The sequence below is a fragment of the Micromonospora sp. NPDC048999 genome (assembly GCF_040649295.1).
Taxonomy (GTDB): Bacteria; Actinomycetota; Actinomycetes; order Mycobacteriales; family Micromonosporaceae; genus Micromonospora.
The window spans coordinates 57,672-114,603 of sequence record NZ_JBEZFI010000018.1 but is presented as its reverse complement, the minus strand read 5'-3'; the positions used below and the strand labels follow the sequence as shown (position 1 = coordinate 114,603).

General features: G+C 73.5%; 54 protein-coding genes (2 of these 54 only partly in view). 27 read left to right on the top strand and 27 right to left on the bottom strand.

From position 1 onward, the window contains the following. On the top strand, positions 1-328 hold the final stretch of the coding sequence (locus AB0C02_RS20020) for a trehalose-6-phosphate synthase (protein ID WP_357549855.1). It extends 1,091 nt beyond the left edge of the window; only the last 328 of its 1,419 coding nucleotides appear in the window; its start codon lies beyond the left edge, outside the window; the stop codon is at positions 326-328. Between the two features lie 15 nt (positions 329-343). On the opposite strand, the gene AB0C02_RS20015 is transcribed toward AB0C02_RS20020, so the two are convergent. The 6 genes from AB0C02_RS20015 to AB0C02_RS19990 all read right to left on the bottom strand — a co-directional run bounded on the left by AB0C02_RS20015 (position 344) and on the right by AB0C02_RS19990 (position 5,650). Next, a complete protein-coding gene (locus tag AB0C02_RS20015; protein WP_357549854.1) occupies positions 344-1,168 on the bottom strand; it encodes an alpha/beta fold hydrolase in 825 nt (274 codons plus the stop codon). A gap of 100 nt (positions 1,169-1,268) precedes the next feature. Further along, positions 1,269-2,672 (bottom strand): NAD(P)-binding domain-containing protein, encoded by a 1,404-nt coding sequence (locus AB0C02_RS20010; RefSeq protein WP_357549853.1) that lies wholly within the window; start codon positions 2,670-2,672, stop codon positions 1,269-1,271. 101 nt (positions 2,673-2,773) lie between these two features. Then, positions 2,774-3,445, bottom strand: coding sequence for an endonuclease/exonuclease/phosphatase family protein (locus AB0C02_RS20005; protein ID WP_357549852.1), 672 nt, complete (start codon positions 3,443-3,445; stop codon positions 2,774-2,776). Between the two features lie 31 nt (positions 3,446-3,476). After that, positions 3,477-4,433, bottom strand: a complete 957-nt coding sequence (locus tag AB0C02_RS20000) for an ROK family glucokinase (RefSeq protein ID WP_357549851.1) — start codon at positions 4,431-4,433, stop codon at positions 3,477-3,479. Positions 4,434-4,495: 62 nt separating this feature from the next. Beyond that, positions 4,496-5,152: a hypothetical protein gene (locus tag AB0C02_RS19995; RefSeq protein WP_357549850.1), complete on the bottom strand. Its 657-nt coding sequence runs from the start codon at positions 5,150-5,152 to the stop codon at positions 4,496-4,498. 42 nt (positions 5,153-5,194) lie between these two features. Next, entirely contained in the window at positions 5,195-5,650 is a 456-nt protein-coding gene (locus AB0C02_RS19990) for an SRPBCC family protein (protein WP_357549849.1), read from the bottom strand. 170 nt (positions 5,651-5,820) lie between these two features. Here AB0C02_RS19990 and AB0C02_RS19985 point away from each other — a divergent pair, with 170 nt between their 5' ends. The 5 genes from AB0C02_RS19985 to AB0C02_RS19965 all read left to right on the top strand — a co-directional run bounded on the left by AB0C02_RS19985 (position 5,821) and on the right by AB0C02_RS19965 (position 12,777). Continuing rightward, positions 5,821-7,626, top strand: a complete 1,806-nt coding sequence (locus AB0C02_RS19985) for an AMP-dependent synthetase/ligase (RefSeq protein ID WP_357549848.1) — start codon at positions 5,821-5,823, stop codon at positions 7,624-7,626. Positions 7,627-7,640: 14 nt separating this feature from the next. Next, complete coding sequence (locus AB0C02_RS19980) at positions 7,641-9,332, top strand: GAF domain-containing sensor histidine kinase (protein WP_357549847.1); 1,692 nt, start codon at positions 7,641-7,643, stop codon at positions 9,330-9,332. A 7-nt stretch (positions 9,333-9,339) separates the two neighbouring features. Further along, a complete protein-coding gene (locus AB0C02_RS19975) occupies positions 9,340-10,008 on the top strand; it encodes a response regulator transcription factor (protein ID WP_007072219.1) in 669 nt (222 codons plus the stop codon). A 206-nt stretch (positions 10,009-10,214) separates the two neighbouring features. Then, on the top strand, positions 10,215-11,027 hold the full coding sequence (locus AB0C02_RS19970) for an SAM-dependent methyltransferase (RefSeq protein WP_357549846.1): 813 nt from the start codon (positions 10,215-10,217) through the stop codon (positions 11,025-11,027). Positions 11,028-11,109: 82 nt separating this feature from the next. Then, complete coding sequence (locus tag AB0C02_RS19965; protein ID WP_357549871.1) at positions 11,110-12,777, top strand: bifunctional diguanylate cyclase/phosphodiesterase; 1,668 nt, start codon at positions 11,110-11,112, stop codon at positions 12,775-12,777. Between the two features lie 151 nt (positions 12,778-12,928). On the opposite strand, the gene AB0C02_RS19960 is transcribed toward AB0C02_RS19965, so the two are convergent. From AB0C02_RS19960 to AB0C02_RS19950, 3 genes are all read right to left on the bottom strand, one after another. Continuing rightward, entirely contained in the window at positions 12,929-14,053 is a 1,125-nt protein-coding gene (locus AB0C02_RS19960; protein ID WP_357549845.1) for a glycosyltransferase family 4 protein, read from the bottom strand. Then, positions 14,050-15,309 carry a M48 family metallopeptidase gene (locus tag AB0C02_RS19955; protein ID WP_357549844.1) on the bottom strand — a complete coding sequence of 420 codons (1,260 nt, stop codon included), beginning with the start codon at positions 15,307-15,309 and terminating at the stop codon, positions 14,050-14,052. The genes AB0C02_RS19960 and AB0C02_RS19955 overlap by 4 nt, the downstream gene beginning before the upstream one ends. Before the next feature lie 118 nt (positions 15,310-15,427). Beyond that, positions 15,428-16,870, bottom strand: coding sequence for an NYN domain-containing protein (locus AB0C02_RS19950; protein WP_357549843.1), 1,443 nt, complete (start codon positions 16,868-16,870; stop codon positions 15,428-15,430). 127 nt (positions 16,871-16,997) lie between these two features. Between AB0C02_RS19950 and AB0C02_RS19945 the strand changes: the two genes are divergently transcribed. The 5 genes from AB0C02_RS19945 to AB0C02_RS19925 all read left to right on the top strand — a co-directional run bounded on the left by AB0C02_RS19945 (position 16,998) and on the right by AB0C02_RS19925 (position 22,567). Further along, positions 16,998-18,755 carry a DEDD exonuclease domain-containing protein gene (locus AB0C02_RS19945; RefSeq protein ID WP_357549842.1) on the top strand — a complete coding sequence of 586 codons (1,758 nt, stop codon included), beginning with the start codon at positions 16,998-17,000 and terminating at the stop codon, positions 18,753-18,755. Positions 18,756-18,882: 127 nt separating this feature from the next. Then, on the top strand, positions 18,883-20,673 hold the full coding sequence (locus tag AB0C02_RS19940) for an HD domain-containing protein (protein WP_357549870.1): 1,791 nt from the start codon (positions 18,883-18,885) through the stop codon (positions 20,671-20,673). 46 nt (positions 20,674-20,719) lie between these two features. Then, positions 20,720-21,253: an NUDIX domain-containing protein gene (locus AB0C02_RS19935; protein ID WP_357549841.1), complete on the top strand. Its 534-nt coding sequence runs from the start codon at positions 20,720-20,722 to the stop codon at positions 21,251-21,253. A 113-nt stretch (positions 21,254-21,366) separates the two neighbouring features. Further along, positions 21,367-22,227: a sugar phosphate nucleotidyltransferase gene (locus AB0C02_RS19930; RefSeq protein ID WP_357549869.1), complete on the top strand. Its 861-nt coding sequence runs from the start codon at positions 21,367-21,369 to the stop codon at positions 22,225-22,227. A gap of 52 nt (positions 22,228-22,279) precedes the next feature. Next, positions 22,280-22,567 carry an Lrp/AsnC ligand binding domain-containing protein gene (locus tag AB0C02_RS19925; RefSeq protein WP_357549840.1) on the top strand — a complete coding sequence of 96 codons (288 nt, stop codon included), beginning with the start codon at positions 22,280-22,282 and terminating at the stop codon, positions 22,565-22,567. A 66-nt stretch (positions 22,568-22,633) separates the two neighbouring features. Here AB0C02_RS19925 and AB0C02_RS19920 read toward each other — a convergent pair whose 3' ends face one another. From AB0C02_RS19920 to AB0C02_RS19900, 5 genes are all read right to left on the bottom strand, one after another. Next, complete coding sequence (locus AB0C02_RS19920) at positions 22,634-23,329, bottom strand: DUF4142 domain-containing protein (RefSeq protein WP_357549839.1); 696 nt, start codon at positions 23,327-23,329, stop codon at positions 22,634-22,636. 208 nt (positions 23,330-23,537) lie between these two features. Beyond that, the gene (locus tag AB0C02_RS19915) at positions 23,538-25,166 is read right to left on the bottom strand and encodes a cytochrome b N-terminal domain-containing protein (protein WP_357549838.1); all 1,629 of its coding nucleotides are present in this window, start codon (positions 25,164-25,166) and stop codon (positions 23,538-23,540) included. Next, a complete protein-coding gene (locus AB0C02_RS19910) occupies positions 25,163-26,245 on the bottom strand; it encodes a Rieske 2Fe-2S domain-containing protein (protein ID WP_357549837.1) in 1,083 nt (360 codons plus the stop codon). Before AB0C02_RS19910 ends, AB0C02_RS19915 begins: the two co-directional genes overlap by 4 nt. A gap of 67 nt (positions 26,246-26,312) precedes the next feature. Next, positions 26,313-27,149: a cytochrome c gene (locus AB0C02_RS19905; protein ID WP_357549836.1), complete on the bottom strand. Its 837-nt coding sequence runs from the start codon at positions 27,147-27,149 to the stop codon at positions 26,313-26,315. 72 nt (positions 27,150-27,221) lie between these two features. Continuing rightward, the gene (locus AB0C02_RS19900) at positions 27,222-27,821 is read right to left on the bottom strand and encodes a heme-copper oxidase subunit III (RefSeq protein ID WP_357549835.1); all 600 of its coding nucleotides are present in this window, start codon (positions 27,819-27,821) and stop codon (positions 27,222-27,224) included. Between the two features lie 174 nt (positions 27,822-27,995). Between AB0C02_RS19900 and AB0C02_RS19895 the strand changes: the two genes are divergently transcribed. From AB0C02_RS19895 to trpD, 3 genes are all read left to right on the top strand, one after another. After that, the gene (locus tag AB0C02_RS19895) at positions 27,996-28,901 is read left to right on the top strand and encodes a cytochrome c oxidase assembly protein (protein ID WP_357549868.1); all 906 of its coding nucleotides are present in this window, start codon (positions 27,996-27,998) and stop codon (positions 28,899-28,901) included. A 144-nt stretch (positions 28,902-29,045) separates the two neighbouring features. Then, a complete protein-coding gene (locus tag AB0C02_RS19890) occupies positions 29,046-29,444 on the top strand; it encodes a hypothetical protein (protein ID WP_357549834.1) in 399 nt (132 codons plus the stop codon). 110 nt (positions 29,445-29,554) lie between these two features. Continuing rightward, entirely contained in the window at positions 29,555-30,601 is a 1,047-nt protein-coding gene (gene trpD, locus AB0C02_RS19885; RefSeq protein ID WP_357549833.1) for an anthranilate phosphoribosyltransferase, read from the top strand. A gap of 79 nt (positions 30,602-30,680) precedes the next feature. Here trpD and AB0C02_RS19880 read toward each other — a convergent pair whose 3' ends face one another. Together AB0C02_RS19880 and coxB are read right to left on the bottom strand one after the other, a co-directional pair. Then, a complete protein-coding gene (locus AB0C02_RS19880) occupies positions 30,681-31,106 on the bottom strand; it encodes a cytochrome c oxidase subunit 4 (protein ID WP_357549832.1) in 426 nt (141 codons plus the stop codon). Positions 31,107-31,116: 10 nt separating this feature from the next. Next, the gene (coxB, locus tag AB0C02_RS19875; protein WP_357549831.1) at positions 31,117-32,088 is read right to left on the bottom strand and encodes a cytochrome c oxidase subunit II; all 972 of its coding nucleotides are present in this window, start codon (positions 32,086-32,088) and stop codon (positions 31,117-31,119) included. A 167-nt stretch (positions 32,089-32,255) separates the two neighbouring features. Here coxB and AB0C02_RS19870 point away from each other — a divergent pair, with 167 nt between their 5' ends. Next, positions 32,256-33,407 (top strand): aminotransferase class V-fold PLP-dependent enzyme, encoded by a 1,152-nt coding sequence (locus AB0C02_RS19870; RefSeq protein WP_357549830.1) that lies wholly within the window; start codon positions 32,256-32,258, stop codon positions 33,405-33,407. Positions 33,408-33,462: 55 nt separating this feature from the next. Then, on the top strand, positions 33,463-33,690 hold the full coding sequence (locus AB0C02_RS19865) for a sulfurtransferase TusA family protein (protein WP_357549829.1): 228 nt from the start codon (positions 33,463-33,465) through the stop codon (positions 33,688-33,690). Between the two features lie 34 nt (positions 33,691-33,724). Here the strand turns inward: AB0C02_RS19865 and AB0C02_RS19860 are convergent, their stop codons facing one another. Continuing rightward, on the bottom strand, positions 33,725-33,883 hold the full coding sequence (locus AB0C02_RS19860) for a hypothetical protein (protein WP_357549828.1): 159 nt from the start codon (positions 33,881-33,883) through the stop codon (positions 33,725-33,727). Here AB0C02_RS19860 and AB0C02_RS19855 point away from each other — a divergent pair, their 5' ends adjacent. Further along, positions 33,884-34,594 (top strand): DUF5753 domain-containing protein, encoded by a 711-nt coding sequence (locus AB0C02_RS19855; RefSeq protein WP_357549827.1) that lies wholly within the window; start codon positions 33,884-33,886, stop codon positions 34,592-34,594. Between the two features lie 14 nt (positions 34,595-34,608). After that, positions 34,609-34,812 carry a DUF397 domain-containing protein gene (locus AB0C02_RS19850; protein ID WP_357549826.1) on the top strand — a complete coding sequence of 68 codons (204 nt, stop codon included), beginning with the start codon at positions 34,609-34,611 and terminating at the stop codon, positions 34,810-34,812. 77 nt (positions 34,813-34,889) lie between these two features. On the opposite strand, the gene AB0C02_RS19845 is transcribed toward AB0C02_RS19850, so the two are convergent. From AB0C02_RS19845 to AB0C02_RS19835, 3 genes are all read right to left on the bottom strand, one after another. Then, positions 34,890-35,867: a carbohydrate kinase family protein gene (locus AB0C02_RS19845; protein WP_357549825.1), complete on the bottom strand. Its 978-nt coding sequence runs from the start codon at positions 35,865-35,867 to the stop codon at positions 34,890-34,892. Positions 35,868-36,131: 264 nt separating this feature from the next. Beyond that, complete coding sequence (gene erpA, locus AB0C02_RS19840; protein ID WP_357549824.1) at positions 36,132-36,500, bottom strand: iron-sulfur cluster insertion protein ErpA; 369 nt, start codon at positions 36,498-36,500, stop codon at positions 36,132-36,134. A gap of 154 nt (positions 36,501-36,654) precedes the next feature. Continuing rightward, entirely contained in the window at positions 36,655-37,815 is a 1,161-nt protein-coding gene (locus AB0C02_RS19835; protein ID WP_357549823.1) for a glycerate kinase, read from the bottom strand. A gap of 44 nt (positions 37,816-37,859) precedes the next feature. Between AB0C02_RS19835 and nadA the strand changes: the two genes are divergently transcribed. The 3 genes from nadA (at position 37,860) to AB0C02_RS19820 (ending at position 41,284) form a co-directional block, all read left to right on the top strand. Next, on the top strand, positions 37,860-39,035 hold the full coding sequence (gene nadA / locus AB0C02_RS19830) for a quinolinate synthase NadA (protein WP_357549822.1): 1,176 nt from the start codon (positions 37,860-37,862) through the stop codon (positions 39,033-39,035). Positions 39,036-39,248: 213 nt separating this feature from the next. After that, complete coding sequence (murA, locus tag AB0C02_RS19825; RefSeq protein ID WP_357549821.1) at positions 39,249-40,604, top strand: UDP-N-acetylglucosamine 1-carboxyvinyltransferase; 1,356 nt, start codon at positions 39,249-39,251, stop codon at positions 40,602-40,604. Positions 40,605-40,678: 74 nt separating this feature from the next. Beyond that, positions 40,679-41,284 carry a DUF3043 domain-containing protein gene (locus AB0C02_RS19820; RefSeq protein WP_357549820.1) on the top strand — a complete coding sequence of 202 codons (606 nt, stop codon included), beginning with the start codon at positions 40,679-40,681 and terminating at the stop codon, positions 41,282-41,284. Positions 41,285-41,336: 52 nt separating this feature from the next. Here AB0C02_RS19820 and AB0C02_RS19815 read toward each other — a convergent pair whose 3' ends face one another. Further along, a complete protein-coding gene (locus tag AB0C02_RS19815) occupies positions 41,337-41,645 on the bottom strand; it encodes an AzlD domain-containing protein (protein WP_357549819.1) in 309 nt (102 codons plus the stop codon). Then, positions 41,639-42,382: an AzlC family ABC transporter permease gene (locus tag AB0C02_RS19810; RefSeq protein WP_357549818.1), complete on the bottom strand. Its 744-nt coding sequence runs from the start codon at positions 42,380-42,382 to the stop codon at positions 41,639-41,641. Before AB0C02_RS19810 ends, AB0C02_RS19815 begins: the two co-directional genes overlap by 7 nt. Positions 42,383-42,450: 68 nt before the next feature. Here AB0C02_RS19810 and AB0C02_RS19805 point away from each other — a divergent pair, with 68 nt between their 5' ends. After that, a complete protein-coding gene (locus AB0C02_RS19805; protein ID WP_357549817.1) occupies positions 42,451-43,011 on the top strand; it encodes an XRE family transcriptional regulator in 561 nt (186 codons plus the stop codon). 409 nt (positions 43,012-43,420) lie between these two features. Here AB0C02_RS19805 and AB0C02_RS19800 read toward each other — a convergent pair whose 3' ends face one another. Genes AB0C02_RS19800 through AB0C02_RS19790 form a run of 3 tightly spaced genes read right to left on the bottom strand, consistent with a single transcriptional unit; the run spans position 43,421 to position 45,989 of the window. Next, positions 43,421-44,389 (bottom strand): ATP-binding cassette domain-containing protein, encoded by a 969-nt coding sequence (locus AB0C02_RS19800; RefSeq protein WP_357549816.1) that lies wholly within the window; start codon positions 44,387-44,389, stop codon positions 43,421-43,423. Continuing rightward, positions 44,386-45,195: an ABC-2 family transporter protein gene (locus tag AB0C02_RS19795; RefSeq protein WP_357549815.1), complete on the bottom strand. Its 810-nt coding sequence runs from the start codon at positions 45,193-45,195 to the stop codon at positions 44,386-44,388. The genes AB0C02_RS19800 and AB0C02_RS19795 overlap by 4 nt, the downstream gene beginning before the upstream one ends. A gap of 20 nt (positions 45,196-45,215) precedes the next feature. Beyond that, positions 45,216-45,989, bottom strand: coding sequence for an ABC-2 family transporter protein (locus tag AB0C02_RS19790; protein ID WP_357549814.1), 774 nt, complete (start codon positions 45,987-45,989; stop codon positions 45,216-45,218). Between the two features lie 2,442 nt (positions 45,990-48,431). Between AB0C02_RS19790 and AB0C02_RS19785 the strand changes: the two genes are divergently transcribed. After that, positions 48,432-50,390: a WG repeat-containing protein gene (locus AB0C02_RS19785; RefSeq protein ID WP_357549867.1), complete on the top strand. Its 1,959-nt coding sequence runs from the start codon at positions 48,432-48,434 to the stop codon at positions 50,388-50,390. A 42-nt stretch (positions 50,391-50,432) separates the two neighbouring features. Beyond that, a complete protein-coding gene (locus tag AB0C02_RS19780) occupies positions 50,433-51,431 on the top strand; it encodes an aldo/keto reductase family protein (protein WP_357549813.1) in 999 nt (332 codons plus the stop codon). 111 nt (positions 51,432-51,542) lie between these two features. On the opposite strand, the gene AB0C02_RS19775 is transcribed toward AB0C02_RS19780, so the two are convergent. After that, positions 51,543-52,340, bottom strand: a complete 798-nt coding sequence (locus AB0C02_RS19775) for a site-2 protease family protein (RefSeq protein WP_357549812.1) — start codon at positions 52,338-52,340, stop codon at positions 51,543-51,545. After that, positions 52,340-52,540: a hypothetical protein gene (locus AB0C02_RS19770; RefSeq protein ID WP_357549811.1), complete on the bottom strand. Its 201-nt coding sequence runs from the start codon at positions 52,538-52,540 to the stop codon at positions 52,340-52,342. Before AB0C02_RS19770 ends, AB0C02_RS19775 begins: the two co-directional genes overlap by 1 nt. A 185-nt stretch (positions 52,541-52,725) precedes the next feature. On the opposite strand from AB0C02_RS19770, the gene AB0C02_RS19765 reads away from it, so the two are divergent. From AB0C02_RS19765 to AB0C02_RS19755, 3 genes are all read left to right on the top strand, one after another. Continuing rightward, entirely contained in the window at positions 52,726-54,693 is a 1,968-nt protein-coding gene (locus tag AB0C02_RS19765; RefSeq protein WP_357549810.1) for a protein kinase, read from the top strand. Between the two features lie 74 nt (positions 54,694-54,767). Further along, positions 54,768-56,717 (top strand): bifunctional adenosylcobinamide kinase/adenosylcobinamide-phosphate guanylyltransferase, encoded by a 1,950-nt coding sequence (locus tag AB0C02_RS19760; protein ID WP_357549809.1) that lies wholly within the window; start codon positions 54,768-54,770, stop codon positions 56,715-56,717. Further along, positions 56,707-56,932, top strand: partial view of an adenosylcobinamide-GDP ribazoletransferase gene (locus tag AB0C02_RS19755; RefSeq protein WP_357549808.1) — the beginning only. The gene runs 548 nt beyond the window's last position; only the first 226 of its 774 coding nucleotides appear in the window; the start codon lies at positions 56,707-56,709; its stop codon lies off the right edge, out of view. The genes AB0C02_RS19760 and AB0C02_RS19755 overlap by 11 nt, the downstream gene beginning before the upstream one ends.

Below are 56,932 nucleotides of genomic sequence, written 5' to 3'. Positions count from 1 at the left end.
GGTGACCCCGCTGCGGGACGGGATGAACCTGGTCGCCAAGGAGTACGTCGCCGCCCGGGTGGACGACACCGGGGCGCTGCTGCTCAGCGAGTTCGCCGGCGCCGCCGCCGAGCTGGAGCAGGCGTACCTGGTCAACCCGCACGACCTGGAGGGGCTCAAGCAGGGCCTGCTCGCGGCGCTGCGGGCCACGCCCGACGACGTCGCCACCCGGATGCGGGCGATGCGCGAGCACCTGCGCCACAACGACATACGCGCCTGGGCACGGTCCTACCTGAGCGCCCTGGACGTGGCTGGCTCGCTGCCGGGCCGGCTCACCACGACCGGCTGATCCCGCGCCCGGGGCTCACCCGGCGGCCGGCGCCGGGTCCTTCTCCAGCCAGTCGAGGATCGCGTCGATGGGCTCCCGCCAGCGGGCGTCGAGCATCAGGTCGTGCCCCATGCCGGGGAAGAGCAGCGGGGCGGAGGCGTACCGACGGGCCGCCCGGGTCAGCGCGGCCGGCGACACCACCCGGTCGTCCGGGCTGCCCAGCACCAGCACCGGCGGGCGACCCACCGGCGGCTCGGGCTGTCCGCCGGTGAGCAGCTGCCACTGCGCCCGTCGGCTCGCCCGGCCCAGCCGCGCGACATACCGGCGGGCCTCGCCGTCGGGCAGCTCGCGGCTGAACAGCTGCCGGCGGTGCAGCCGCAGGCGACCGCCGAAGACCGCCGGCAGCGTGCCGACCGGGTTGCGGCGCAACGCGGTGCCCACCGTCGCCCAGCCGCCGAGCACCGGCGCCACCAGCGCCGCCGCCCGGGCCGGATAGCGGGCCAGGGCGTGCGCCACCACCCGGGCACCGGCGCCGTGCCCCACCAGGACCGCCTGCCGGGGCAGGCCCGCGGCCGCCTGGACCACGTCATGGGTGTACGACCGCAGCGTCGCCTCCGGCGCCGGCGCGCTGCCGCCGTGCCCGCGCAGGCTCAGCGCGTACGCCGGGAAGCCGCGGGACGCGGCATGCCCGAGCCAGTGCTCGGCGAACGCCCACGCCCCGTGCCCGAACCCGGGCACGAAGAGCAGCGGCGGCTTCGCCGACTCCAGGTCGGGCGCCTCGGCCAGCACCTCGCGGCGGGCCGGGCGCTCCGGACGGGCCCACTCCTCCGCCCGGATGACCCGGATCCGCTCGGCGCTCACTGTTCTGGCCTTTCGTTCGCGACTGCGAGGCTCCGCTGCGCTGCACTCCTCGCGCTCACCATGCCGCCCTCGCATCTCGCGACTGCGGGGCCCGGCGTGATCACTTGCCCTCCAGCTCGTACAGGGCGCGCTGGAGCGCGCGCAGGTAGTCGACGTGCCCGACCTCGAACCAGTGCCGGGTGCTGTCCTTGACCTTCCCCGAGTACCGCTCGCCGAGGCCGGCGGTCACCCGACGGCCGAACGCGGCGGCCCGGTCCGGCCGGGTGGCGCGCAGCGCCAGCAGCTGGGCGAAGAGCACGCTCTGCCAGTGCGAGATGGGGAACATGCCGGAGTCCGGCTGCACCAGGCCGACCACCGCCAGGGTGGGGTGGCCGGCGGTGAAGGCGTTCAGCCAGAGCCGGGGGCGGCCGGTCCCCTCGGCGTCGCCGAGCACCGTCCCGTCCAGGAACTCGAAGCGCGGCAGGTAGCCGGTGGCGAACACGACCAGCTCCGGGTCGATCTCCCGCCCGTCGGTCAGCACCACCGTGCGGTCGCGGAACCGGGCCACGTCCGGCACCGGGGTGATCCGCCCGTGGCCGACGTGGTAGACGAGCTGGCTGTTGGCGATCGGGTGGGTCTCGTAGACCCGGTGGTCCGGCCTGGGCAGGCCGAACCGGGTCAGGTCGCCGACGGTCAGCCGCAGCGTCCAGTGGTAGAGCCACTGCCGCACCCGCCGCGGCACCCGCAGCGCGAGCAGCCTGTCGTTGACCTGGTCGGCCGGGCGGCCGAAGACGTACTTCGGGGCGTACCAGTAGCCGCGGCGGGCCGAGTGCCAGCAGCGGGACGCCTGCTGGGCCGCCTCGACCGCGATGTCGCAGCCGGTGTTGCCGGCGCCGACCACCAGCACCCGCTTGCCGCGCAGCTGCGCCGGGTCCTTGTAGGACGAGGCGTGCAGGATCTCGCCGCGGAACTCCTCCAGCCCCTCGTAGCGGGGCAGCTTCGGCGACCAGTTGTGCCCGTTGGCGACCACCACCGCCGCGTAGCGGGAGGTGCGTTCCGGGCCGTACCCGCCGGTGCTGCGGGTGGTCACGTCCCACCGGTCCCCCTCGACCGGCTCCACCCGGACCACCTCGGTGCCGAACCAGACGTGCTGGCGCAGGTCGAAGTGGTCGGCGTAGCGCTCGAAGTAGGACAGCAGTTGGGCGTGGTGCGGGTAGTCCGGCCAGTCGTCCGGCATCGGAAAGTCGGGGAACTGGGTGAACGGCCGGGACGAGATCAGGTGGGTGCTGGCGTACACCGGGCTGCGATCGTGCCGCCAGTTCCACGCCCCGCCGACGCCGGTCTCCCGCTCGTAGCAGTCGACGCCGAAGCCGTGCTCGCGGAGGTTCTTCACGGCGGTGAGGCCGCTGGCCCCGGCGCCGATGACGCAGACGGTGTCGCCCCGGTCGGAGATCGGGCGGTCGTCCCGGGTCGGGGCGTCCGTCGGGTCCGGACCGGAGCTGCCGAGGTCGGTGGAGGAGGACACCCGCAAACTCCTTCGTGCGGCACGCGTGCCGGGTCGGTGCGATCCTGCCGAGAATGCCCGCCGTTGTCCAGCCCGGCGCTGGGGCCACCCGGGCCGGTGGCTCATTCCACGATGGGCAGCAGCAGGTCGGCCAGGATCGGGAGGTGGTCGCTGGCCCGGCGAGCCCGTGGGGTGTCCACCACGTCGTGGTCGACGACGGTGATGCGCGGGTCAACGAAGAGAGCGTCGATGCGGCGCTGCGGGTCGGCGCACGGGAAGGTGGGCCGGGCGGCCCGACCGGCGGCGACCCCGGTGTCGGTCAGTCCCTCTGCGACGGTCCGCCACGCCGGCCCGTCCGGCCCCTCGTTGAGGTCGGCGCCTGCGACCACCGGCAGCGTCGCAGCGGCCAACTCCCGCTTGAACGCGCTCGCCTGGGCCGGCCGCTCGGCGGGGTCGGTGGACAGGTGGGAACCGGCCAGCAGGAACCGGCTGCCGCCCACCCGGCACTCGGCGTACGCGGCGCCGCGCAGGTGCCGCCCGGGCGTCAGCGGGTAGCGCTGGCACCGGGTGGCGAGCACCCGCACCCGCAGGCTGGTCAACAGCAGGTTGCCCAGTGCGGGCAGGCCGCCGGCCGCCACGACGAGGCCGAACGCGTCGGCCAGCGAGGCGCACTTCTGCCGCCACCGGAACCGCCGTGGCCCCTCCTGCACGATCACCACGTCCGGCGCGGCCGCCCGGACCACCTCGGCGAGCGCCGCGGTGTCGTCCCGCTGGCCGTGGATGTTGTAGGACATCACCCGCAGCGGTACGCCCGGCGCGGCCACCTCAGACCCGCCGGGCGAGGTCGGCGGCGCCGATCACGCCCGCCGCGTTTCCCAGCTCGGCCGGGCGCACCTGCGCCACGGGGAGACGGCCGCGCGCCGCGAGCGCGTCCGTGTACGACCGCCGGGTCGGGCCCATCAGCAGGTCACCGGCCTCCACCACGCCGCCGCCGACGACCAGCACCTGCGGGTCGAGGATCTGCGCCATGTCGGCCAGGCTCGTGCCGAGCCAGCGGCCGACCTGGGCGAACGCCTCGGCGGAGACCGGGTCGCCGCCCTGCGCCGCGGCGGTCACCATCGGCCCGGTGATCGTGTCGGCCTCGCCGCCCGCCAGCTCCAGCAGGGCGGTGGCCCGGTGCGGCTCCTGCCGGGCGGCGGCGCGGGCGAAGCGGACCAGGGCGCTGCCGCTGGCGTACTGCTCGATGCAGCCCAGCCGCCCGCAGCCGCACTGGTGGCCGTCCGGGACGGTGAGCATGTGCCCCAGCTCGGCGGCGATGCCGTGGGCGCCGCGCAGCAGCTCGCCGCCGAGCACGATGCCGCCGCCGACGCCGGTGCCGATGGTGAACATGACCATCGAGTCGTCGGCGTCGCGGCCCGCGCCGTAGCGGAACTCCGCCCAGGCGGCCACGTTCGCGTCGTTCTCCACGATCACGGGCAGGCCGGTGGCGCTGCTGACGTACTGCCGCAGCGGCTCGTCGCGCCAGGCCAGGTTGGGGGCGAAGAGCACGGTGGAGCGGGCGGCGTCGATCCAGCCGGCCGCGCCGATGCCGACCGCGTCGACGGTACGGCCGGCGGCCAGCTCGGTGACCACCTCGATGATGACGTCCCGGGTCTTGGCCACGTCCTCGGCGGGGGTGTCCCGTCGGGCCTGCACGAGAACCTTGCCGGTGTCGTCCACGACACCTCCGGCCACCTTCGTGCCACCGACGTCGACTCCGATGGTCAGCGTCACCGCTGCCACTCCCCTCTGCTGTGCTGCCCGACACCGCCCGAACGGCCGTGCGCTGCCGGGAGGTCCGGTGGTCAGGCCCCGTCGCCTGGTACGTCCTCGCCCACCTCGTCGGACGCCCGCGAGGCGGGCACCACGGGCCGGCCGGCCGGCGGCCGGATCGGTGCCTGCGCGTCCGGCCCGGCGGCATCGGCGGGCGACACGACGGCACCCGCGCCGGCCGGGCCCTCCCCCTGGGTGGCGACGGACCACACGTCCTGCTCGGGTACCGGCTGAGAATCATGCCCGGTACGGGTCGCCTCGCGCCAGACGTGGTCACCCGTCGGGGTCGCTCCGGCGCCGGCCGGGGCGGTGGTGGCGGCGGGCTCGGCCGGTGCGAAGGCGCGCAGCAGGCTGGCCACGCCGGCGGCCAGATCGCCGGCGCCGGTGGCGAGCCGCTCCGCGAATTCCGGACTCGGATCACGCAACGCCGCCATCCCCCGACAGATCGGGCAGACACAGCATTCGGGCGATCCGGTGGCGAAACCGGCGCCGCCCGCCGTCGGCTGCGGCGGCACGTCACCGGGGCCGGCACCGTCCTGGTTGTGACCGAGGACACCCGCGAGAATCCCACCGAGCGGACCCCAGGGCCCCGCTCCGGGCGCGGCGGCGGCCAGCCGGGCGCTGGCCAGCAGCATGGCGACGAGGCGCTCGGCCTCCTCGCGGGCCGAGTCGGGATCAGTGGCGCCCATCAAGTCGGCTCCTCTGCAGTGGCGACCGGATCGCCGGTCGGGTCAGTGGGCCGCACCGGTAGCTTCTACCCGGCGCTTGAGCTGCTTCAACGCCGCATCCATGATCATCTTCTCGGCTTTGCGGCGAAACATGCCGAGCATGGCCACGGAGAGTTCCACCTCAAGGGTGTAGGTCACCGTGGTGGTGCCGTCCGGGTTGCCGACCAGGTCGTACGACCCGCGCTGGGACTTCTGCATCTTCGAGGACGCCGCCAGGTGCCACTCGACGCGCGAGAGGTCCTCGGCGTACTCGTAGGCCAGCACGTACTCGTCGGCCATGACGCCGGCGTCGATGGTGAACCGGACCTGGCTGGCGTAGCCGTCCTCGTACTCCTCAACCACCTCAGCGCGCCGGATCGCCTCGGCCCACTCGGGATAGCGGGGAAAGTCGCAGATGACCGCCGCCACCCGCTCCGGTGACGCGCCGATGGTGATCGACTGGGTGGAGGAGTCCGCCATGGGGGGAGGCTACCCGGCGCACGCCCCGCACGCCCCGCTCCACCCCGGGGCGTCGCCTGCGCGCGCCGTCCGGGCCGGCGGCCTCGCGCCCGCGTCCACCTCCCCGGACGGGTAGGTTTCGACAGAGCCGACCACCGCCGGTCCGGCCGGGGCGAGCCCGAGGGAGTCCAGTGCGCGAGTTCTCCGTTCCGCCGATCGTCACCGTCGGCGACGCGGCCAGCCTGACCGACCCGGTCTGGGAAAACGCCGAGGTCGCCCCGGACACCGTGCAGTTCGTCCGGCGCGTGGACGGCGAGGGCGGCGCCCCGACGGAGGTCACCTGCCGGCAGTTCCGTGACGAGGTCGTCGCGGTGGCCCGTGGCCTGGTGGCCGCCGGCATCCGCCCCGGTGACCGGGTCGGGCTGATGAGCCGCACCCGCTACGAGTGGACCCTGATCGACTACGCCATCTGGGCCGCCGGCGCGGTCACCGTACCGATCTACGAGACCTCCAGCGCCGAGCAGGCCGCCTGGATTCTCGCGGATTCCGGCGCGGTCGCCGTGGTGGTCGAGACCTCGGCGCACGCCGCCCTGGTCGCCTCGGTCCGCGACCGGCTCCCGCAGCTGGGCCGGGTCTGGCAGATCGAGCTGGGCGCGGTGGACGACCTGACCGCGACCGGCGAGTCGGTCGACCCGACCGAGATCGAGGTACGCCGCGCGGGGGTCAAGGCCGACGACATCGCCACCATCATCTACACCAGCGGCACCACCGGCCGACCCAAGGGCTGCGTGCTGACCCACCGCAACATCTACGCCGACGTCGCCAACGCCGTGCCGGTGCTGCCGAACCTGTTCCGGCAGAGCGCCTCCACCCTGCTCTTCCTCCCGCTCGCGCACGCCTTCGCCCGGCTCGTCCAGATCGGCGTGGTGCAGGCCCGGGCCACCATGGCGCACTGCGCGGACACCAAAAACCTGGTCGCCGAGCTGCAGGAGTTCAAGCCGACGTTCGTGCTCTCCGTGCCCCGGGTCTTCGAGAAGGTCTACAACGGCGCGCGGCAGAAGGCCGAGGCCGACGGGAAGGGCCGGATCTTCGACCGGGCCGAGCGGGTCGCCATCGCGTACAGCCAGGCGCTGGAGACCGCCGACGGGCCGGGCCTGGGTCTGCGTGCCCAGCGCGCGGTCTTCGACCGGCTGGTCTACCGCAAGCTGCGGGCGGTGATGGGTGGCCGGTGCCGCGACGCCATCTCCGGCGGCGCCCCGCTCGGCGCTCGGCTGGGGCACTTCTTCCGGGGCATCGGGGTGGACATCTGCGAGGGCTACGGCCTGACCGAGACCTCCCCCGCCGCCGCCGCGAACCTGCCGAGTGCCACCCGGATCGGCACGGTGGGCCGCCCGCTGCCCGGCGTGACGGTCCGGATCGAGGACGACGGCGAGATCCTGATCGCCGGTGAGCTGGTCTTCCGGGGTTACTGGGGCAACGAGGAGGCGACCGCGGAGGTGCTCACCCCGGACGGCTGGTTCCGCACCGGCGACCTGGGCCAGCTCGACGAGGACGGCTACCTGAGCATCACCGGCCGCAAGAAGGAGATCATCGTGACCGCGGGCGGCAAGAACGTCGCCCCCGCGGTGCTGGAGGACCAGGTCCGGGCCCACCCGCTGGTCAGCCAGTGCGTGGTGGTCGGCGACCGGCAGCCGTTCATCGCGGCGCTGATCACCATCGACGAGGAGGCGCTGCCGGGGTGGCTGGCCGCGCACGACCGGCCGGAGAGCACCAGCGTCGCCGAGCTGCGCGACGACGCGGCGCTGCGGGCCGAGATCCAGGGCGCGATCGACCAGGCCAACCAGTCGGTCTCGAAGGCTGAGGCGATCAAGGTGTTCCGGATCCTGCCGCGGGACTTCACCGAGGCCACCGGCGAGCTGACCCCGTCGCTCAAGGTCAAGCGGCAGGTCGTGCACGAGACGTACGCGGCGGAGATCGCGGACATCTACCGTCGCTGACTACCATCCGTCACGTGCCCGCCTCGACACCCAGCCAGCCGCAGACGCAGCCCCTCGCCGTGGCCGCTCGCGTGGTCCTCCTCGCGCTGGTCGCCGCCCTGACCCTGTTCGCCACCCGCGACGTGGCCCAGCTCTGGTGGATCGCCCTGCTGGGCCTCGCCGGGCTGCCCGCGGTGCTGGCCCCGCAGCACCGGCTGCTCGGGCCGCTCAGCCGCTTCGCCGAGGTGGTCGTGCTCGGCCTGGCCGCCAGCAAGGTCGCCGCCGACACCCACCTGACCGGGGTGACCGGCGGGGTGGGCGCCTCGGCGGTGCTGCCGTACCTCGCCGTGCCGGTCACCGTGACCGCGCTGCGTCGCCGGTTCCGCGAGGGCGCGGCGCTGCTCGCCGTGGTCGCGGCCACCCTGCTGGTCAGCGCGGCCTTCACCGAGGTCAGCGGCGGGCGGCAGCTCGGCCAGCTCGGGTACCTCACGGTCTGCGCCCAGTGGCTGATCCTGGCCGCCCTCGGCCTCTACACGGCCGGGATGCTGCAGCGGGTGATGCGGGTCCGCGGCGAGGGCAAGCCGCAGCCGTACGCGGAGGCCACCCGGCTGCTGACCCAGCTGCGCACGGTCGCCCGCCAACTGCCCGGCGCCACCCTCGACCCGGGCGGCATCTCCGAGCACCTGCTGGAGGAGCTGCGGGTGGTGGCGAAGACCGACCGGGGCGCGGTGCTGTCCGCCAGCGGCGGCGGTCGGCTGGTGGTGCTCGCCCAGGTCGGCGCGGACCGGGTGGACTGGGAGACCACGCTGGACGCGGACTCGGCGATCGCCGACGCCTGGGCCAGCCAGCAGCCGCAGACCTCGACCCGGTCACAGGCCCGCTCGCAGCATTCGGGGGAGGTCTCGGCGCTGATCGTGCCGCTGGTGGCCGGGGTGCGCACGGTCGGCCTGGTGGTCGTCGAGGCGGACACCGCGCACGCGTACCCGCCGCCGGTGGTCTCCCGGGTGACCGCGCTGACCGGCCCGGCGGCGCTGCGGTTGGAGGCCGCGCTGCTCTTCGACGAGGTCCGCTCGCTGGCCACCAACGAGGAGCGGCAGCGGCTGGCCCGGGAGATCCACGACGGGGTCGCCCAGGAGCTGGTGATGGTCGGGTACGGCATCGACAACGCGCTGGCCACCGTGCATGACGACGCCGAGGAGACCGCCGACTCGCTGCGCACCCTGCGGCATGAGGTCACGCGGGTGATCACCGAGCTACGGCTGAGCCTGTTCGAGCTGCGCAGCGAGGTGGACCGGCACGGCGGCCTGGCCGCCGCGATCGCCGAGTACGCCCGCACGGTCGGCGCGTCCGGCGGCCTGCGGGTGCACCTGTCCCTGGACGAGTCCACCGCCCGGCTGCCCGCCGCCACCGAGGCCGAGCTGCTGCGCATCGCCCAGGAGGCGGTGACCAACGCACGCAAGCACGCCGGGGCGTCGAACCTGTGGGTCACCTGCGAGGTGGACCCCCCGTACGCGCAGATCGAAGTGTCGGATGACGGTCACGGCATCGGTGACCAGCGCCCCGACGGGCACTATGGTCTTGCGATCATGGCCGAGAGGGCGGAACGTATCCGGGGCCGGCTGGAGATCAGGCCGAGACGACCCAGTGGGACGACCGTGGCGGTGGTGCTCGGCTCGTCGCCCCGGCGCGGTAAGGTGCGCGGCAGCGCAGCAGCAGAAGGGGAGTAACCCGAGGATGACCACCAGTCCGACACCGGCCACCCGCACCAAGGTTCTCCTTGTCGACGACCACGACCTGATCCGGAAGGGGCTGCGGCACGCCTTCGAGCGAGACCGCCAGTTCGAGGTCGTGGGCGAGGCCGCCACGGCCGCGGAGGGCGTACGCCAGGCCGGCGCGCTCCAGCCGGATGTAGTGATCATGGACCTGCGGCTGCCCGACGGCAGCGGCCTGGAGGCGACCCGAGCCCTCCGGAAGTCCAGCGCGTCGATGGGCATCGTGGTGCTCACCATGTACGCGGGCGACGACCAGCTCTTCGGGGCCCTGGAGGCGGGGGCGAGCGCGTTCGTGCCGAAGACCGCCCCGGCCGACGAGGTGGTGGCCGCCGCCCGGCACGCCGCCTCCTCGCCCAGTGCGTTCACCGCGGCCGACCTGGCCGAGGCGATGAAGCGCCGGCTGGCCCCGTCCGGCCCGCAGCTCTCCCCGCGGGAGGGCCAGGTGCTGCGGCTGCTCGCCGACGGCATGAGCGTCGCCGGCATCGCCAAGCAGCTGTTCGTCAGCGAGTCGACCGCCAAGACGCACATCTCGAAGCTCTACGAGAAGCTGGGCGCCGCCAACCGGGCCCAGGCGTTGATGACCGCGCTGCGACTGGGCCTGCTGGAGGCCCCGGACGCGCCCAAGTTCTGACCGCCGGTCGGCAGCTCGAGCAGAGGCCCGCGTCCGCACCCCGGACCGGGCCTCTCGGGCATTCCGGGCAACCGGTGAACGCGTACGGTGCGGGACCCATCGCGCAACGACAGCGGTCTTTGCACCACGACAGCGGGCGGGCAGAATACCCGGATGGTTCGCGCGAGTGACGACTCGCGCGCTGTCGACACAAAAGGGGCAGGGGCATGCAACGGCCGGACTGGGCACCCGACACCATCGACATCGAACGCCCCAGTGTGGCCCGCATGTACGACTACTACCTCGGCGGCTCACACAACTTCGCGGCCGACCGGGCGGCCGCCCGGGCCATGGTGGAGGCCGTGCCGGAGGCCCCGCTGATGGCCCAGGCCAACCGGGCCTTCCTCCGCCGGGCGGTGCAGTTCCTGGCCGAGTCGGGGGTGCGCCAGTTCCTCGACATCGGCTCCGGCATCCCGACCGTCGGCAACGTGCACGAGATCGCCCAGCGGGTCGACCCGGCGTGCCGGGTGGTCTACGTCGACGTCGACCCGGTCGCCGTCGCGCACAGCCGGGAGATCCTGGCCGGCAACGACGGGGCCACGGTGCTCCGGGAGGACTTCCGCCAGCCGGCGGCGATCCTCGACCATCCCGAGGTCAACCGGCTGCTGGACTTCACCCAGCCGGTCGCCGTGATGATCGTGGCGGTGCTGCACTTCATTCCCGACGCGGATCGGCCGGAGGAGGTCCTGCGTACGCTGCGGGCGGCCCTGCCCCCGGGCAGCTACCTGGTCATGTCGCAGGCCAGCGACGACGGTCGCACCGGCACCGGCGAGCGGGCGGAGGCCGAGCACGTCTACCGCCGCACCGACAGCCAACTCTTCATCCGCAGCCGGGCCGAGCTGACCACGCTCTTCGACGGTTTCGAGCTGGTCGACCCGGGCGTGGTCTGGGTGCCACAGTGGCGTCCGGAGTCGCCGGAGCAGGCGGAGAACGCCGCGCAGGCGGTCTTTCTGGGCGGCGTCGGGCGGCTCGGTGGGTGACGGCACCGCCGTGACCCGCTCCTGCCCCGACAGCTTCGCGCGGGCCTGGGCCAAGGCGGTCTCCGGGACCAGCTACCTGCCGATGACCCAGGCCCAGTTGGAGGCCCTGCTCCAGCGGCTCACCGAGCGGCTGGCCGTGGCGATCCGGGCCGAGCCGTTCGACCTGCGCGTCGGTCAGCAGGTCGGCGCCGAACTGGTGCAGGCGCACATCGCCTCCGCCGAGGGGCTGGGCCGCACCATCGAGGTGATCCAGCTCCGCCTGCTGCGTGACCTCGGCCTGGTCGCCGACGACGTCGAGGACCGGATGGCCCGGCTGCTCGCCACTGTCGCCACCGGGTACGCCCGCGCCCTGCGCGACCGTACCCTCGACGAGCAGGAGTCCATCCGGCGGGCCACGATGATGGCCCAGGCGCAGGCCGAACAGGCGTTGCGGGACAGCGAAGCCCGCTTCCGCCACCAGGCCACCCACGACCCGCTGACCGGCCTGCCCAACCGTGCGCTGTTCACCGAGCGGCTCACCGCCGCGCTCGACGAGCCCGGCCGGGGCGCCGACCGGATCGGGGTCTGCTTCCTCGACCTGGACCGCTTCAAGGTGGTCAACGACACCCTCGGCCATCAGGTCGGCGACTCGCTGCTGGTGTCAGTGGCGCAGCAGCTGCGCCGGGTCGTCGGCGAGCACCTGGTGGCCCGGCTCGGCGGGGACGAGTTCGTCATCCTGGTCGAGCGCACCGGCGGCACCGAGGACGCGGTCAAGGTCGCCGAGGCCGCCCTCAAGGCGGTGAACGAGCCGGCGCTGGTCGACGGGCACGAGCTGACCGTGTCGGCCAGCATCGGCATCGTCGAGCGGCCGGTGGCCGGCACCACGCCGGTGGAGCTGATGCGGGCCGCGGACAGCACCCTGCACTGGGCCAAGGCGGCCGGCGGGGCCCGCTGGTCGATCTTCGACGCCGACCGCAACCGCCGTGAGCTGGCCCGGTACGCCCTCTCCGCGGCCATCCCCGCCGCCCTGGACCGGGGTGAGTTCTACCTCGACTACCAGCCGTTGGCGTCGCTGCGCGACGGCCGGGTGCTCGGCATGGAGGCGCTGGTCCGCTGGCGCCACCCGGAGCTGGGCGTGCTCCGGCCGGACAGTTTCATCGGGCTGGCCGAGGAGACCGGGCTGATCGTCCGGCTGGGCAGTTGGGTGCTCGCCGAGGCCTGCCGGGAGGCCCGCACCTGGTCGACGGGGCACGACGACGCGCCGTTCGTCAGCGTCAACCTGGCCGTCCGCCAACTGCACCGGCCCGGCCTGGTGCAGGAGGTGCAGGGCGTGCTCGGGCGGACCGGGCTGCCCCCGGAGCGACTCCAGTTGGAGATCACCGAAAGCACCATGATGAGCACCGTCGAGGAGCCGGTCCGGGCCCTGGGCGTGCTCAAGGACATCGGGGTCCGGGTCGCCATCGACGACTTCGGCACCGGCTACTGCAACCTGGCGTACCTGCGGGACCTGCCGGTCACCGAGCTGAAGGTGGCCGGCGAGTTCGTGACCCGGTTGCGCGCCCCGGCAGACGACCCGGGCAGCCGTACCGACGAGCGGATCCTCGCCTCGCTGGTGTCGCTCGCCCACGCGCTCGACCTGACCGTCACCGCCGAGGGCGTGGAGACCGCCGACCAGGCCGACCGGCTGCGCGCGATCGGCTGCGACGCCGGGCAGGGCTGGCACTTCGGCCGCCCCGGGCCCGCCAGCCAGGCCCTCACCCACCCGAACTGACCCACGCACCCGGCCTGGCCCACCCGGCTTGATCAACTCCGTGTGCGGCATCTTGTGGTCAAATCCGGCAACGAGACCACCGTTTGCCGCACATGGAGTTGATCAGCGGGGCGTTGGACGGCGGCGAGGGCGGCGAGCGGGGCGGCCCGGGTCAGCCGGCGAGCAGGGCGGCCATCCGTTCGGCCTGGGCCTCCCAGCGCCACTCCTTCTCCACCCACGCGCGGCCCGCCGCGCCGAACTGGCGGGCCAGGTCCCGGTCGGCGAGCAGCGTCGCCACCCGGTCGGCGAGCTGGGCGACGTCCAGCCCCCGGACCACGTACCCCGTCTCGCCCTCGCGGACGGCGTCGGGCGCGCCGCCCGAGTCGCCGGCCACCACCGGCAGCCCGGTCGCGCTGGCCTCCAGGTAGACGATCCCCAGCCCCTCGACGTCCAATCCCCGGTTGCGAGTCCGGCAGGGCATGGCGTACACGTCGCCGGCGGCGTAGTGGGCGGGCAGCTCGGCCGACGGCACCGAGCCGGTGAAGACCACGTCCCGGTCCACCCCGGTCTGCCGGGCCAGCTTCTCCAGCGTGGCCCGGTACGGCCCCCCACCGACGATCAGCAGCGCCGCGTCCGGCACCCGACGGCGGATCTCCGGCAGGGCCCGGATCAGCATGTCCTGCCCCTTGCGCGGCACCAGGCGCGAAACGCACACCACGACCGGCCGGTCGGCCAGGCCCAGCCGCAGCCGCACCCGCTCCCCGTTCACCTCCGGGTGGTAGGTCTCCACGTCGACGCCCGGCGCGAGCCGGCGCAGCTCGGTCACCCCGTCCAGCACCCGGGCCAGCCGGCTGCGGGTGTATTCCCCCAGGTAGGTGGTGACGTCCACGCCCCGGCCGATCCGGCGCAGCGCCGCCCGCGCGCCGGGCAGCGCGGCCCAGCCAACCTCGTGCCCGTGGGTCAGCGCCACCGCCCGCCGGATGCCGGCCCGCCGGCGCAGCCCCGCCGCGAGCAGACCCAGCGGGGCCGCCGCGCCGAACCACACGGTGTCACAGTCGTACGCCCGGGCCAGCTTGGCGGCGCGACGGGCGATCAGCGGGGTGGGCAGCAGCACCTTGGTGCGTTCCCGGATCACCTCGAAGGGCTGGTCGGCATCGAACTTCGCGGCGCCCCGCCAGCTCGACGCGTATACCACCACCGAGCCGGGCGGCTGGCGCACGGCGAGATTGTGCACGAAGGACTGGATGCCCCCGGGGCGGGGCGGAAAGTCGTTGGTGATCAGCAAGGTCCGGCTCATCTGCCGATCTCCCTGGCGTAGGCGCGGGCGGCGGCCATCCGCTCGACGGTGGACGGGTGGGACGCCGACCAGAGGTACTCCCAGCGCGGCGGATCGGGGTCGGCCAGGTTGACCCCGGCCAGGCGGCGCTGCATCGCCTCGAAGGTGGCCGGGTCGCCGGTGAGCGCCAGCGCGTGCGCGTCAGCCCGGGCCTCCACCCGCCGGGACATCAGCGCCTGCGCCGGGGTAGCCACCAGACCGGCCACGGTGATCAGCGCGATGAGCAGCGGAAACGCCCGAGGCTGGGCGATCGAGTCGACCCCCGCCAGCCGCAGCAACGGCGGCCAGGAACCGACCAGATAGAGCGCCACCACCGCGGCGGCGGCGCCGAGCGCCCCGACCAGGGTGCCGACCCAGACGTCGTGGTCCTTCGCGTGCCCCAGCTCGTGGGCGACCACGCTGGTCACCTCCTCGGGGGTGGCCTCGCGCAGCAGGGTGTCGTAGACCACCACCCGCCGGGTGGGTCCCAGCCCGGAGACGTACGCGTTGACCGCGCGGGTGCGCCGGGAGGCGTCGGCGACCAGCACGTCGCGGACCGGCACCCCGTCCCGGGCGGCCATGCTCATCAGCTCGGTGCGCAGCGGGCCGGGCTCCATCGGGGTGAACCGGTTGAACACCGGCTCCACCAGCACCGGCAGCACGAACGACAGCAGCACCACCAGCCCGGCGGCGCCGGCCGCGCCGAACGCCCACCACCAGCGGGGGGCGAGCCGGACCACCGAGTAGAAGGCGAGCAGGACCAGCGCGCCGATGACCGCGGTGACCGCGTACGACTTGACCAGGTCCACCGCCCAGCCGCCCCAACCCTGGGTGCTCAACCCGTAGCGGGCCAGCACGGTGTGTCGCCAGGCGGAGAAGGGCAGGGTGAGCAGGTCGACGAGGAGCATCACGGCCAGCCCGCCGAGCACCGCCTGGGCGGCCCAGTGCCCGCCGAACGGGCGGCCGGCCAGCTCCACCAGGCGGCTGCCGAGCGGGCTCAGCCCGAGCGCGAGTGCGATCAGCAGGCCGACGGCCAGCGACGCGTACCCGCCGGGACGCAGCGCGGCCTGGAACGCCCGGCCCCGGGCCACCTGGTCGACCGGCAGGGCCCGCAGCGCGGCGAGCTGGTCGGCCCGGGGCGCCGGCGGCCGGCCCCACGGGATCAGCAACGCCCCGGCGACGACCAGCGCGACGGCCAGCCCGGCCAGCGTGAGCACGGCCCAGCCCCGCGGACTCACCCTCGTGCCCCGTCGTCGCGCCCTGCCCACGTCATGCCGCCGCTCCTCCCGCCGTGAGCGCTCATCCTAAGTTCCGGCGCGGGCCGCCGGATCGGTGCCCGCGCCCGAACATCGCGCATCAGGAGCGGGACAGCCGGCGCAGCAGCGAGTCGGCGCCGAGCGGGTACGCGCCGTGTCGGCGTACGCCTTCGGCGACCTCACGATCGGAGGAGACCACCACGACCGTCCGGCCCGACGGCTCGGCGCGGACCAGCCGGCGGATCAACTCGTCCGCGGTCTCCCCCTTGCGGCTGAAGAGCACCCGCACCCCACGCGGCGTGGGCGGCAGCCCGTGGATCCGCTCGGCGCCGTCGAAGACGACGGTGATCTCGTCGCCGGTCTGCGCGGCGATCCCGCCCAGCCCGCTGATCAGCCGTTTGCGCTGCTGCTCCAGCGACATCTCGCCGAAGCCACGCTTGGTGACGTTGTAGCCGTCGACCACCAGGTGCGCCTTGGGGAGGGCGAGCAACTGGTCCAGCCGGGCCGGGTCGTCGGTGTCGCGGGCGCGGGCGGCCGCGCCGGCCGGGGTGGCCGCCGACTGGTCGGCGAAGGCGTCGGCGACGAAGTCGGCGGGCAGCTTCTCCACCGGGTCGAGCGCCAGCTCGCGGCGCAGCCCGACCGCCGCCTGGCCGATGGTCTCCAGCAGCAGCCACAGCCGCGCGTCGTCGACCGAGCGGGCCTCCTTGGCGGCGGCCCGCGCCATTCCCGCGGTCGACTCCGCCTCGGCCAGCCGGGCCCGAACGCGGCGCAGCTCGGCGTCCGCGTCGGCCGTCGCCCGGGCAACCCGGCCCCGCTCGGTGGACAGCAGCTCGGTGGCCTTGCGCTCCCGGGCCTGGGTCTCCCGCAGCGTACGGGTGAGCTGCCGGCCCTCCTCGCGAAGCTGGCCCAGCTCCTCCCGCACCCGGGCGAGCTCGTCGCGCAGCTTCTCCGCCTCGACCCGGGCCACCGCCCGGTCGTGCTCGGCCCGGGTGGCCCGCTGCTCGGCCTCCCGGACCAGCTCGGCCACCACCGCGGTCTCCGCCTCCGCGCGCACCGCGGCGCCGCTGGCCTCGATCAGCTCCCGCCAGCCTCGCGGCCGGGTCAGGTACGCCAGGGCGGCCACCTCGACCGGGTCGGCGGCGGCCGGGGCGGTCCCCGCCACGACGGCCGCGCCCAGGTCACCGGCGTCGGCCAGCACCCGCGCGGTGATCCGCTGCCGGAACAGCGGGTCGGCGGTGAGCTGGGCGGCGATGGCCGGGGCACCCAGCCGGGCGCGCCGGTTGGGGGCGAACTTGGCGACCCGGCGCAGCGGGACGGGCACCTCGTCGACGGGCAGCCCGGGCAGCACGGCGGCGGTGAGCGCCACGATCCGCTGCCGGACCGGCTCGGGCAGGACCGGCTCGGGCTCGGGCGCAGCCGACCCGCCGGCGGCGATCGGCGCGCCGGCAGCGTCCGGGTCCGGCTGGCTCTCACCGGCGTCGTGCACGGCGGCCACCGGCTCCTCCTCGGGGAGGTGGTCGTCGTACGGCTCGGGGAGCGGCATGTGGCAAGTCTCCCACCGCAGACGGGCCCACCGCCCGGTGAGTGAGCCGATCTCTCATCCTAAGCCCGTGATAACGGCTGGGACAGGTGGTACGGGAGTGTCGGACCCGGCCGTTAACGTGCCGCGGGTGACGCGAGGGGTGTACGTCCAGGAGGCGCTGGCCGGTCTGGACCGGGCGGCGGGCACGGGGGTCGACCCCGCGCTGCCGCTCTACGCGACCACCTTCGTGGTGGTCGACCTGGAGACCACCGGCGGCGCGCCGGACGGCGGCGGGATCACCGAGATCGGCGCGGTGAAGGTGCGCGGCGGCGAGGAGCTGGGCGTGCTCGCCACCCTGGTCAACCCGGGCGAGCCGATCCCGCCGTTCATCACCGTGCTGACCGGCATCAGCCAGGCCATGCTGATCCCCGCCCCGCCGATCGAGCAGGTGCTGCCGAGCTTCCTGGAGTTCATCGCCGACGCCGTGCTGGTCGCCCACAACGCCCCGTACGACGTGGGCTTCCTCAAGGCCGCCTGCGCGAAACACGGCTACCGCTGGCCCAACCCGCGGGTGCTGGACACCGCGGCGCTGGCCCGCCGGGTGCTCACCCGCGACGAGGTGCCCAACCGCAAGCTGAGCACCCTGGCCGCCTACTTCCGCACCGCCACCCAGCCCACCCACCGGGCGTTGGACGACGCGAAGGCCACCGTCGACGTGCTGCACGGGCTGATCGGCCGGCTCGGCGGGCACCGGGTGGACACCGTCGGCGAGGCGATCGAGTTCGCCCGGGCGGTCACCCCCACCCAGCGCCGCAAGCGGCACCTCGCCGACGGGCTGCCAAAGGTGCCCGGTGTCTACATCTTCCGGGCGGCCGACGATCGGCCGCTCTACGTCGGCACCTCCGGCGACATCGCCACCCGGGTCCGCAGCTACTTCACCGCTGGCGAGAAGCGGGCCCGGATCTCCGAGATGCTGGCCGCCGCCGAGCGGGTCGAGGCCGTCGAGTGCGCCCACTCGCTGGAGGCGGAGGTCCGCGAGCTGCGGCTGATCGCCGCGCACGCGCCGCCGTACAACCGGCGCTCCAAGTATCCGGAACGCCAGGTCTGGCTGAAGCTCACCGCCGAGGCGTACCCCCGGTTGTCGATCGTGCGCGACCTGGCCCCGACCGACACCTCCTACCTCGGCCCGTTCCGCTCCCGGCAGGCCGCCGAGCTGGCCGCCGCCGGCTTCCACGACGCGGTGCCGCTGCGCCAGTGCACGCACCGGCTCTCCCGGCGCACCACCATGCCGGCCTGCGCGCTGGCCGAGCTGGGTCGCTGCCCGGCGCCCTGCGAGCACCGGATCACCCCCGAGGAGTACGACCACCGCGCCGCCGCCCCGTTCCGCACCGCCACCACCGACGACCCGAAGGTGGTGGTGGACGCCCTGCTCGCCCGGATCGAGGGGCTCTCCCACGCGCAGCGCTACGAGGAGGCCGCGGCGGTGCGGGGCCGGCTGGCCGCGGTGCTGCGCGCGACGGTCCGGATGCAGCGTCTGGTCGCGCTGACCCGCATCGAGGAGCTGGCCGCCGCCCGCCCGCACGCCCGCGGTGGCTGGGAGCTGGCCCTGGTCCGGCACGGCCGGCTGGCCGGCGCCGGCGTCTCCCCACCCGGCGTCCATCCACGGCCGACGTTGAACGCGATCCGGGCCACCGCCGAGACCGTGCTGCCCGGTCACGGCCCGGTCCCGGCGGCCTCCGCCGAGGAGACCGAGCGCATCCTGTCGTGGTTGGAGCGACCGGAGACCCGATTGCTGGAGACCTCCTCCGGTTGGGCGTCACCGGCCACCGGCGCGGGCCGGTTCCGGGCCCTGCTGAGCAAGGCCGAAAACGGGAGTTCCCCCCAAGTCTCAGCCGAACGCCCATGACCAAGTGCCCGATCGGACTACGTCGACTCCTTTAGTCTGTTAAGAGAGTGCAGTCCTGCCCGTTTCGCGGGCCTGCTCCCGGTCGTCCGACGCGGCGGCCCGGGGCCGGGGTGAGGAGGTGTCCCAGGTGGACGTCGACGCCGGACACGGCGCCGCTCTGGGCGGTGCCCTGCCCACCCAGCCCGGCGACCTGCCGCTGACCCGCCGGCTGCGCTCTTTGCTCACCTGGCCCACCACCGACACCGACCCGGTCAGCGCGCTGGCCCGCGCCCACCGCGGCAGCCACGCCAACGCCGACGCCTCCGTGCTGCGGCGGGCGTACACGATCGCCGAGAACATGCACCGCGGCCAGTTCCGCAAGAGTGGCGAGCCGTACATCACCCACCCCCTCGCCGTCGCCCAGATCTGCGCGGACCTCGGCATGGACACCACCACCCTGGTCGCAGCGCTGCTGCACGACACCGTGGAGGACACCCGCTACACCCTGCAGGCGCTCCAGGAGGACTTCGGCCGCGAGGTGGCCCACCTGGTCGACGGGGTGACCAAGTTCGACAAGGCGTTCTACGGCAAGGCGGCCGAGGCGGAGACCAACCGCAAGATGATCGTCGCGGCCGGCAAGGACGTCCGGGTGCTGATCATCAAGCTGGCCGACCGACTGCACAACATGCGCACCCTCGGCGTACGCTCCGCCGCCTCCCGGGAGCGGATCGCGCGCAAGACCGAGGAGGTGCTCGTCCCGCTCTGCGACCGACTGGGCATCCAGACCCTCAAACGCGATCTGGACGACGTGGTGCTGCTGCACCTGCACCCCGAGGAGCACGCCCGGATCGCCCGGCACGTGCACGACCGGCCCGGGTGGGACGCCTACCTCGCCGGTGTGGTGGCCAAGGCCAGGGTGGCGCTGCGCCGCAGCCGGGTCGACGCCGAGGTCTCCCCCCGGCCTCGGCACCTCTACTCGATCTGGAAGGACACCGTGGCGGGCGGCCACGCCACGCCGTTCGACCTGCCCCGCATCGCGATCGTGGTGGACGGCCCCGCCACCGACTGCTACGCCGCGCTCGGGGCGGTGCACGGGCTGTGGCGGCCGGTGCCGGGCCGCTTCAAGGACTTCATCGCCTCCCCCAAGAACAACCTCTACCGGTCGCTGCACACCAGCGTCTGCGGGCCGCAGAACCGCACGGTGGAGGTGCTCATCCGCACCCAGGAGATGCACCGGTCCGCCGAGTACGGCATCGCCGCCCACTACCGCTTCCCGCGCGCCGCCGGGCGGGCCGCCGACCGGGCGGACGAGCTGGCCTGGCTGCGCCGGGTGCTCGACTGGGAGCAGGAGACGGTCGACCCGACCCAGTTCATGGCATCGCTGCGCTGCGACCTGGCGGAGGCGCAGATCCAGGTGGTCGCCGACGGGCGGCAGATCCTCCTCCCGGCCGGCGCGACCCCGGTCGATCTGGCGTACGAGCTGGGCACCGAGCGGGGCGACCACTGCCTCGCCGCCCGGATCAACGGGCGACTGGCGCCGCTCTCCTCCGAACTGGAGGAGGGCGACGTGGTGGAGATCTTCACCGAGAGCGACGCGGAGAGCGGCTTCGAGGCCGCCGTCGCGCCGCGCGGGCCGCGTCGGGAGTGGCTGGGCTTCGTCAAGTCGCCGCACGCCCAGATGCAGATCAACCGCTGGTTCGCCGAGCACACCGAGCCGGGCATCTCGATCGCCGACAAGGTACGCCTCGGCCGGGCCACCATCGGCCTCGCACTGCGCAAGCACAGCCGGGGCCTGGCCAGCGACCTGCCCCTGCTGCGGCTCTCCGAGGAACTGGGCTACCCCGACCTGGAGACCCTGCTGGTGGCGGTCTTCGACCGGGCCGTCGAGCCGGACGCGGTGGTCCGCCAACTGATCGACCTTGTCGATCACCGGAAGTAGGAAGGCCATCCGTCCGACCGATCGATCAAAGCACTAGCCTGAAGGCATGCTCCCCCGCGCGCGTGCCACCGGACGGGCCCTCGGCTATCAGCTCTTCTACCGCCTGCCCGTCCCGCTGCGACGCCGGCTGGTCCGCCTGACCGTGCCGAAGTACATCGTCGGCGCGGTCACCCTGGTCCGGGACACCGAGGACGCGGGGCGGATCCTGCTGCTGCGCCAGCCGCCCGGCTACAGCTGGTCCCTGCCGGCCGGGCTGCTGCAACGCGGCGAGGCGCCGGTGGTCGGCGCGGCCCGCGAGCTGCACGAGGAGTCCGGCATCCGGCTCTCCCCCGACCGGCTCCGGCCGGCCGTGCCCAACGCGCTGGTGCACGACAAGGGCTGGGTGGACGTGGTCTTCGAGACCGAGGTGCCGGCCTCGACCACCGAGCTGACCGTGGACGGCGCCGAGGTCTTCGAGGCGGCCTGGCACCCGCTGGACGACCTGCCCCGACTGAGCCGGGCCACCGCCAACCTGCTCGGTCACTACGGCATCGGCCCGCGTACCGGCGAGGTGCCGCGAGCGGTGCCACCGGCCACGTGACCGGGCCGCGTACCGGCCCCACCGGCCCGTCGGCCGGTGCCGGTCCCGCCAGGTGCCCGACCGACCCCGCCGGGCGCCCGACCGACGCGGCCGGTGCCGGCTGGCGGACCGCGGTGGACGTCTGCGCGGTGGTGCTCGCCGCGGGCGAGGGCACTCGGCTGCGGCCGCTCACCGAGCGGCTGCCCAAGGCACTCTGCCCGGTGGGCAACGTGCCGCTGCTGGACCGGGCCCTGGACCGGTTGGCCGGGCTCGGTCTGGCCGGTCCGGAGCGCGTCGCGGTGAACGCCTGCTACCTGGGCGACCTGGTGGTGGCGCACGTCGGGGCCCGGGCCCACCGGTCGGTCGAGCCGGGCGACCCGCTCGGCACCGCGGGCGGGCTGGGCAACCTGCGGGACTGGGTCGCCGGGCGGGGCGTGCTGGTCGGCAACGCCGACGCGTACCTGGCCGATCCGGAGGCCCCGCCCGGGCCGGACGTCGCGGCGCTGCTGAACGGCTGGGACGGGTGGACCGTACGCCTGCTCGGCCAGCCGGCCGACGACCCGGCGGCCCCGGGGACCTTCAGCGGCCACCGGTTCGTCGGGTTCTCGCTGCTGCCCTGGCGGCTGGTCCGGGGCCTACCGGCGGCCTTCGGCGACCTCGTCGCTGCGGTGTGGCGGCCGGCGGAGGCGGCCGGTGCGCTGGAGGTGGTGCCCTACCGGGGCGCCTTCTACGACACCGGCACCCCGGTCGACTACCTGGCGGCAAACCTGCACGTGGCCGGCGACGACAGCCTTGTCGCCCCGTCCGCCACGGTCTCCGGCCGGGTGCACCGGGCGGTGATCGGCCCGGGGGCGACCGTCCGGGGCGAGGTCGTCCGCGCCGTGGTCTGGCCCGGCGCGACCGTCCGGGCGGACGAGCGGCTCGCCGATGCGATCCGCGCCGGGGGCGGACTGACCGTCCCGGCCGCCGGATCGGCGGAGCCGGGGACGGGGTGACCCGACGAGCGCCTAGCATGGGCGACGACGTCGACGAACGGAGAAATGTCCCGTGATCACCGCGATCGTGCTGATCGACTGCGCCACCGACTCCATCCCCGAGGTGGCAGAAACCCTGGCCAACCTGCCCGGCGTCAGCGAGGTCTACTCGGTGGCCGGTCACGTCGACCTGATCGCGATGGTCCGGGTCCGCGAGTTCGAGCAGATCGCCCAGGTCATCGCGGGCCACATCTCCAAGGTCCCCGGCGTGATCAACACCGAGTCGCACATCGCGTTCCGGGCGTACTCGCAGCACGACCTGGAGGAGGCGTTCGCGATCGGGCTGGCCAGCGCCGACTGACCCCCGTACGCGTGGTGGCCGGCCCACCCCCAGCGGGGGCGGACCGGCCACCATCAGTCGTACGGGTCAGCTCTGGCTCGGTGCCGGGGTCTCGGTGGTGCCCGGAGCCGGCGTCTCGGTGGTGCCCGGAGCCGGGGTCTCGGTGCCGCCCGGAGCCGGGGATTCGGTGCCGCCCGGAGCCGGCGTCGAGGTGCCGCCCGGGCCGGGCGTGCCGCTGCTGGCGCTGGCCTGCGGGACCGGGACGCCGAGGGTCTGGGCCAGCGACTCCAACGCGTCGAGGTGCGCCTGGAGCACCGGCAGCGCGTCCTGGGCCAGCGTGATCACCGACTGTTCGGAGCCCTGCGAGATCTCGGTCTGGGTGGCCTGGATGGCCTGGACGACGGCCGCCAGCTCGGCGGTCACCCACGCCTTGTCGAACTCGGCCCCGCTGAGGCCGTTCAGCTGATCGATGACCTTCTGCTGGTCCGCGGTCGGGCTGTTCGGCAGCTGGACGTTCAGCTGCGACGCGGTGGACTTCACCGAGTCGTCCAGCTGGGTGTGGTCCGTCACGAACTGCTTGCCCAGGTCCTTGACCTCGGTGTTCTGGCCCTTCTGCTGGGCCAGGTTGCCCATGGTGATCTGGGCCAGGTTGACCTGATGCAGCGCCTGCAGGTACTGGGTGTCCTGCGTCGACGGCTGCGCCGCGGCCTGCGCCGCCGCGGCGGGCGCCACCCCGACCACCACCATGGCGGCCAGGAGTCCGAGGCGTTTGATACCCAACATCTGTCCCCCCCTTTTTCGTTGGACCGCACGGATACCCGGCTGACCGGGGTTATTCCTGCGAATCCACCCGTCCGGGGTCGGGGGGTGGCGGGGCAGCGGAGCGGAAGCACGGGGCACGCGGCGGGCGGGACGGGACGGACGGCGTGGAAACGGCCGTGGCGCCCGCCGGAAAACCGGCGGACGCCACGATCAGTGCTGCTGGGGCAGGTCAGCGACGGCTCTCGCCGCTGCCGATCTCCTCGCGTTCCGGCCGGGGCTCGACCGGCGGGTGTCCCGGCGAGACCGGCGCCTCGGCCGGCTTCTCGATCGGGTAGAAGAAGCCCCGGACCGCCGGGCCGAGGGCACCGAGCCGGTTCATCTTCTTCGGTACGACCCAGCCGACGTAGTCCAGGCCGGCGTGCTCCTCGTGGCCCTCGGCCGCGCTGAGCGGCTGGTGCACCTCGACGAACCGGCCGTCCGGCAGCCGCTTGATGATGCCGGTCTCCACGCCGTGGGCCAGCACCTCCCGGTCGTGCTGCTGCAGACCGAGGCAGATGCGGTAGGTGACGTAGTAGGCCAGCGGCGGCAGGACCAGCAGGCCGACCCGGCCCGCCCAGGTCATCGCGTTCAAACTGATGTGGAACTTGTCGGCGATGACGTCGTTGCCGCCGGAGAGGGTCAGCACGATGAAGAACGCCAGCGCCATCATGCCCAGCGCGGTCCGGGCCGGAACGTCCCGGGGCCGCTGGAGCAGGTTGTGGTGGCGGTTGTCCTTCAGGCGGCGGGCCTCCAGGAACGGGTACAGCGTCGACAGACCCACCAGCACGCCGGGGAGCACGACCGTCGGCCAGAACAGCGGCGGGATGACGTACCCGTTGCCGATCGGGATGAAGATCTCCCAGCCGGGCATGAGGCGGGTCGAGCCGTCGAGGAACATGACGTACCAGTCGGGCTGGCTGGCCGCGGAGACCACCCAGGCCTCGTACGGGCCGAAGTACCAGATCGGGTTGATCTGGAACAGGCCACCCATCAGCGCGATCACGCCGAAGACGACCATGAAGAAGCCGCCCTGCTTGATCGCGTAGCGCGGGAACATCCGCTCGCCGACCACGTTCTCGTTGGTCCGGCCGGGGCCGGGCCACTGGGTGTGCTTCTGCTTGAAGACCAGGCCCAGGTGGGCGCTGATCAGTGCCACCAGCAGACCCGGGATGAGCAGCACGTGGGCGATGAAGAACCGGCTGATGATGATGGTGCCCGGGAACTCCCCGCCGAAGACGGCCGTGGTGACCCACGAGCCGATCACCGGGATCGACAGCATGATGCCGGAGGCGATCCGCAGACCGGTGCCGGACAGGCCGTCGTCCGGCAGCGAGTAGCCGGTGAAGCCGGCCAGGAAGCCCACCCAGAACAGCAGCGAGCCGATGATCCAGTTGGTCTCGCGCGGCTTGCGGAACGCGCCGGTGAAGAACACCCGCAGCATGTGCACCACGATGGCGGCCATGAACAGCAGGGCCGACCAGTGGTGCATCTGCCGCATGATCAGACCACCCCGGACATCGAACGAGAGGTCCAGGCTGGATTCGTACGCGGCCGACATCGGGGTGCCCCGCAGCGGGGCGTAGCTGCCGTTGTAGGTGACCTCGGCCATCGACGGGTTGAACCAGAAGGTCAGGTAGACACCGGTCAGCAACAGCACGATGAACGAGAAGAGCGCGATCTCGCCGAGCAGGAAGGACCAGTGGTCGGGGAAGACCTTGTTCAGCAGCTTACGCAGCGGAGTGGCCGCCTGGAAGCGGTCGTCCAGGGCCCCGGCGGTCTTGCCCGGCAGCGCTGCTGCGTCAAACTTTCGGCGCTTCATGGCCGCTCCCAGAAGTCGGGACCGATGGTTTCGGTGTAGTCGGACTTCGCCACGAAGAAGCCTTCCTCGTCCACCTCGATCGGCAACTGCGGCAGCCGCCGGTTCGCCGGGCCGAAGACCGGCTCAGCGTTGCGGGTGATGAGGAACTGCGACTGGTGGCAGGGGCAGAGCAGTCGGTTGGTCTGCTGCTCGTAGAGGCTCGCCGGGCAGCCGGCATGCGTGCAGATCTTGGAGAACGCCGCGAAGTTGCCCCACATGTAGTCGCCGTGGTCGATGCTGGCGTTGGCGGCACGCGACTTCTGCGCGTCCTCGTCGCGGAGGTGGATCAGCAGGGTCGGTGAGTCGGCGTACCGGTTGCTGACGCCGCCGTCGACGCCCGGGAACACGGTGAGCTGACCACCCACGCTGACATCGGCCGGGCGGATCGGCCGGCCGTCCTCGCGGATCAGCCGAATCTTCTTGCCGCCCTCGGCCGGCTTGAACCCGGTGGTGAAATACTGGTTGTTCGTGTGCGGGTTCTTGATCAGGCCACCGATCAGCGGCGTCACGGCCACCACGCCGACCGGCGCGAGCCCGGCGAGCAACGAGATGCCGAGCAGCGGCCGGCGCCGGACGCCCATCTCGTCGGCCATGTAGAGCATCGTCTCGCCGGTGATCCGGCGGTCCTCCGAGGAGCTCGGCTGGTCGTGCCGGTCCTGGATCGAGACCTCCTTGGGCAGCAGCTTCTTGCCCCAGGTGAGGATGCCGAAGCCGATGCCGAGCAGCGCGATGCCGAGGGTCACGCCGAGCAGCGGGGTGAAGTACTTGTCGCCGCCGCGGCCCGCCTCCCACCGCCACGGCCACAGGATGTAGACGAGCATGAACGCGGTGCCGGCCACGCCGGTCAACAGGAACATCGTGGCGACCGTACGGGTCAGCCGGCGCTCCGCCTTGCTGCCCGGGACCACCTGCGGCTCGTAGTGGACGATCTCGATGTCGTCCCGCCGCAAGCCCTCCTTGAGGACGTCGAACCGGGAGAGCCCGGGGTCGTTCACGTCGAGCGGCTCCCGACCCTGCGGGGCCTGGTGCAGGGTGCTCATGCCGTCACCTCGCTACGGGCAGCGCCGGGGGTCGACGCCGCAGCACTGAAACGAATGGTCTGCTCGGTCACGACTTGCCCGCAATCCACAGGCTCGCGAAGACCAGCGCGACGATGCCGACCAGGAAGATCGCGACACCCTCGGTCGACGGGCCGTACCGGCCCAGGTTGAAACCGCCCTGGTCCTGGGTGCCCTTCAGGGACTCCTGGATGTAGGCGATGATGTCGGCCTTCTCCTGCGGAGAGATCTGGTTGTCGCCGAACACCGGCATGTTCTGCGGGCCGCTCAGCATCGCGGCGTAGATCTGCCGGTCGCTGGATGGCATCAGGCTCGGCGCGTACTTGCCCGAGGAGAGGGCGCCGCCGCCGCCGGTGAAGGCGTGGCACTGCGAGCAGTTGATCCGGAACAGCTCGCCGCCGGTGGCCACGTCGCCGTTCTGGTGCAGGTTGTTGCCCGCGGGGACCTGCGGGCCGCCGCCGAGCTCCTGGATGTATTGGCCGAGCTGGCGCACCTGCTCGTCGGTGAACTGCGGGTACTTCCGCGGGGCCTGGGCCTCCTGCCGGACCATCGGCATCCGGCCGGTGCCGACCTGGAACTCGACTGCGGCCGAACCGACACCGACCAGGCTCGGACCACGGTCCACGACGCCCTGGCCGTTGAGACCGTGGCAGGTCACACAGCTCACGTCGAACAGCGCCTTGCCCTCGTTGGCGGCGGCGCTGAGGGGCGGCGTGTCCTGCGCCTGCACGCCAGGGGCGAAGGCGGTGTAGGCGCCGCCGGCCAGCATCAGCGCGGCGGCCAGCCGGACCGCGGCACCCAGCCGGCGGCGGCCCCTGCTGCGCGCTACGGGCCGCCCGCGCAACCGCGCGAGCAGACCGCGTCGGCGGTCGTTGTCAGAAGTCATGACCTGTGTCCTTAACCGGTTGGACCTTGTCTCAGGGGACGGAGCAGCGGCGCGATGTGTGACGCGCCAAGATCACTGGAGCCAGTAGATCATGGCGTAGAGCCCGATCCACACGACGTCGACGAAGTGCCAGTAGTACGACACGACGATCGCCGACGTGGCCTGCGCCGGGGTGAACCGGCCCATGGTGGTGCGGATCATGAAGATGATGAAGGCCACCAGACCGCCGGACACGTGCAGACCGTGGAAGCCGGTGGTCAGGTAGAACATCGACCCGTACCCGTCTCCGTTGATCTTCACACCCTCGTGGACCAGGTTGCGATACTCGTTCGCCTGGCCGAGCACGAAGATCAGGCCCATCACGAAGGTGATCGTGAACCACCTGCGGAGGGCGTGGACGTCGCCCTTCTCGGCCGCGAAGACACCGAGCTGGCAGGTCACCGAGGACAACACCAGGATCACCGTGAAGGTGGTCGCGTAGGGGATGTTGAGGACCTCGGTGTGCTTCTCCCACTGCTCCGGCGCCGCCGCGCGGATCGAGAAGTACATCGCGAACAACGCCGCGAAGAACATGAGTTCGCTGGAGAGCCAGACGATCGTCCCCACGCTGACCATGTTTGGTCGGGTCAGGGAGTGGATCCGGCTCTTGTCAATGGCTGGGGCCGCAGTCACGCGGTCATTATTGCCCTTGACCGGGAACGACGATCAGCGGGGTGGCAAACCTGCGCCGACAGTGGCCCGATCGGGGTCGTCCGCTTCGCCTGACCTACCCTGAAAAGCGTGCTGCACGTCGATCCGATCTTCGTTGCTACCTCGGTCGCTCCGCCACGAGTCGCTCCGGCGCTCCTGGCGGCGGGCGGCGAGGCCGCCCTGCCGCCGTTCACCGTCGCGCGGATCCTCACCGAGGCCCGGCTGAACAGCTGGCTCGCCCTCGGCATTCTCCTCGCCGCCGGCCTCTACCTGTACGGCGTGTACCGGCTGCGGCTGCGCGGCGACCACTGGCCGGCGCTCCGGACGGTCTGCTTCCTCGGCCCCGGCCTGGGCGGCATCGCGGCGGTCACCCTCAGCGGGCTGGGCACGTACGACACCACCGTGCTGTCGGTGCACATGGTGCAGCACATGGTGCTGTCCATGATCTCGCCGATCTTCCTGGCGCTGGGCGCCCCGGTGACGCTCGCCCTGCGCACCCTCCCGGTGCGACCCCGCAAGCGGCTGCTGGCGATCGTGCACAGCCGGATCGCCCGGATCTACAGCTTCCCGCTGGTCGCGTTCGCCATCTTCGTGGTGAACCCGTTCGCGCTCTACTTCACCGACCTCTACCACTACACGCTGCAGCACGAGTGGGCGCACGAGCTGACCCACGCGCACTTCATCATGACCGGCTGCGTGTTCTTCTGGCCGCTGCTCGGCCTGGACCCGCTGCCCGGGCGCTGGCCGTACCCGGCCCGGGCCCTGCTGATGCTGCTCTCCGTGCCATTCCACACCGTGCTCGGGCTCACCATCATGCAGAGCACGACGCTGCTCGGCGGCGACTGGTACCCGTCGTTGCAGCTGAGCTGGTCGGACCCGTGGAACGACCAGGTGGTGGCCGGCGGCGTGCTCTGGGCCGGCGGTGAGTTCGTCAGCGTCACCATGCTGGCCGTGCTGGTCGTCCAGTGGATCAAACAGTCCGAACGGGAGGCCCGCCGGCTGGACCGCGAGCTGGACCGCCAGGAGGCGCGCGAGCGGGCCGCCGCCGAGGCCGCCGGCTGAGCTCCCCTGCGACAACTCCAGCTCGGCGCGTCTGACGCCGCGCCGCGACCTGGAGCCGTCGACGGGTACGCCAGGGCGGGCCGTCCGCCCGGATGTGACGACCGCTACGATCAGCGGGCAGCTACGAAGTGGGAGCCAGCCGGCATGAGTGATCGTCTTTGCACCGTCCTGCTCTACAGCGACGACCCGGAGGTCCGCGACCGGATGCGACTCGCCGTCGGCACCCGGCCCGCGCCCGGGCTCGCGATCGAGTTCGTCGAGGCCTCCGGCTACGCCGAGTGCGTCCGGCTGGTCGACGACTACGAGATCGACCTGCTCCTGCTCGACGGCGAGGCGACCCCGGGCGGCGGCATCGGCATCGCCCGCCAGATCAAGGACGACCGGGACGACGCCCCGCTGACCTGCGTGGTGCTCGCCCGCGCCGCCGACCGCTGGCTGGCCGCGTACGCCGAGGTCGACGCCACGCTGACCCACCCGCTCGACCCGGTGACCGCCGGCACCACCGTCGCCGAGCTGCTGCGGCGTACGCACGTCGCGGCCTGAGTCGACCCACTCGGCGCCACGGCAGCGTGGCCGTGGCGCCGCCAGGCGGCACTCCGGACCGGATGCCGGCCGCCACACCCGCTCTCCACGCCCCGCTCAGGAGGCCCACCATGGGCGAACGGACCTGGCCGCTGTTGCTCAACGCGCTGCTGCGCAACGAGGAACTCTCCACCGCCGACACCGCCTGGGCGATGGACGAGATCATGACCGGCTCGGCCAGCCCGGCGCAGGTGGCCGGCTTCGCGGTGGCGCTGCGCGCCAAGGGCGAGACCCCGGCCGAGCTGGCCGGCCTGGTGGAGGCGATGCTCGGCCGGTCCGTCGAGGTCGAGCTTCCCGAGGAGATCCGGGCCACCGCGCTGGACGTGGTCGGCACCGGCGGTGACCTCGCGCACACGGTCAACATCTCCACGATGACCGCGCTCGTGGCGGCCGGGGCCGGCGTCCGGGTGGTCAAGCACGGCAACCGCGCCGCCTCCTCCTCGTGCGGCACCGCCGACCTGCTGGAATACCTCGGCGTGCCGCTGGACCTGACCCCCGAGCAGGTGGCCCGGTGCGTCACCGAGGCCGGCATCGGGTTCTGCTTCGCGGCCCGCTTCCACCCGGGGATGCGCCACGCCGGCCCGGTCCGCCGGGAGGTCGGCGTACCCACCTTCTTCAACTTCCTCGGCCCGCTGACCAACCCGGCCCGCCCCCGGGCCGGCGCGGTCGGCTGCTTCGACCAGCGGATGGCGCCGGTGATGGCGGCCGTGTTCGCCGCCCGCGGGGACTCGGTGGTCGTGATGCGCGGCGAGGACGGGCTGGACGAGTTCAGTACCGCAGCGCCGACCCGGGTGTGGGTGGCCCAGCAGGGCACCGTCCGGGAGGCGCTGCTGGACGCGGTGGAGCTCGGCGTACGCCGGTCCACCCTGGCCGATCTGCGGGGCGGCGATGCGGAATACAACGCCGGCGTGGCCCGACGGCTGCTGGCCGGCGAGACCGGTCCGGTCCGGGACGCGGTGCTGGTGAACGCCGCGGTGGCCCTGGCCACCCAGGGCCCGCTCGACGGCGACCTGCACGAGGCGCTGCGGGCCGGCCTGGCCCGGGCGGCCGAGTCGATCGACTCCGGGGCCGCCGCCGGCGTCCTGGACCGGTGGCTTGAGGTCGGCCGCTCGCTCTGACCGAACACGCCGGCCGCACGCATGCGAAAGGCCCGCGTCCCCCAACCGGGGCGCGGGCCTTTTCGGCGCAGCCGTCAGATCAGTGTTCGGCGGTCCGGCGGGTGCCGGAGTAGTACTCGAAGAGCAGGCCGCAGGCGGTGAGGATGACCGCCACCGCGCCCACGCCTACCAGCCACAGCTGCCAGAAGACCAGCCCCAGGCCGGCGATCGTCGCGGCCAGGGCCACGCCGAACGGCCAGTAGCTGCCCGGGCTGAAGAAGCCGACCTCACCCGCGCCGTCGGCGATCTCACCGTCCGCCCGGTCCTCCGGGCGCAGGTCGATCCGGCGGGAGACGAACCAGAAGAAGCCGCCGCACATCGAGCAGAGCAGGAACGACAGCGCAAGCGCGACGGTGCCGACCCACTCGACCCGGCCGCTCTCGCCGGCCGTCCAGGCGCCGTAGAGGACGGCGGTGCCGGCGAGGAACGACGCCACGATCAGGAAGATTCGCCACTCGGTCTTCATGCCGGATCCCTCAGCTTCCCGCGCCGGCCGACGCGTCGGTCGGGTTGAAGTTGTTCGTGGTGCGCCGGGTGTCGAACGGCTCGGTGGTCGTGGCGTACGGCTTCTCGCCGATCGCCGTGAGCGCATCCTGCGTCGACTTGCCGGCCTTCTTCTCCGCGAGGAACTGGTCGAACTTCTGCGGCGAGACGACCCGCATCTCGAAGTTCATGAAGGCGTGGTAGGTGCCGCACAGCTCGGCGCAGCGGCCGACGAACGCGCCCTCCTGGTCGATGCTGGAGACCTCGAAGACGTTGCGGACGTTGCCCGGGAAGACGTCCCGCTTGAACAGCAGCTCCGGCACCCAGAAGGAGTGGACGACGTCGCGGCTCTGCTCCTCGAACCGGATCGACCGACCGCTCGGCAGGACCAGCACCGGGATGACGTCGCTGGTGCCGAGGACCGAGGCGACGGTGTTGGCGTCGCGGCCCTGGCCGTCGCGGTAGTTGAACTGCCAGTTCCACTTGAAGGCGACGACCTCGACGGTCATGTCGGGGTTCTTCGTGAGCTTGTTGACGTCGGTCTGCACGACCGCCGTGTAGTAGAAGAGCACGGAGACCACGAGGATCGGCGCGATGGTGTAGAGGAACTCCATCGGCAGGTTGTAGCGGGTCTGCACCGGCAGCTCGTTGCCCCGCTTCCGGTAGCGGATCACGCACCAGAAGATCAGGCCCCAGACGAACACGCCGACCGCGAGCGCCGCGATGCAGGACGCGATCCACAGGTCGTACATCCGGTGCGCCTCCGGAGTGATGCCGCCCTGCGGCCACCCGAAACCGCCGAACGTCTTGCCGACGTCGCAGCCGGTGAGCAGAACCAGCAGCGCGGCTCCGCCGAGGCCGAGCCCGGCAAGTCGACCAGCACCACGCCGCCGGCGTCCACCGGCCCCCTGGGAAGCGCTGTGCCGTACGGCCGACGACCGTACCTCCGAACTCCTTGCGACCACCTGGTCCTGCCTCCCTAGCGCGCCGCGGCGGTTGTTCCTCAACACCGACGGCAAAGGCGTCACCGACGGTCGCAGATTACTCGACCATGACTGGCCTGACCGTCTTGGGGTCACTCTCCGCCCTATCGGGGGGATCTTGAGCGTACCCAGGCGATAGCGTCACCTTCGTGAGCACATCCCCGGTCTACCTGGACGCGGCCGCCGCCGCTCCGCTGCATCCCGTCGCGCGGCAGGCGCTGCTGGCCGCCCTGGACGATGGTTGGGCCGACCCCGCCAGGCTCTACGCCCAGGCCCGCCGGGCACGGCAGCTCCTCGACGCCGCCCGCGAGGCCGCCGCGCAGACCCTCGGCGTCCGCGCCGACGAGCTCTCCTTCACCCCCAGCGGTACGACCGCGGCGCACGCCGCCGTGCTGGGTGGCCTGCTGGGGCGGCAGCGGGTGGGCGGCGCGCTGGTGCACTCCGCGATCGAGCACTCGGCCGTGCTGCACGCCGCGCAGCGGCACGTGGCCGACGGCGGGACGGCGAACTCCGTGCCGGTGGACCGGCTCGGCCGGCTCGACCTGGCCGCCTGGACGGCGGCGGTGGGCGCGCCCGGGGTGGCCCTGGCGGCCCTGATCGGGGCCAGCCACGAGGTGGGCACGGTGCAGCCGGTGCCGGCCGCGGCCGAGGCGTGCGCGCAGGTGGGGGTGCCGCTGTACGTCGACGCGGCGCAACTGGTCGGCCGGGCACCCCTGCCGGCCGGCTGGTCGGTGCTGACCGCGAGCGCGCACAAGTGGGGCGGGCCGCCCGGCGTCGGGCTGCTGGTGGTCCGCAAGGGCACCCGCTGGGAGTCGCCGTTCCCCGCCGACGAGCGGGAGTCGGGGCGTACCCCGGGGGTGCTGAACCTGCCGGCGGTGGTGGCCGCGGCGGCGAGCCTGCGCGCGGCGGCGGCCGACGCGGCAGCCGAGACCGCCCGGTTGGCGCCGCTGGTGGACCGGATCCGGGCCCGGGTGGCGGCCGAGGTGCCGGACGTGGAGGTGGTCGGCGACCCGGTGGACCGGCTTCCCCACCTGGTCACCTTCTCCTGCCTCTATGTGGACGGCGAGGCGCTGCTGCACGCGCTGGACCGGCGCGGCTTCGCGGTCTCCTCCGGTTCCTCCTGCACCTCGTCGACGCTGCGGCCGTCGCACGTGCTGGAGGCGATGGGGGTGCTGTCACACGGCAACGTCCGGGTGTCGCTGCACCGCGAGACGACCGAGGCGGAGGTGGAACGCTTCCTCGCCGAGCTTCCCGGGGTGGTCGCCGACCTGCGCGCCGAGGCGGGAGTGGCCGGGCTGTGAGCGCGAGGAGTGAGCCGGTTTTGCGAGCCCCGCAGTCGCGAACCGAGGCGGCGCTGTGAGCGAGCCGGACGAGGTGTTGGACTGCCGGGGCCAGCACTGCCCGCTACCGGTGATCAACCTGGCGCGTCGGCTGCCCGAACTGCCGGTCGGCGCGGTGTTGCGGGTGCTGGCCGACGATCCGGCCGCCGCAGTGGACATTCCGGCCTGGTGCCGGATGCGCGGCCAGGAGTTCCTCGCCGCCCACCCCAGCACCCCCGCCTACGACGTACGCCGAGTTTTGTAAGGAGGCCCCCTTTTACAGGTCAGCCTCGAACGGGTCAGCGGTCGAGCCAGATCAGGTGCAGCCGGCCGTTTGTTCGGGCGAGCAGGCGCAGCGTGCTTTCCGCGTCAGCGAACCGGCCGGTGTACGACCGCTCGGGGTCGCAGAAGAGCACGCCGTCGGCGAAGGAGAGCCCCCAGCCAATGAGCTCGGGCACATGGAGACCGGCCGCTACCAGCAGTTCCCCGAGGACATCGCGACGGTGTTGCGGGCCTGCGAGGTCGAGCAGAGCGCGATCGACCGGCTCACCGCCATCGCCACCCGCTCCGACGCGAAGACCCGGTGGGCACCCTGGGCGGCCGTCATGCCCGACTGGTTCAAGACGTACGTCGGTCTGGAGGGGCTGGCCGACAGCGCCTTCGTCTTCGAGTCGATGGTGATTCCCGGCCTGCTCCAGACCGAGAAGTACGCCCAGGCGTTGACCCTCGGCACCGGCTTCGTGCGGCCCGACCACGCCGAGCGGTTCGTCTCGTTCCGACAGGTGCGGGCCCGCCGCCTCACCGACGACCCGCCGCTCGGCCTGCACGCTGTGATCGGTGAGGCGGCGCTGCGGCTGCGGGTCAACGGGGATCAGACCCGGAGGGCCCAGCTCGCGCACTTGGCCGACATGTCCGAGCTGCCAAACGTCACCGTGCAGGTGCTCCGCCCCGAGGACGGCCCGCACGCGGCAGGCGCGATCGGCAAGTTCGTCCTGCTGGACTTCGCGCACGTCCGGCCAATCGCCTACACCGAGGTGCTCGACGGCGCCATGTACGTGCAGGATCCGGACGGCGTGCGGACCTATAGCATGGTGGCAGACAACCTGCGCCAGGTCGCCCTCTCGCCGGCCGAGTCCCGAGCGTTGATCAGGGAGCTGGCCGGCGCCTAGCTCCGGAGGCGATCGTGTCCGCCCCCGACCTCACCAACGCCCGCTGGTTCACCAGCAGCCGCAGCACCAACAACGGCGACTGCGTGGAGTGCGCCGTCCTGCCCGGCGCGATGGCGGTACGGGACAGCAAGGACCCCTCGGGCCCGGTGCTCCTCTTCGGGGCGGCCCAATGGTCGGCCTTCCTCACCACCACCCCCACCCCGCCCCCCACCAACTAACACCCAGCCCTAGGGCGATCTTGGACGGAAGTGGCCCCTGCCGGGGCCGATCCGTACCAAGATCTCAGAGCGTCGGGCTACGGGAGCAGGTGGGGACGGATGTCCTCGGCGGCCGCGTCGCCGTACGACTCGGCGAGGCGCTTGACGAACAGGTCCCGGCGGACCTGGTACTCCTGGGTGCCGACGGTCTCCAGCACCAGGGTGGCCAGCAGCGAGCCGACCTGGGCGGCCCGCTCCATGCCCAGCCCCCAGGAAAGGGCGGCGAAGAAGCCGGCCCGGAAGCCGTCGCCGACGCCGGTCGGATCGACCGCCTGGATCTCCCGGGCGATCGGCACGTGGATCGTGTCGAAGCCGCGGCCGGCGATCTCCGCGCCGTCCTTGCCCAGCGTGGTGACCCGGACCTTGACCCGGTCCAGCAGCTGCGCGTCGGTGAGACCGGCCTTGCTCAGCAGCAGCGACTTCTCGTAGTCGTTGGTCATCAGATATTCGGCGCCGTCGATCAGCCCGAGGACCTGTTCCCCGTCCATCCGGGCCAGCTGCTGTGACGGGTCGGCGATGAACGGGTAGCCGCGCTCCCGGCATTCTTCCGAGTGGCGGATCATCGCCGCCGGGTCGTTGGCGCCGACCAGCACCAGGTCGAGGCCGCCCAGCCGCTGCGCCACCGGGGCCAGCTCGATGTTGCGGGCCTCGCTCATCGCGCCGGCGTAGAACGAGGCGATCTGGCACATGTCGGTGTCGGTGGTGCAGACGAAACGCGCAGTGTGCGCCACCTCGCTGACGTGCACCGAGTCGCAGTCGACGCCGTGCCGCTCCAGCCACGACCGGTAGTCGGCGAAGTCGGCGCCGACCGCGCCGAGCAGCACCGGACGCAGCCCGAGCTGCGCCATGCCGAAGGCGATGTTCGCCGCCACGCCGCCACGCCGCAGCACCAGGTCGTCGACGAGGAACGACAGCGACACCTTGTGCAGCTGGTCCGCGATGAGCTGGTCGGCGAAGCGGCCGGGGAAGCTCATCAGGTGATCGGTGGCGATCGAGCCGGTCACGGCGATCTTCATGTCAACCCTCGTGGTCGGGAGCAAGGCGCCGGTCAGCCTACCGGTCACCCCGACTGCCCGGACGGGGTCGGTCGACAAGCGGTCGCCCGCCGCACATCTGGACGTTACCGCCCGGACACCCACCGAAAAGACACAACGGCACCCACCGGGGAGACACCGGCACCCGCCGGGAAGACACAACGGCGGGGCCGTCCGGTAGGGGACGGTCCCGCCGTTGTCGGGTATGTCAACCGGCGGCCCGGTGCGGGCCGCTGCGACGTCGACTCAGCTGAACGAGTCGCCGCAGGCGCAGGAGTTGCCGGCGTTCGGGTTGTCGATGGTGAAGCCCTGGGCGTCGATCCGATCGGCGAAGTCGATGGTCGCGCCGGTCAGGTAGGGCGCGCTCATTCGGTCGACGACGACCTCGACGCCGTCGTAGTCGGTGACGATGTCACCGTCGAGCGACCGCTCGTCGAAGAAGAGCTGGTACCGCAGGCCGGAGCAACCGCCCGGCTGCACGGCGACCCGGAGCCGCAGGTCGTCGCGGCCCTCCTGCTCGATCAGGGCCTTGACCTTCTGCGCCGCGACGTCGGTGAGGACGACGGTGTTGGGGGCCTTGGCCTCGGTCGACTCGGTCTGCGCTGGCGTGGTCACGTGGAAATCTCCCTGCCGCGTGTGGGTCCGGACGCACTGGCCAACATTCCCTGTCGCCCAGTCATTCCCGGTGTGGTCCAGACCCGATCGTACGCCGCCCTGGCGGAAGTCACCCCGGGTGCCGTGACTCGTGGCGGAAGCCACCGGGCCCCGGTCAGCGGCTCCACTGCCGGGCCAGCCGGGCGCCCAGCGCGCGCAGCCCCTCGACGGGCCGCTCCAGCGCCGCCGCCACCCCGCCGCGCTCCTCGCCGCCGAAGTGCTCCACCAGGCTGTACGCCTCGGTCACGCCCGCCGCGGCGGCCTCCCGCCGCCCGGTGCTCACCCGTCCGGCCAGCACCACGCAGGGCACGCCCCGGTCCCGGGCGGCCCCGGCCACCCCGGCCACGACCTTGCCGCGCAGCGACTGGTGGTCGAAGGACCCCTCCCCCGTGATCACCAGATCGGCGGCGTCCAGCGCGGCGTCCAGCCCGATGGCCCGGCTGACCAGTCCGATGCCGGACTCGCACCGGCCGCCGAGGGCGAGGATCGCCGCGCCGAGCCCACCGGCCGCGCCGCCGCCGGGCAGCGCGCCAAGTCCGGGCGGGCAGCCGGGCAGCTCGCCTTCCAGCACCGCGGCCCAACGCTCCAGCGCCGCGTCGAGCAGCAGCACGTCGGACCGGTCGGCGCCCTTCTGCGGGCCGTACACGTTGCTCGCGCCGTGCAGCCCGAGCATCGGGTTGTCGACGTCGGTGGCGGCGATCAGGGCGACCCCACGCAGCCGGGGGGCGCCGTCCAGCGCGGCCACCGCCGCGAGGGCTGCCCCGCCGTACGGCAGGGCCCGGCCGGTCTCGTCCAGCGCGGTGACGCCCAGCGGGGTGAACATGCCGGCGCCCCCGTCGTTGGTGGCGGAGCCGCCCAGCCCGATCACCACGGTCCGCGCGCCCGCCTCGACCGCGGCGGACAGCAGCAGCCCCAGCCCGTACGAGGTGGTGGTCTTCGGGTCGCGCTCGGCGGCGGACAGCAGGTGCAGCCCGCACGCCTGGGCGCTCTCCAGGTACGCGGTGCCGTCGTCGGTGAGCAGGATCTCACCGGTGGCGGGCCGGCCGAGCGGGTCGACGGTCGGCACCGGCAGCCGCCGCCCGTCGAGCGCCTCGGCGAGCACGCCGACGAACCCGGGCCCGCCGTCGGCGAGCGGCCGGAGCAGCAACTCGTCGGCGGGGGCCACGGTCCGCCAGCCCTCGGCAACCGCGGCGGCCACCTCCTGGGCCGGCAGGTTGCCGGCGAACTTGTCCGGGCAGAGCAGCACGCGCATGCGCAGCAGTGTGGCAGGCCACATCGGCGGCGGCTGCGCGACCGTCCGGCTGTGGGACGATGGGAGGCGTGACTTCGACCTGGGTTGAGCCCTCCAACACCGCCACTGCGCTGCTGCTCCTCGGCCGCGGCAGCGACCCCGCCACCGAGCGTGGCGTGGAGTGTCCGGGTGACCTCCCCGCGCCGAGCGACCCGGGCCTGGTGGCCCGGGCGGCGGCGGCGAAGGCCGCGCTCGGCACGAAGGTCTTCGTGCTGGGCCACCACTACCAGCGCGACGAGGTGATTCAGTTCGCCGACGTGACCGGCGACTCGTTCAAGCTGGCCCGCGAGGCGGCGGCCCGCCCCGACGCGGAATACATCGTCTTCTGCGGCGTGCACTTCATGGCCGAGAGCGCCGACATCCTCACCTCGGACCGGCAGCGGGTGATCCTGCCCGACCTCGCCGCCGGCTGCTCGATGGCCGACATGGCCGTGCTGTCGCAGGTCGAGACCGCCTGGGACGTGCTGACCGAGCTGGGCGTCGCGGCGGACACCGTCCCGGTGACCTACATGAACTCCTCGGCCGACATCAAGGGCTTCGTCGGCCGGCACGGCGGTGTGGTCTGCACCTCGTCCAACGCGAAGCGGGCGCTGGACTGGGCCTACCAGCAGGGGTCGAAGGTGCTCTTCCTGCCCGATCAGCACCTGGGCCGCAACACGGCGGTGCTGGAGATGGGCTTCTCCCTGGACGACTGCGTCCTCTACGACCCGCACAAGCCGAACGGCGGGCTCACCCCGGAGCAGCTGCGCGACGCGAAGATGATCCTGTGGCGCGGGCACTGCTCGGTGCACGGCCGGTTCACGCTGGACAGCGTCAACGACGTCCGGGAGCGGGTGCCGGGGGTCAACGTGCTGGTCCACCCGGAGTGCCGGCACGAGGTGGTCACCGCCGCCGACTTCGTCGGCTCGACGGAATACATCATCAAGGCCATCGAGGCGGCCCCGGCCGGCTCGGCGTGGGCGGTGGGCACCGAGCTGAACCTGGTCCGTCGGCTGGCGATCGCCCACCCCGACAAGCAGATCATGTTCCTGGATCGGGCGGTCTGCTACTGCTCGACGATGAACCGGATCGACCTGCCGCACCTGGTGTGGGCGCTGGAGGAGCTGGTCGCCGGTCGCGTGGTCAACCAGATCACCGTCGACCCGGACACCGCGCACCACGCCCGGGTCGCGCTGGATCAGATGCTCGCCCTCCCGGGCGCCTGATCACCCTCAGTCACGTAACTAGCACGGAAAAGCACGGGACACCCCAGTTCGTGCCCCCACTGGTGATGTGACCGATTACATTTTCGTCACGGAGGGCTATGCTGCCGGGGCGACGAACTACGCGGGTCGTTTGCCCGTGGCCGCATTCCGGGTAGCGATGCAGATCGTGGGCCCCATCATCTACACGGCAGCACCAACGCGCTGGAGGTTGCGTTGACCGACGACGTCCTGGTCGTACACGGAGGCACTCCCCTGGAAGGGCGGATCCGCGTACGCGGCGCGAAAAACCTCGTATCCAAAGCGATGGTCGCCGCCCTGCTGGGTGACACCCCGAGCCGGCTGTACGACGTGCCGCGGATCCGGGACGTCGAGGTGGTCCGCGGGCTGCTCGGCCTGCACGGGGTCAAGGTCAGCGACGGCGACGAGGACGGGGAGCTCGTCTTCGACCCGTCCAACGTCGAGAGCGCCAGCACCGACCAGATCAACGTGCACGCCGGCTCCAGCCGGATTCCGATCCTGTTCTGCGGCCCGCTGCTGCACCGGCTCGGTCACGCCTTCATCCCGGACCTGGGCGGCTGCCACATCGGCCCGCGTCCGATCGACTTCCACCTGCAGGCGCTGCGGGAGTTCGGCGCGACCGTCGAGAAGACGCCGGAGGGCCTGCACCTGTCGGCGCCGAACGGGCTGCACGGCACCAAGTTCGCCCTGCCGTACCCGAGCGTGGGCGCCACCGAGCAGGTGCTGCTGACCGCGGTGATGGCCGAGGGCGTCACCGAGCTGCGCAACGCGGCGGTCGAGCCGGAGATCATCGACCTGATCTGCGTCCTGCAGAAGATGGGCGCGATCATCAAGGTGCACACCGACCGGGTGATCGAGATCCAGGGGGTGAAGCGGCTCAGCGGCTACACCCACCGGCCGATCCCGGACCGGATCGAGGCGGCCAGTTGGGCGGCGGCGGCGCTGGCCACCCGCGGTCACGTCGAGGTGCTCGGCGCCCAGCAGGCCGACATGATGACCTTCCTCAACATCTTCCGCTCCGTCGGCGGCGAGTACGAGGTGACCGACCTCCGGCCGCCGCGGGCCGGGAGCCCGGGCCAGGAGGGCGGCATCCGGTTCTGGCACCCGGGCGGTGAGTTGAACGCGGTGGCGCTGGAGACCGACGTCCACCCCGGCTTCATGACCGACTGGCAGCAGCCCCTCGTCGTGGCGCTGACCCAGGCGCGCGGCCTGTCGATCGTCCACGAGACGGTCTACGAGCAGCGGCTCGGCTACACCCAGGCGTTGAACTCGATGGGCGCCAACATCCAGGTCTACCGGGACTGCCTGGGCGGCACCCCGTGCCGCTTCGGCCGGCGCAACTTCAAGCACTCCGCCGTGATCGCCGGCCCGAGCAAGCTGCACGCGGCCGACCTGGTCATCCCGGACCTGCGCGCCGGGTTCAGCCACCTGATCGCGGCCCTCGCCGCCGAGGGCACCTCCCGGGTGTACGGCGTCGACCTGATCAACCGCGGCTACGAGGACTTCGAGGCCAAGCTGGCGAACCTGGGCGCACACGCAGAGCGTCCGTAACATCACACTGAGTTTCCCGCGCCCGGTGCACCTGCGATGTGCATCGGGCGCGACTGTTTGGCTACCCTTCACGAGTGCCCCTGTTTCGTCGTAAGCCCACCGACCTCGTCGAAGAGTCCGTCGCCACGGTGACGACCGACGAGTCGCCCGTTGCCGCCCGCTCCCGGGGCTACACCCCCAGCAAGAAGGAACTCGGCGTGCCGACGCCGAAGCGGCCCACCGCGGGCCGCCGGCCGGGCGCGCCGACCAAGCCGCTGAACAAGGAGGAGGCGCGGGAGCAGCGCCGGGTGGCGCGGGCCGAGGCCGCGGCCGAGTTCCGCCGCGAGGGCGGCCCCCGTGACCGGGGTCCCGAGCGGCTGCTGGCCCGCAACGTGGTCGACTCCCGGCGTACGGTGGGCACCTGGTTCTTCGGCGGCGCGCTGATCGTGCTGCTCGGCTCCAACCAGGCCATGCCGCCGATCGTCCGGCTGCTCTCCAACGTCCTGTGGGCCGCGCTGGCGCTGGGTGTGCTGATCGACTCGATCCTGATCTCGCGCCGGATCAAGAAGCTGGTCCGCGAGCGCTTCCCCAAGAGCGGCGAGCGGCTCGGCTCGCTCTACTTCTACGCGATCATGCGCTCGATCACGTTCCGCAAGATGCGGGCGCCGGCGCCCCAGGTGGCCATCGGCGACAAGATCTGACCGGGCGCGGCCCGGATCCGGCCCCTTCCCGCCTCGGCGGGGAGGGGCCGCTTCACGCCACCCCGAGCAGGCGCAGCAGCGCGGTGGTGCCGGCCGCCGCGACCACGACCAGGACGAAGGGCGCCCGCCGCCAGGCCAGCGCGAGCCCGACCAGCACCCCCGCCGGCCGGGCGTAGCCGGCGAACCCGCCGGCCTCGGTCAGCGCGGCGGTGGCGGCGAGCGCGGCCAGCAGGGCGGCGGCGCCGACCGGCAGCAGCCGTCGGGACCACTCGGGCAGTTCCAGCCGGTCGCGCAGGAGCACCCCGGCGACCCGGAAGCCGTACGTGCCGGCGGCCAGGGCGATGATCACGGCGATCAGCATGACGTCTCCTCGGTACGCACGACCGCCCCCGGCACGGTGGCCGCGTCCGGCCCGATCGCCGCGGACGGCCTACGCTGGCGCAGCGCGGGCACGACGACGGCGACGAGGGCGAGCAGCACCGGCAGGCCCGCGGGCAGGAACGGGGTGGCCAGCACGGCGAGCCCGGCGCCGGCCAGCGCGACCCGGCGGGTCTGCGCGTCCCGCAGGCTCGGCAGCAGCAGGGCGGCCAGCCCGGCCGGGAAGGCGGCGTCGAGGCCGAGCACGGCCGGGTCGCCGACCGCACCGCCGGCCAGCACGCCGAGGAAGGTGCCCGCGTTCCAGGCCAGGAAGAGCAGCGCCCCGGCGACCCAGAACGCGTGCCGCCGGATCGGCCCGGCCGGCCGGGCCAGGGCGAACGCCGTCGCCTCGTCGGTCATCAGGTGACTGCCGAGCAGCCGCCGCCAGCGCGCCGGGCCGAGGCTGTCGCCGAGGGTCAGGCCGAACGGCAGGTGCCGGGCGTTGAGCAGCAGCCCGGCGAGGACCGCCGCGAGCGGGCTGCCGGCGGCCACCAGACCCACCGCCATGAACTGCGCGCCGCCGGCGTACACGAACACCGACATGGCGAGGGTGGCCCAGGTGGGCAGGCCGGCCGCCACGGCCATCGCGCCGAACGAGGCGCCGACGGCGACCATCGCCGCGCCGATGGCGGCGACGTCGCGGAGCACCGCCGCGTCGACCGTTCGATTTACCGTACGCATGGTCCATTATCCTGGACGCAACGGCATGTGTTCGTCAAACCGAACAGACCGACCTATGGAGCGAACAAATGGCGGTCGATCCCACTCCCCCGCTGGCCACCATCGCAGCCGCCCTGCGCCGCGAGCGAGACCGGGCGGGCATCTCGCTGACCGAACTGGCCCGCCGGGCCGGCATCGCCAAGTCCACCCTGTCCCAGCTGGAGAACGGCGTCGGCAACCCGAGCGTCGAGACGCTGTGGGCGCTCGGGGTCGCGCTGGGCGTACCGTTCAGCCGGCTGGTCGAACCCCCCACGGCCGCCATCCGGGTCGTCCGGGCCGGCGAAGGCCCCCGGATCCGCTCCGAGCACGCCGACTTCTCCGCCACCCTGCTCGCCGCCGGCGCGCCGCACGCCCGCCGCGACGTGTACGTGATGGAGCTGGAGCCCGGGGCGGTCCGGGTAGCCGAGGCGCACACCCCGCGCAGCGTCGAGCACGTCGTGGTGGCGGCCGGCCGGATGCGCCTCGGCCCGGATTCCGAACTGGTCGAGCTGGGTCCGGGCGACTACGCCACGTTCCCCGGCGACACACCGCACCGATACGAGGCACTGGCCCCGGGCACCTTCGCCGTGCTCGTAATGGAGCACCCCTGAGCCGGCAGCCGGGTCCGGCCGAGCCGGGGAGCGCGAGGCGGCCCAGCGAGCGGCGGCGACGCCGGCAACAGGGCACGAAATCAGATACGTAGAGTGACAGCAACCGCTCCCAACGCCCCCCACTCACGCCGCCTTTGCTCTGCAGCCATATACGCAACGGCCACGTACGGCTACAGCCGCGTATATGGCTGCAGAGCAAAGGCGGGTGAATGACGGATTCCAGGGGGAGCATGCTTCACGGTTTTTCGCTGGTCACACGACTGAGACAGCATCAACCCCGCATGGGGGCACTCCCAACGCCATCACGCTGGGTGACAGCGCGAACCTGCGACGGCGCTCATCACTCGCAGTTATTGACGGAGCGACAGATGCGCCTGGGCACGCCGATGATCCGGAGACATGCCGGCGCTCAGCCGACCTCCGCCGGGGCGCGGTAGAGCCGGGCGACGACCTCCTCGATGTCCGGCTCGACGATCGAGATGTCCCGCAGGGCGGCCAGGCCGGCGAGCCCGGCCACCACCTCGGCGACGCTCGCCGACTCCAGCGCGAAGAGCAGCCGGTGCCCGTCCGCCTCCACCCGCACCAGCAGCGCGCCGGGCAGCGCCGGCGGCTCGGGCAGCGGGGCGTCCAACTCGGCGACGACCATCCGGCGGGAACCGTAGCGGCTGTGCAGCGCGGCGATCGAGCCGTCGTGCACCACCCGACCGTGGTCGATCACCACGAGCCGCTGGCAGAGCCGCTCGATGTCAGCCAGGTCGTGGGTGGTGAGCACCAGGGTGGTGTCGCCGGCCCGGCCCAGCTCGGTCAGGAAGCCCCGGACGGCCTGCTTGCTCACCACGTCCAGCCCGATGGTCGGCTCGTCGAGGAAGAGCACCTCCGGGCCGTGCAGCAGCGCGGCGGTCAACTCGCCACGCATCCGCTGCCCCAGAGAGAGCTGCCGGACCGGAGTGTCCAGGAACTCGTCCAGGTCGAGCAGGCCGCGGCAGCGGGCCAGCCGGGCGGCGTGCTCGCCCACGGGCACCCGGTAGACGTGCCGGAGCAGCTCGAACGAGTCGCGCAGCGGCAGATCCCACCAGAGCTGCGAGCGCTGCCCGAAGACCACGCCGATGCGCAGCGCCAGGCGGGTCCGCTCGGCCACCGGGCGCAGCCCGCAGACCCGGGCCTCGCCCGCCGACGGCATGAGCACGCCGGTGAGCATCTTCAAAGTGGTCGACTTGCCGGCCCCGTTCGGGCCGATGTAGCCGACCATCTCGCCGCGTTCGACCCGCAGGTCGATCCCGTCGACCGCGGTGACCGTGCGCCGCTCCCGGCGCAGCCGGCCCGCCTTCACCCGGACCGTGAACTCCTTGCGCAACCCGCGCAGCTCGATGACGCTCACGACCCCGTACTCCGGTAGTGGCGGATCCCGACGCGCCAGGCCAGGGCGGCGATCGCCGCGGCGACCAGCGCGACGCCCGGCGCGGCCCAGCCGACCCAGGCGGGCAGGCCGAGCGGGTCGGCCCGGCCGAGCAACGCCAGCGCCGGGTGGTAGCTGACGAAGGCGAACCCCATCCCGTACGCGAAGAGCGTGCGGAACCAGCCGCCGTAGACGGTGACCGGGTACGCCGTGAAGTCGCGCCCGCCGTAGGTGACCGAGTTGGCCAGCTCGCCCGAGTCGATCCAGTAGAACGACACGGTGGCCGTGGTGACGAAGACGGAGCCGAAGAACACCACCCCGGCGAGCGGGGCGACCACCACCAGCGCCGCCCGCTCCGGCGTCCAATGGATGCCGGCCGAGGCGAGCGCCACCACCAGGACGGCCAGCCCGAAGACCGCCCGGGACACCTTGCGCAGCGGCAGGTCCATGAGCAGCAGTTGGGGCAGCGCGGCCAGCGGGCGGACCAGCACCGCGTCGAACAGGCCGGTGCGGACGTACCGGGACAGCCGCTCGATGTTGCCGACCAGCAGGTCCGCGCTGGCGAACGCGAACGACGACAGGCCGACGATGACCAGCGTCTCGCGGAGCGTGAAGCCACCCAACTCCCGGGTCACCCCAAAGAGCACGAATACGGTGACCACGTCGAACGCGGTGGCCCCGACGTTGCCGACCAGGTCCACCACGAACGACGTCCGATAGGCCGCCTGCGACCGGGCCTGCGCGCCGAGCAGCGCCCGGTAAGCGGTCAGCACCCCCGGCTCAGCCACCCCGCACCACCTGTCGGTGTTCAGCCACCCTGCACCACCAGTCGGCGTTCGGCCCGGCGCTGCGCCAGCCGGCTGAGGGCGAGCAGCGCGACGGCCCAGCCGACCTGCACCCCGACCAGGCCGATCCGCGTCGGCACCGGATCCCGCTCGACCAGCACGTCGAGCGGGATCTGGAGCAGGCTCGGGAACGGGGTGCCGTAGCGCAGCACGGCCTCCAGCCAGCCGGGCAGGAAGCCCAGCGGGAAATACAGCCCGGCGAGCACGCCGGAGCAGAGCGTCCACAGGATCAGCGGACCCCGCACGTCCTGCAACCAGTACGCGGTGGCGTTGACCAGGTAGCGGCAGCCGAAGCAGACCAGCACGGCAAGCAGCACGGAGAGCGCGAACAGCGGCCACGTGGCCGGTTGACGGGGCAGGTACACGTCGAACAGGAGCAGGCCGACCAGCACCGGCGGCACCAGCCGGGACAGCGCGGCGAAGCCGGCCCGGCCCAGGTCGGTGGCGAGGTAGCTGGTCACCGGGTGGACCGGGCGGAGCAGGTCGGCGGCGATCTCACCGGTGCGGATCCGATCGGCCAGCTCGGTCCAGCCCCAGAGCAGGACCACCGCCAGCAGTCCCTGCCCGACCCAGACGAACGTGGCGAGCTGCGTCCGGTCGTAACCGGCGACCCGGCCCGTCGCGCCGGCCGCCGCGAGGAAGATGTAGTAGCGCAGGAAGCCGAAGACGCTGTTGGTGAACACGCCCGCCAGGGCGGCCTGGCGGTAGGTGGCGTATCGCCGAAAACCGGATGCCACTATAGCGCTGAATGTCCGAAACCATCGGGTAACGTTTGCACTCGTGGGTGATGCCACAGTGGCGGTGACGGAGCCCACGCCGCTACCCTCCTTCCGCAGCCACGACGTGCTGGACCGGGCGACTCTACCGGCACGTCCGGCGCCCGGCGCGACAATTTTCCAACGAGGTGACATCGCCGTGAGCGATCGACGCGAGCCGGCTCCGGGGCCGCGCCGCGCGGGCGGCGACAGGGTCCCCCGATGAGCGGCTGGGACCGCTGGCGCGAGCTGGCCGAACCGTCCTGGGCGGGCGAACCCACCCACGAGTGGCGCCCGCAGTTCCCGGGGCAGCGCTACCCGGGCGACATCGGCATCGAGAACCTGACCCCGCCGCCCGCGCCGCGTGGCCGGGCCGCCGTCGTCGGCCGCGCCGAGGTACACCCGGTCAACCCTCCACCGGACCGGGACGGATACCCGGTCAGTCCGGCCCCGGGTGACCGGAACGGCGCGTACCCGGTGAGCCCGGCCGGCCCGGGCGATCGACGCGGCGCCTATCCGGTCAGCCCGGCCCCGGGTGACCGGAACGGCACATACTCCGGCCCCACTGAGCGGCACGCGTATCCGGACGGGCGCGGCCGGGTCGAGCCGCGCCCGGACGAGCGGCGGCAGTGGGCGGACCGGCGGGCGCCGGACGACGTGCGCGCGGACCAGTCACCCCGACGCGGCCCCGCTCCACCTCAGGGCGACCGGTACGACCCGCGCGGCCCGGAGCGGACGCCGGACCGGGCACGCTCCGGCGGCTGGCCGGACGACCGGCACGACCAGCGCTGGGTACGCCCCGAGCCCGGACGGCGGATGCCACCGCCGGACGGGGACTCCCGCCGACCGGTCTCTCCCGCGCCCGAGCCCGGGTGGCTGCCGGAGCCCGACGAGTTCCCGCAGCGCCCCCAGCCCCGCCCAGCCTGGTCGGAGCAGCGCCGGGGAACACCCGAGGGACCGCCCACCGTGGCACCGCGCGGCCCGCTGGACCGGCGCGAGCCCCGCACCGAACGCCCGGCCGATCGGCAAGGTCACGGCTTCGACGGCCGAGTCGACCGACGCGAGCCCGGCTTCGAGCGGCCGGCTGAACGGCACGCGCCTGACTTCGAACGGCCGGCCGACCGGCGGGAACCGGGCTTCGACGGTGCGCCACGCCGCGAACCCGACCCGCGCCGGGAGGCGGCCGCGCGCGCCGGGAACCAGCCGGCCGCACCCACCGCGCCCGACGGTCACCGGCGGCCCGTGGATCCGTACCGTGCGGAGCCCGGCCGACACGGTGGCCCACACCCCGGCGCCCACGGCCCCGACGAGCGGTGGGACGCCCGCCGCCCGCCGTCGGACTCGGCGCACCCGCGTGCCGAGGAGTGGCCGCCCGTCGAGCGGCGGCCCCGCAGCGAGCCGACCGGCTACCGGCCCGACGAGTGGCAGCGCCCGGCCGGCCCCGACCGTCCCGGTCCCGACGGACGGCCGGCGCGCCCGGCCGAGGCCGGGCCGGTGCGCCGCGACGACGTGCGCGACCGCCATGCCCCATCCGCCCCCCGGCCGGACGGCATGCGTGAGCGACCGCCGGTGCCCGCCGCGCCGCGACCAGACGACAGGCGTCCTCCGGCGTACGCCGCGCCCGACGACATGCGCGAGCGCCCTGCGGCGTACGCAGCCGACGACAGGCGGGATCGGCCGACGCCACCCGTTTCCGCACCGCCCGCGTCGGCGTCCACGCCGCCCCGGCCACCGGTTCCGGAATCGATGGCCGTCCCGGCACCGCCGGCCCGGCCGGTCGACGCCCCGGTGTCGGCTTCGCCGGCGTTCCCGGTGTCGACGCCGCCGGCCGTACCGGTATCGGCACCACCGGCGTTCCCGGTATCGGCGCCGCCGGCGTTCCCGGCACCCATGCCCGCCCGGCCGGGCGCCACCACCGCGTCAACTCGGCCGGAGTCGGCGGCGCCGAGCGAAGCTCCCCGGCAGCCGGCACCGGTCGCCGACCCCCGACCGGCCACGTCGGACGCCCCCGCGTCCACGAGCCCGGCCGGTGGCGTGTCCGAGCCCGCACCGCCCCCGTCGATCGTCGAGACCGGAAGCGACCCCGGTGCCCGGGAGGCTGCGCGGCCCGTCCGGCCCGACGACGGCCCGGCGGATGCGCATCCGGCACGTCGCCCGGTCGACGGCATGGACGCCTGGTTCCGGCCGAACGGGCCCGTGGCGGATCCGGCCGGCGAGACCGAGGCCCGCCCGACAGCCCAGGACGAACCGCTGCCCGTACCGCCGGCCGGGCAGGCTGCGGCAGGGAAGCCGATCAGCGCACCCCCGGCCGAGCCGGCGTCAGGATCGCCCGCCTCCGCCACGCCTCGCGCCGGCGGCGAGCGCGGCGGTGAGTCCCGGCCGCCGGAGCATGTTCCGGCCGGTGCCGAGCCCACCGCCGGCCCGATCCCGCCGACCGCCGTCCGGCCCACCGGGGGCGCGCCCGCCCAGCAGCCTGCTGGAGGGCCGGCCACCGCATCGGACGCCCCGCCGGCCGCACCCGTGTTCCCGATCCAGGTTCCCGGCCCCGCCGCGCCACCGGTGTCGGCGCCGCCGGTCCCGGTGTCCGCCCCGCCCGTGGCCGCCCCGCCGGCACCGATCCCGGCGTCGGTGTCCGCCCCGCCCGTGTCCGCGCCACCGGCATACGTCCCGGCATCGGTATCGGCACCACCAGCCCCGGTGCCCGCGCCGCCCGTGTCCGCCCCGCCCGTGTCCGCGCCGCCCGTGTCCGCGCCACCGGTATACGTCCCGGCGTCAGTGTCGGCGCCACCAGCCCCGGTGTCCGCGCCGCCCGTGTCCGCCCCTCCGGCATACGTCCCGGCGTCGGTATCGGCGCCACCGGCCCCGGTATCCGCGCCGCCCGTGTCCGCGCCACCGGCATACGTCCCGGCATCGGTGTCCGCGCCGCCCGCCGAGGCGTCCGCGCCGCCGGCGCCGGCCGCCGAGGAGGAGCCGCGCCCGGCGGCACCGGTCCAGGTATCCGCGCCACCCGCGCAGGTGTCCGCGCCGCCGGCACCGGCCGCCCCGGCCGAGGACGAGCCACGGGAGGTACGCCCGGCGGACCCGGAGCAGACGCTGGCCGCAATCCGGTGGCGGCTGCACCCGGAGAAGCTGCGCGAGGAGGCGCCCGATCCGGAGGCGCTGCGTACGGTCCTGGACGGGCTCACCACGAAGCTCGACAGCGCGCTGGACAACCGCACCCGGGCCCGGCTGTTGAGCCTGCGGTCGGTGGCGGCCCGGATCCTCGGCGATCTGGACGACGCCGTCGCCGACGCGCGGCTCGCGCTGACGTACGCGGATGCCACCGGCGAGTTGCGGCGGACCGCGCTGGCCCGCGCGCGGCTGGCCGAGGTGCTGCGCTGGCGCGGCGAGCACGCGGAGGCCGATCGACTCTTCGTCGAGGCGAATTCGTCCGAACTGCCCGACCGCCTGCGCGCGGCGCTGCACGAGCACGCCGGCCGGTCCTGCTACGACCAGGGCCGGCTCATCGAGGCGTGCCTGCACTTCGAGCGGGCCCTGGACCTGCGCCAGGGCGAGGATGCCGAGCTGAACGCGCGTACGGTGGTTGCGCTGGACGCGGTCGCCGAGCGGGCGGCGGCCGACGGCTTCGGCCCGAAGCCGCGGGCCCGGGAGACGATCCTGGGCGAGCAACGGCACCCGGTGCCCACGTTCGACGACGAACAGCAGCTCTGGGGGTACGCGGACGCCGAGGGCGAGTTGGTGATCGAGCACCGGTACGCCGAGGTGCAGCCCTTCCGCGAGGGCCTGGCCTGGGTACGCCGCCCGGAGGCGTCCCGGTGGGCGCTGGTCGACACCGCCGGTGCGACGCGGATCGAGGCGAACAACGGCTACCGGGCGGTGGGCTCGTTCTCCGAGGGTCTGGCCTGGGTGTCCATGGACGGCAACGGCAGGTGGATGGCGGTCGACCCGACCAACATCGTGCGGATCCCGCCGGGTTACGACGATGCACGACCGTTCCGGGGCGGCCTGGCGGCGGTCCGCCAGAACGGCGGCTGGGGCGCGGTCGACCACAACGGTCAGATCGTCGTGCCGGCCCGGTATCACGGCCTCACCACCGCCCTGGCCGACGGCCGGTACGTGGACGGCTTCACCGAGGAGGGCCTGGCCGTGGTGGAGTTGGCCGGCCGCCGGGGCGTGGTGGACCGGACCGGCCGGGTGCTGGTCGAGCCGGCGTACCCGGCGCTGGTCGTACACCCGGTCGCCTTCCTGGTGCGCGACGAGTCGGGCCGCTGGGGGGCGCTGGACCGGCGGGGCGAGCCGCTGATCGCGCGGGCGCACCCCGGTCGCGCTGCGGTGGTCGCGGAGATCGAGCAACTGCTCGCCGACACCAGCCCGGTGCTCTGACCGGCGACGGTGACCGTGAGCGGGCGGGACTAGGGTCGGGGTATGGAATTCCGACACCTAGGCCGCTCGGGCCTGATGGTCAGCGAGATCTCGTACGGCAACTGGATCACCCACGGCTCGCAGGTCGAGGAGGAGGCGGCGACCGCCTGTGTGCGGGCCGCCCTGGACACCGGCATCACCACCTTCGACACCGCCGACGTGTACGCCGGCACGAAGGCGGAGGAGGTGCTGGGCCGCGCGCTCAAGGGCGAGCGGCGCGAGGGGCTGGAGATCTTCACCAAGGTCTACTGGCCGACCGGCCCGGGTCGCAACGACCGCGGGCTGTCCCGCAAGCACATCATGGAGTCGATCAACGGCTCGCTGCGCCGCCTGCAGACCGACTACGTGGACCTCTACCAGGCCCACCGCTACGACTACAGCACTCCGCTGGAGGAGACGATGGAGGCGTTCGCCGACATCGTGCACTCCGGCAAGGCGCACTACATCGGCGTCTCGGAGTGGAAGGCGTCGCAGATCCGCGAGGCCCACCGGCTCGCCCGCGAGCTGCGTATCCCGCTGGTCTCCAGCCAGCCGCAGTACTCGATGCTGTGGCGGGTCATCGAGGCCGAGGTGATCCCCACCTCCGAGGAGTTGGGCCTCGGCCAGATCGTCTGGTCGCCGATGGCCCAGGGTGTGCTCTCCGGCAAGTACCTGCCGGGCCAGCCGCCGCCGGCCGGCACCCGGGCCACCGACGAGAAGTCGGGCGCCGGGTTCATCGCCAAGTGGCTCACCGACGAGGTGCTCACCCGGGTGCAGCGGCTCAAGCCCCTCGCGGAGCAGGCCGGGCTGACCATGCCGCAGTTGGCCATCGCCTGGGTGCTGCAGAACCCGAACGTCTCCTCGGCGATCGTCGGGGCGTCCCGGCCGGAGCAGGTGCACGACAACGTGAAGGCGGCGGGCGTCAAGCTCGATGCCGACCTGCTCAAGGCGATCGACGAGATCGTCGAGCCGGTCACCGAGCGGGACCCGGCGAAGACCGAGAGCCCGGCGCAGCGTCCGTGACGCTCTCCCCGGGCCGGCGCGGCCACCGCGCCGGCCCGGGCCCTTCGCGGGTACGCGCACAATCGGCCGCTCCGCCGCTGCGCGGCGGCTCCCGCCGCCCGGTCAGCCCGGTCAGCCCTGCCAGAACTGGATCAGCTCGCGCCCAATGAGATAGAGCTGGGGCGGCAGCCCGAGGAAGTCGGCCACGCTGAACACCGCGCCGAAGAACCAGCCGCCGATCCGCGGGTTCCACAGCAGCGCGAAGAGCACGATGAACCCGAACGGGGCGAACATGTCGTACATCCGGCGGTACGACGGGCTGAGCCACGGCTGGATCATGTTGCCGCCGTCCAGGCCGGGCACCGGCAGCAGGTTGAGCACGCTGGCGGTGAGCTGGAGGAACGCCAGCAGGGCCACCCCGGCCCAGAACGCCAGCGGGCCGCCCACCAGGCCGGGGCCGATCAGCACCGCCATCGCCAGCAGCAGGGTGAACAGCACGTTGGTGGCCGGGCCGGCCAGGCTGACCAGGGTGTGCCGCAGCCGGCCGGGAATGGCGTGCCGGTCCACCCAGACCGCGCCACCGGGCAGGCCGATGCCGCCGAGCAGCAACACGATCACCGGCAGCACGATCGACAGCAGCGGGTTGGTGTACTTCAGCGGGTTGAGCGTCAGGTAGCCCCGGTGGGCGATGTCCCGGTCCCCGGAGCGGTAGGCGACCACCGCGTGGGCGTACTCGTGCAGGCAGAGCGAGACCAGCCAGCCCGAGACCACGAACAGGAAGACGTCGAACCGGACGTTGCCTGACCCGTGCCAGGTCAGCACGCCGCTGGTCACGAAGAGCGCGACCAGCGCGAGGAAGATCGGGCTGGGCCGGAACGCCGCGCGCGGCACCCCGAGCACCAGCGGCTCGCCCGGCCGGTCGTAGCCCATCACTGGGCCGGGGGCAGCAGGCTCATCCGGTACTCCACCCGGTCGTCCTCGACGAGCGTGACGGAGGTGACGCCGGACGTCGCGAGCTCCCGCCAGGTCTGGCCGATCCACGACTCGGCGTCCGCCTGGTTGCCGAACGACTCACTCGGCCCGTCGACCGTCTCGCCGTTCGTGCCCTCGTACCGCCAGCTCCACGCCATGCCGCGTCTCCCCTCGCTGCCGTCGTCCCGGGACGGAACCCTCGCAAGCGTAGTCGCCCGGACCACGATCGGCCCGGGCACCACGTGCGGGCTGCGATGGCTCCAGCTCGGCGGGTCTGAAGCCGCGCCGCGACCTGGAGCCATCGGGCCCACCCGAATGGATCATGCGGCGGTACGGTGACGCGGTGCTGACTCGAGGAGTGGTCCTCAGCGACCGTTACCGGCTGAACGAACGCATCGCGACCGGTGGCATGGGGGCCGTCTGGAAGTGCACCGACACCCTGCTGGACCGCGAGGTCGCGGTGAAGGTGCTGCTGCCGTCGCTGGTCGCCGACCCGGAGTTCACCACCCGCTTCCACGCCGAGGCCCGGATGATGGCCGCGCTGCGGCACCAGGGCATCGTGCAGGTACACGACTTCGGCTCCGCCACGCTCGCCGACGAGAGCCAGGTCAGCTACCTGGTGATGGAGTACGTCGACGGCGACCCGCTGGTGACCTGGGTCCGCCGCGCCGGCCGGCTCGACCCGACGTCCACCATGTCGGTGGTGGCGCAGGCCGCGCGGGCGCTGCACGCCGCTCACCTCGCCGGGATCGTGCACCGCGACGTCAAACCCGGCAACCTGCTGGTGAAGCGGGACGGCACGGTGGTGCTTGTCGACTTCGGCATCGCCCGGGCCAACACCATGGCGGGGATCACCGCCGCGAACATGGTGCTCGGCACCGCCTCGTACATGTCACCGGAGCAGGCCACCGGCCAGCCCGTCTCGGCGGCCACCGACGTCTACGCGCTCGGCGCGGTCGCGTACTTCTGCCTTGCCGGCCGCCCGCCCTTCGAGGGCGACAACCCGCTCCAGGTGGCGCTGCGGCACGCCCAGGACGAGCCCGCCCCGCTGCCGCCGGGCACGCCCCCGACGGTGGTCGAGGTGGTCAACCGGGCGCTGGCGAAGAGCCCGGGCGAGCGGTACCCGAGCGCGCTCGCCATGGCCGAGGCCGCCCAGGACGTCCGGGACGCCACCCTGGCCAGCGTCCCCGTCCCACCCCAGCCGCCCTGGGCGGTGGCCGGCCCGGCCGTGCCGGGGGCCGCCGCGCTGCCGGCGCCCGCCCCCGGTCCGACCGCCCCGGACCGGTCCGGGGGTACGCCGTCCGGCGCCTCCTCCCCCGCCGCCCCGGGGGCCGACGCGCCATCGGATCCGCGCACTCCCGCACCGGCGCCGGAGCCGGTCGGTTCCTCGGCCGGTGCCAGCGGCGTCGGGCAGCCGGCTCCGCCCCCGGCCGGTCCCGCCTGGTCGGTCGGGGTGGCGCACCCCGGCCAGCCCGGCCCGCACCCCGGCCCGCACCCCGGCCAGCCCGGCCCGGAGCAGAACCGGCACGCCGGCTCCGGTGTGCCGCCGACGCTGGAGGAGCGCTCGGGGCGACCAGGGCGGGGACGGGCACTCGCCCTGGCCGGGGCGGCCGGCGTGGTCCTCGTCGCGCTGGCGGCCACGGTCGCCGTGGCGGCGCTGGGCGACGACGACCCGCCGCAGGGCGGGTCCGTACAGACCGCGCAGACCACGCAGGCCACGGAGAACGCAGTGTCCACGGAGGACCCGGTCGCCGCACCGGGGCAGCCGACAGCGCAGGTCACGGAGGATAGCCCGGAGCCGGCGCCGAGCCGTACCGGGCGGACCGAACGGTCGCCGTCGGCGACGCCGAGCCGATCGGCGCCCGGTGCCACCACCCCGTCGGCCGGTGCGCCGACGCCGGCGCCCGCGTCCCCGTCCAGCGGCGGCGCCGGCTCGCCGAAGCCGACCGGCACGACCAGCGCCCCGCAGAAGCCCAACCCGTACACGGCCGCACAGGCGTGCGGCAGCGGCTACCAGGTGATCGACTCGGCCACGCTGACCGCGAACGGGATCCGCAAGGGCCGGGTCTACCTGCTCTACAACTCGGCCAACGGAAACAACTGCGTGGTCACGCTCAAGGACACCGACGTCGGCCGTGCCACCCAGGTGACGGCGTACCTGGAGGTGCAGGGGAAGACCCGGCAGACCGACAGCGGGTCCTTCGCGTACTACGCCGGGCCGGTCCGGGCCGCCGCGGCCAAGGTCTGCGTGAAGTGGGGCGGGTCGACCGGCGGGGCCAGTTACGGCAGCGCGTTCGCGCACTGCGGCTGACCCGCCGTCCCAGCCCGTCGGCTCGCGCACGGGCCGGCGGGCGGCGACAGGGCGGACGGCCTTAAGGTACGGGCATGTCCGTTGACGGGTGGAACACGCTCCTGGTGCTCGGCGGTATCCGGTCCGGCAAGTCCGAGTTCGCGGAATCGCTGGTCGCCGACGCGCCCACGGTCCGATACGTGGCCACCGCGCCCGAGGGGGACCCGGAGGACACCGAGTGGGCGACCCGCCTGGCGGCGCACCGCGCCCGCCGGCCGGGCAGCTGGACCACCGAGGAGACCGCGGCGGATCCGGGCCGGCTGGCCGAGGTGATCGCGGCGGCCGGGCCGGACGAGACGCTGCTCGTCGACGACCTGGGCGGCTGGGTGACCGTGCTGCTCGACCCGACCCATCAGCCCGCCGACGACCCGGCCACCATCGCCGAGCTGGCGGCGGCCGTCCGGGCGAGCACCGCCCGGCTGGTGCTGGTCAGCCCGGAGGTGGGGCTCACCCTGGTGCCGACCACGCCGCTGGGCCGGGCCTTCACCGACGCGCTGGGCGCGACCAACCGGGCGATCGCCGACGCCTGCGACGCGGTGGTGCTGGTCGTGGCCGGCCAGCCGGCCTGGCTTAAGCCGGCCGCCCCGCTCCACGCCGTGCCGGCCCAGGCCGGCCCCGGTCAGGCCGGCGCACCGGCGCAACGGGCGGCGAGCCGCCCTGCCGCGTGGGCCGGCACGCCGGAGCAGGCGCTGCCCGAGGTGCTGACGCCGGCCGCGCCGGCTACCGCGCCGGTGCTGGCGGCCACCCCGATCGAGGCGCTGCCGGTGGACGACACCGGGCTCGTCATCGAGCCCGGCATGGAACTGCCCATGCCCGACGACTACGCCGGCCCTCAGGCGATCGACCGCCTCGCCACCCTGGACCTTCCCGGCGCCGGGTTCGGCGTGCTGGAACGGGTGGTCGGCTTCGCCGCCGCCACCCAGGGCACCCCGACCCCCGCGTCCTGGGCCTCGGTGCGGGTGCTGCTGCTGCACGGCGACCACGCCGGCGGGGCCTCGGCCGGCGCGACGCCCGACGAGTCGGCCCGCCGCGCCCGGCAGGCGCGTGCCGGCGAGGGGGTGCTCGCCCGGCTGGCGGCCGAGAGCGGGGCCGGCTTGCAGGTGGTCGAGGCACCCGCCTCCGCCGCTATCGAGAACGAGCCGGCACTCACCGCCGAGCAGGTCGAGTCGGCCCTGCGGTACGGCTGGCGGCTGGCCGAGCAGGCCGCCGACGCGGGCGTGCAACTGCTGGTGCTGGCCGCCTGCGGGGCCGGCGCCGAGGCGGCCGCCGCGGCGGTGCTGGTGGCCACGACCGGCGCGGAAGCGCCGATGGTGCTGGGCCGGGTGGTGTCCGAGCAGGGTCAGATCGACGACGCGGCCTGGATGGTCCGCTGCGCGACGGTCCGGGACGCGCTGCACCGCACCCGGCGTTCCCCGCGCGACGCCAAGGACGTGCTGGCCGAGCTGGGCGGCGGCGACATCACGGTGGCCACCGGCGTGCTGCTCGGCGCGACCGCCCGGCGGCTCCCGGTGCTGCTGGACGGGCCGGTCGGAGTCGCCGCCGGCCTGGTCAGCCGCGACCTGGCCGGGCAGGCCCGGCACTGGTGCCTGCTGCCCGACCACGGCGGCCAGCCCGCGGTGCGGCACGCCGCCGACGTGCTCGGCCTGGCCCCGCTGATGGACCTGCGGCTCGGCCTCGGCGAGGGCGCGACCGCGCTGGCCACCCTGCCGCTACTGCGCTCGATGCTGTCGTTGGCGGCCGGCCTGCCGGTGCACCCGGCACTGCGCGACACCGAGGACGACGAGGACGAATTCGCCGAGCCGGAGCCGGCCGGCCCGGGGCCGAGCCGGCCCACCACCACTGAGCCGGAGCCGGTCCGGCCGCCCGCCGACGAGCCGGAGTTCGCCGAGCCGGAGCCGGCCGGTCCGGGGCCCAGCCGGCCCGCCACGGTCGAGCCGGACGAGGCGGTCGCGGTGCCGGAGTCTCCCGGCCGGCGTGCCGACTGAGACCCGGCTCGCCGACGGGATCCGGCTGGCGGTCACCACCTTCACCACGCTGCCGGTCCGCGCCGGCCGGGTGGACCGGGCCGCGGCGGGCACCGCGATGGCGCTCGCCCCGGCGGTCGGGGCACTGCTCGGCGCGCTGCTCGCGGTGGTGTTGCTGCTGGTCGCCGCGCTCGCGCCCCCGCTGGTCGCCGCCGGGGTCACCGTCGGTCTCGGCG

What these genes read in the sequence shown, in the direction of transcription:
- AB0C02_RS20005 (WP_357549852.1), bottom strand. Translation starts at nt 3,445, where the DNA reads ATGTCCTACAACATCCACGGCCAGCGGGACGACACCGCGGCGCTCGCC.
- AB0C02_RS19995 (WP_357549850.1), bottom strand. Translation starts at nt 5,152, where the DNA reads ATGGGCGCCACTGATCCCGACTCGGCCCGCGAGGAGGCCGAGCGCCTC.
- AB0C02_RS19990 (WP_357549849.1), bottom strand. Translation starts at nt 5,650, where the DNA reads ATGGCGGACTCCTCCACCCAGTCGATCACCATCGGCGCGTCACCGGAG.
- AB0C02_RS19975 (WP_007072219.1), top strand. Translation starts at nt 9,340, where the DNA reads ATGACCACCAGTCCGACACCGGCCACCCGCACCAAGGTTCTCCTTGTC.
- AB0C02_RS19970 (WP_357549846.1), top strand. Translation starts at nt 10,215, where the DNA reads ATGCAACGGCCGGACTGGGCACCCGACACCATCGACATCGAACGCCCC.
- AB0C02_RS19965 (WP_357549871.1), top strand. Translation starts at nt 11,110, where the DNA reads ATGACCCAGGCCCAGTTGGAGGCCCTGCTCCAGCGGCTCACCGAGCGG.
- AB0C02_RS19960 (WP_357549845.1), bottom strand. Translation starts at nt 14,053, where the DNA reads ATGAGCCGGACCTTGCTGATCACCAACGACTTTCCGCCCCGCCCCGGG.
- AB0C02_RS19950 (WP_357549843.1), bottom strand. Translation starts at nt 16,870, where the DNA reads ATGCCGCTCCCCGAGCCGTACGACGACCACCTCCCCGAGGAGGAGCCG.
- AB0C02_RS19935 (WP_357549841.1), top strand. Translation starts at nt 20,720, where the DNA reads ATGCTCCCCCGCGCGCGTGCCACCGGACGGGCCCTCGGCTATCAGCTC.
- AB0C02_RS19920 (WP_357549839.1), bottom strand. Translation starts at nt 23,329, where the DNA reads ATGTTGGGTATCAAACGCCTCGGACTCCTGGCCGCCATGGTGGTGGTC.
- AB0C02_RS19915 (WP_357549838.1), bottom strand. Translation starts at nt 25,166, where the DNA reads ATGAAGCGCCGAAAGTTTGACGCAGCAGCGCTGCCGGGCAAGACCGCC.
- AB0C02_RS19910 (WP_357549837.1), bottom strand. Translation starts at nt 26,245, where the DNA reads ATGAGCACCCTGCACCAGGCCCCGCAGGGTCGGGAGCCGCTCGACGTG.
- AB0C02_RS19905 (WP_357549836.1), bottom strand. Translation starts at nt 27,149, where the DNA reads ATGACTTCTGACAACGACCGCCGACGCGGTCTGCTCGCGCGGTTGCGC.
- AB0C02_RS19890 (WP_357549834.1), top strand. Translation starts at nt 29,046, where the DNA reads ATGAGTGATCGTCTTTGCACCGTCCTGCTCTACAGCGACGACCCGGAG.
- trpD (WP_357549833.1), top strand. Translation starts at nt 29,555, where the DNA reads ATGGGCGAACGGACCTGGCCGCTGTTGCTCAACGCGCTGCTGCGCAAC.
- AB0C02_RS19880 (WP_357549832.1), bottom strand. Translation starts at nt 31,106, where the DNA reads ATGAAGACCGAGTGGCGAATCTTCCTGATCGTGGCGTCGTTCCTCGCC.
- AB0C02_RS19855 (WP_357549827.1), top strand. Translation starts at nt 33,884, where the DNA reads ATGGAGACCGGCCGCTACCAGCAGTTCCCCGAGGACATCGCGACGGTG.
- AB0C02_RS19845 (WP_357549825.1), bottom strand. Translation starts at nt 35,867, where the DNA reads ATGAAGATCGCCGTGACCGGCTCGATCGCCACCGATCACCTGATGAGC.
- AB0C02_RS19835 (WP_357549823.1), bottom strand. Translation starts at nt 37,815, where the DNA reads ATGTGGCCTGCCACACTGCTGCGCATGCGCGTGCTGCTCTGCCCGGAC.
- AB0C02_RS19815 (WP_357549819.1), bottom strand. Translation starts at nt 41,645, where the DNA reads ATGCTGATCGCCGTGATCATCGCCCTGGCCGCCGGCACGTACGGCTTC.
- AB0C02_RS19810 (WP_357549818.1), bottom strand. Translation starts at nt 42,382, where the DNA reads ATGCGTACGGTAAATCGAACGGTCGACGCGGCGGTGCTCCGCGACGTC.
- AB0C02_RS19805 (WP_357549817.1), top strand. Translation starts at nt 42,451, where the DNA reads ATGGCGGTCGATCCCACTCCCCCGCTGGCCACCATCGCAGCCGCCCTG.
- AB0C02_RS19780 (WP_357549813.1), top strand. Translation starts at nt 50,433, where the DNA reads ATGGAATTCCGACACCTAGGCCGCTCGGGCCTGATGGTCAGCGAGATC.
- AB0C02_RS19775 (WP_357549812.1), bottom strand. Translation starts at nt 52,340, where the DNA reads ATGGGCTACGACCGGCCGGGCGAGCCGCTGGTGCTCGGGGTGCCGCGC.
- AB0C02_RS19770 (WP_357549811.1), bottom strand. Translation starts at nt 52,540, where the DNA reads ATGGCGTGGAGCTGGCGGTACGAGGGCACGAACGGCGAGACGGTCGAC.
- AB0C02_RS19760 (WP_357549809.1), top strand. Translation starts at nt 54,768, where the DNA reads ATGTCCGTTGACGGGTGGAACACGCTCCTGGTGCTCGGCGGTATCCGG.